Below are 57,671 nucleotides of genomic sequence, written 5' to 3'. Positions count from 1 at the left end.
ACGCCCGTGCCGTGGAGCTGGGCCTGCAACTGGCCGGCAACGACCTTCAAGTGCTGCACGCTGGCGACGTCGCCGAACCAGCCCTGCGCGCCTACCTGGGCATGGGCCTGGATGAACTCCATGTCCTGGAAAACCCCGACGGGGCCGACGCCTTGCCGGCCCTGACCGACTACCTGCGTGACGCTGGCGCCCAAGTGGTGCTCACCGGCAGCCAGGCGGAAACCGGCGAAGGCTCGGGCATGCTGCCGTTCCTGCTGGCCGAGAATCTCGGCTGGCCGCTGGTGGTGGGCCTGGCCCAGGTCGAGTCCATCGACAAGGGTGTGGCCTTGGTGCTGCAAGCATTGCCTCGAGGCCAACGGCGCCGTCTCAAAGTGCGTCTGCCGTTCCTGGCGACTGTGGATAACGCTGCGCCAAAACCTCGGCAAAGCGCCTACGGCCCGGCCCGACGCGGAGCGTTGCAGGCCGAGGAAGTCGAAGTGATCGATGACGCCCTGCTGGCGGTGGCGACGCTGCAACCGGCCAAGCCACGGCCCAAGCGCTTGAAGGTGATCAAGGCCAAGAGCGGCGCCGACCGCATGAAAGCCGCCACGGCCAAGGCCAGCGGCGGAGGCGGGCAAGTGCTCAAGGGCGTGAGCCCGGAGGCGGGGGCCGAGGCGATTCTCAAATTGTTGGTGGAGGAAGGGGTGGTTCGCTAATCCTGGACAGTGCGCCCGGTGGGAGCGAGCAGCCTCGCTTCCAAAAAACTCCTGGTTACCCACAATCCCTGTGTGCGTGGCTGTGGATAACCTGTTCGCCCCTCGCTGTACCCCACGCAAATCAGGCCCTGTGGGCCAGCGATCAAAAAACAGTCAATCTAACTCACGGTTTTTATTGGCTTTTTTCTGTGAATAAAGCACCTGCCCAACCGAAAGTTGCCCCCAATCTCTGTTGGCGCTTCTGTGGATAAGATGTTCGCTCAACGCTGCAAGCCAAGCGGTGCGGTGCTTCCAGTGATTTGATCAAATAATGATCAAGAGACGCCACTGAAGATAAAAACTGCAGCAATAACCCCGATTTGCAGGCCGTCGGGACTGTTTTCCACAAAAACGTCAAATTACCCCCAAACGCTGTTGGCGTTTCTGTGGATAACGTGTTCGCTCTGCTCTGCGCACCTTGAAAGACAAGGGTTTCGACGAGTTGATCAAAAAGCACTCAATCCCTCGGAAAACTGCCGTCCTGGCATAAGTCGCGGATTTTATTCACATTGCCGCTGGGTAAATTAAGTTAACCGCGCACTTGTCCCCATTTGCTGTGGGCGGTCATGTGGATAACTTGTACACCGAACGCTGTAAGGCCCAGCGGGCTTAGCGCGAAACGCGATAGATCAAATTTCATACAGTTCTAAGGAACCGCCTTGACGTAGGGGTGTCGCCTGTCTTCACTCATGGCACAAGGACAGCGCAACTTTATCCATATCTGGTTCAGGGAGAACACAAGATGGATAGCAAGATCCCCCACCCCTTTTCCGCTTCAGCCCCGACTTGCATCCCCACGCCTGTCACCTCGGCACAGCGGCGTACCCGTCGGCGTGCCGCCAATCAGCGTGCCCGCCTATAGCGCCTGAGTTTCGCCGATCTACACCGTTGACTGCCGCTTTAACCCGAACGGGATAGTGGCCAGGCGTACGTGCGCCTGTGGAATTACAGGTAACCGCAGAGTTGCCCCCTTCTGCCTGAGAGGACTTGAACATGACACGGATATCGACCCCCATCAGTGAAATCAAGGAACACTACGACGTCATCGTCATCGGTTCCGGCTACGGCGGCGGCATTGCCGCGTCGCGCTTGTCCCGGGCCGGGCGCAGCGTCTGCCTGTTGGAACGTGGCCGGGAGATCCAGCCGGGCGAATACCCCAACACGCTGCTCGCGGCCACCGAGGAGTTGCAGGTGCATGACCCGGACGGCCACATCGGTTCGCGTACCGGGCTGTTCGACCTGCACGTCAACGCCCAGCAGAACGTAGTGGTCGGGTGTGGCCTGGGCGGCACGTCGCTGATCAACGCCAACGTCGCGCTGGAAGCCGAGCCGGGCGTGTTCGAGGACCCGCGCTGGCCGCTGGCGATGCGCGAACACAGCGATACGTTGCTCAAGGACGGCTACGCCCGCGCCCGGGAGATGCTCAAGCCAAATCCCTATCCGGCGTCCTCGCCGAACCTGCCCAAGCTCGATGCCCATAAGAAATCCGCTGATTACCTCAAGCAGGGTGCGCATTTCTATAAGCCGCCGATCAACGTGACATTCGACAAGCTGCCGAACAATCTCAACCATGTTGGCGTCGAGCAGTTGCCGTGCAATGGTTGCGGCGACTGCGTTTCGGGCTGTAACAACAAGGCCAAGAACACCACGCTGATGAATTATCTGCCCGACGCCTGGAACCACGGCGCCGAGATTTTCTGCCAGGCCGAAGTGCGGCATCTGGAGCGCGATGGCAATGGCTGGATCGTGCATTTCCAATACCTGGACAGCGGTCGCGAGATGTTTTCGGCGCCGACGCTGTTCGTGCGGGCCGACATCGTAGTGGTCTCCGCTGGCACCCTGGGCTCCACCGAAATCATGTTGCGCTCACGGGACAAAGGCTTGCCGATGTCCAGTCAACTGGGCGAGAACATGAGCGGCAACGGCGATATCCTCGGCTTCGGCCACAACTGCGACCAGGTCATCAACGGCATCGGCTTCGGTGCGCATTCGGCCAAGGAGCTGGAACCAGTGGGGCCTTGCATCACCTCGGTGATCGACATGCGCACCGAAGGCGACTGGCGCAGCCGCATGGTGATAGAGGAAGGTTCGATTCCGGGCGCCCTCGGTCGGGCCATGGTGCCGAGCATGGCAGCGTTCGCCGAGATGATCGGCGTGCCCACCGACACCGGCTTCGGTGCCAGCCTCCGGTACAAGGGGCGCGAGGCCGAAAGCTTCCTGCGCGGCCCGTATTACGGCGCGCTGCATAACATGCAGACTTACCTGATCATGAGCCACGACAACGGCAAGGGCCGCATGGTGCTCGACAACAAGGACCAACTGCGTATCGACTGGCCCGGTGTCGGCGAGCAGGAAAACGTCACCCTCGGCAACGAACGCCTGCATCAGAGCACCAAGGCGCTGGGCGGGATCTGGGTCGAGAATCCGATCTGGACCAAGCTGCTCAAGCACAGCATCGTCTCGGTCCATCCGCTGGGCGGTTGCGTGATGGGCGAGGACGCCACCCAAGGCGTGGTCAATCACAAAGGACAGGTGTTCAGTGGCGCCAGTGGCACCGACGTCTACCCAGGGCTTTACGTGACGGACGGCTCGGTTATCCCGACCTCCCTGGCGGTCAATCCGTTGCTGACCATTTCGGCGGTGAGTGAACGCAACATGGGACTGCTGGCGGCCGATCGCGGTTGGCTGATCGACTACACGCTGCCGTCGGTCCCGCGCAAACCGGTGGCGGCGCCGACACTCGGCGTGCAGTTCACCGAAACCATGAAAGGTTACTTCTCCACGGCGTTCACCCAGCCCCAAGGCACCGACCTCAATACTTACGAAGCGGCAGCCAAGCGCGGCAAGGCCGATAACTCACCCATCGAATTCACCCTGACCATCACCGCCGCCGACCTCGATCGCCTGATCAAGGAACCGGAGCACGCCGCAACCTTGGTGGGCACCCTCGATGCGCCACTGCTGTCATCCAAGCCACTGGTCGCCAGCAATGGGGTGTTCAACCTGTTCGAGCAGTACCAGGAACAGGTCGGCGTACGGCACATGAACTACGACATGAAACTGACCGCCGAAGACGGCAGCGACTATTTCTTCAGCGCGTTCAAGACCGTGCCCGAGGACAACGGCGTACTGAACATCTGGCCCGACACCAGCACCCTCTACGTCACCCTCTATCGCGGGCCGGACAAGACCGGCGCGGTGCTCGGCTCCGGGGTGATGCACATCCTGCCGGCCGACTTCGCCAAGCAGATGACCACCATGAAAGTCCTCAACGCGCGCAATGAACGTGAGCGCGTGGAGGCGCTGGCGCGGTTCGGCAAGTTCTTTGCCGGCATCTTGTGGGAGAGCTACGGTGGGGTCTTCGCCGGTGACGTCTACTTCAACCCGGACGCGCCGCCTCGTTTGAAACGGCCATTGGATGCGCCGGCGCCGGTGGTGCATTTCTTCCAGACCGAAGACAACGTCGAGCTGCGCCTGACCCGCTATCAGGCCGGCAGCAAGGGTCCGGTGATGCTGGTCCATGGCCTGGGCGTGGGCTCGAATATCTTCTCCACCGACACCATTCACACCAACCTGCTGGAATACCTGTGCAAGCACGAGTACGACGTCTGGCTGCTGGATCTGCGGGTGAGCATCCTGCTGCCGGCCAGCAAGAACGAGTGGAACGGCGACCAAGTGGCCCAGTACGACTTCAAGGCGGCCATCAAGCAGATCCAGCAAGCGACCCTGGCCCGTGACGTGCAATGCGTGGTGCATTGCTACGGCGCGACGACCTTTTTCATGTCGATGCTGGCGGGCTTGCAGGGGGTTCGTTCGGTGGTCTGCTCGCAGATTGCCGCCGACACGGTGGTCGCCACCGCCACCGGACTGAAGGCTGGGCTGCATTTGCCGGGGATGCTCGATGCCATCGGCATCAAATCCATGACGGCTTACGCCGACACCAAGGAAAGCTGGTTCAACAAACTCTACGACAAGGCCCTCAACGGCTATGCCCGGATCGAGGCCCAGGGCTATTGCACCAACCCGGTCTGCCATCGCATCACGTTCATGTATGCGTCGCTGTACCGTCACGACACCCTCAACGAAACCCTGCACGACAATCTGCATGAGTTGTTCGGCGAGTCGAACATCCAGACCTTCGAGCACCTGGCGCTGATCGTGCGCAAGGGGCATCTGGTGGACTTCAAGGGCAACGACGTCTACATGCCGCATTTCGATCGGTTGAAGTTGCCGATCTGCTTCATCAGCGGCGCCGACAACCAGTGCTACCTGCCGCAAAGCACCCTCAAGACCTACGAGCGACTGTGCGAGATGCACGGCCCGCAGTTGTTCAGCCGCCACGAAGTGCCGGGATACGGCCACATCGACTGCATGTTCGGCAAGGACGCGGTGGTGGATGTGTATCCGATCATCCTTGAACACCTGGAGAAAACGGCGCTCGGCTGAAGCGACTCACCCGTGGCGAGGGAGCTTGCTCCCGCTCGGCTGCGAAGCAGTCGTCGCTTTTGAAGTCTTGGGGGCCGCTACGCGGCCCAGCGGGAGCAAGCTCCCTCGCCACATGGTTTTGTGGTGAGTCAAGAATAAGGAAAAGGATGCCATGAACACTTACATCCGCTGGTTCCAACGCATCATCTGGATCGGAATCGTCATGAACATGGTCTTCGCGATCCCGGCACTGTTCGCGCCGGCGTTGCTGACGTCCATGCTCGGCCTGCCACCGGTATTGTCCGATCCCTGGCTGGAGAACGCCGGCATGTTGCTGGTGGGGATCAGCCTGTTCTATATGCCCTCGGGGTTCAACGCGCCGCGTTTCGTCGTGCACTCATGGTTGTGCGTGTTGTCGCGGCTGGTGGCGGTGGTGTTCTGGATCTACCTGATCAACACCAACAACCAGGGCCAGCTATTCGTGCCGATGTTGATGGGCGACCTGAGCATGTTCCTGATCCTGGGCGGGCTGCTGTACCTGGGCAGCCCGGCGGCCAATCGTCCGCTGGCCTTGCTCTGCGCCGGTTGGCGGGAATGGCGCGCTGGTTGGGCGCTGCGCTGGCAGCGCCATGGTTTCAAGGTCGGCACATGGGTGGTGGTCGTGCTGCTGGGTTTCATCGGCTACCAGACCTGGTACCAGATGATCCGGGAGGTGCCGCAGCCGGACTTTGCCTCCGATGAAGACCACTACAAATACGCCGCCATCGGCCTGGGCATCGAAGCACGCATTCCCTACTACCTGTTCGCCGTGCTGCCGCAGATGTGCCCGGAAAAACTGCCCAAGCCGGGCGGCTACGAAGTGTTCGGTTTCCTCTATGAAAACGGCAACGACCTGCCCATCGGCATGGCCAAGCGGCAACTCGGTTACCCCACGGTCGAGCCGAATTGCGCCTTGTGCCACACCGGTTCCTATCGGGCCAATGCCACTGACGTCGCGGTGCCCGTCGCCGCCGCGCCGGCCAATACCCTGCAGCTGCAAGCCTTCCAGTGGTTCGCCTACGAGTGCGCCAGCGACCCGAAATTCACCCCCGAGGCGGTGATGGCGGCGATCAACGGCAAGTTCCAACTGGGTTTTTTCGAAAAACTCTATAACCGTTACCTGATCATCCCGATGGCCAAGAGTGCGCTGCTCAAGCAGAAGCAAGCCTATGCCTGGCAGAAGCTGCGCCCGGCCCAGGGGCCAGGGCGGACCGACACCTTCAACCCGACCAAAATGGTGGTGTTCGGCTTCCCGGATGATTCCACCATCGGCACCGTGGACCTGCCACAGGTCTGGAACCAGAAACCCCGCGAGTCCATGTACCTGCACTGGGACGGCAATAACAACAAGATCCACGAGCGCAACTACGCAGCGGCCATGGCCGTGGGAGCGACGCCGGAATCGGTGCTGCCACCGAGTTTCAATCGGGTGACCAACTGGCTGCTGGGCCACAAGGCACCGGCGTGGCCGTTCGCCCTGGACCAGGCGAAAGTCGCCCAGGGCAAACCGATCTGGGAGAAAAACTGCGCCAGTTGCCATGATTTTGGCCGCAGCGACACCGGTCAGGTCACCACCAATATCGACCAGTTGGGCACCGATCCCCATCGCCTGAATTCCTTCACCACCGGCCTGGTGGCGGCGTTCCACGGCTTCAAGAAAACGCCGTTCGACTTTGGCGCCTACCGCAAGACCCAGAGCTACAGCAACACCCCCACCGACGGCATCTGGCTGCGCGCGCCTTACCTGCACAACGGTTCGGTGCCGACGCTGTGGGATTTGCTGCAAGCGCCGGAGCAGCGTCCGCCAGTGTTCTACACCGGTTCCGATATCTACGATCCGCAGAAGGTCGGTTTCATCACCAGCGGCGCGCAAATGAAGGCGTCGGCGGATTTCAAATACGACACCCGCCTGGAAGGCAACCACAACGGCGGTCACCTGTATGGCACGCAGCTGTCGGACGTCGACAAGCGGGCCCTGATCGAATTCATGAAAACCCTGTGATCCAGGGCACAACGAAGGAGCGTTCACATGTCATTACTGCACCATTGGGAGCATGAGTTCGACAAGGTCAAGGTCCGCCTGCACGGGTTGGTCACGCGGCTGGAAATGTCCTGGAAAAAACTCGTCAACGACCTGGAGCCCGAGGAGTTCCAGGCCATCGTCAAATTGCTGGAGCGAGGCCACGACCAAGCCCGGCATGTCATCGATCATGGTGATCTGCCGGACGACGAACCCGCCGTCCCGTGGGAGCTGGCCCACGGTTTGTCGATCCTGAAGATCGGCAACGCCACGCCTCTGCCGCAAAAAGAAGAGGAATTGCCGACCCGCGTGCTCAAGGACGGTACGTTACTGGGCTGTCGTAAGTGGGAGTTGTTGGACCTGCTGTGGAGCGAGGCGCTGCTCAAATGGATCGAAAACCTGCGCCACCATGCGCCGTTCGCCACCAACCCGGCGCTGGTGAAAATGGACAACGACGTGGTGCTGGCCATCGCCGGCGACTGGGGCACCGGGCCGTTCGACAGCCACGCCCCGGCGGTGGCGGTGGCCAACCAGATGCAATTGGCCCTGGCCGATTTCACCATCCATCTGGGCGATGTGTACTACGCCGGCACCCATTCCCAAGAAGACGTCGATATGGTCGGCTGGCCCCAGGGCAAGCACGGCGCGTTCACCCTCAACTCCAACCATGAGATGTACAGCGGCGCCCATGGTTACTTCAAGGAGCTGGCGGCGCGTTTTCCGGTGCAGCAGGGCACCAGCTATTTCGCCTTGTACAACGACGATTGGCTGGTGGTTGGCCTCGATAGCGCGTACGCCTCGGACGCGATGAACCTGTACATGGACGGCACCCTCAACACCCAGCAGATCGAGTGGATGAAAACCCTGCCCAAGCGCAAGAAACTGATGGTGCTCAGTCATCACCAGGGCTTCGATATTTCCGGGCACAACAAGACTGCGCTTTACCAACCGGTGTGCGATGCCCTGGGGCGTGAGCCGGACTATTGGTACTGGGGCCATCTGCACAATGGCATTTGCTATGCGCCGCAAGGTGGGCTGCACGCGCGTTGCGCCGGGCATGGGGCGATCCCTTACGGCACCACCAGCGAGTTGAACGGGCACGCGCGGGTGCTGTGGTCGGAAACTGAATTGGCGGGAGACGAGGCGTATCCGGAGCGGGTGTTGAATGGGTATGTGAAGGTGCAACTGAGGGGGGAGGAGATTGTCGAGACGTTTTATGGGGAGGATGGCAGCGTGCGCTGGTCGTCCAGCCGATGATCGATGATCGTTCCCATGTTCTGCGCGGGAATGCCTCTGCTCCGCGTTCGGCTTTTGGGACGCAGAGCGTCCTGGGCTGCGTTCCCACGCGGAGCGTGGGAACGATCAACCGGAGTGCTAGTTTTCAGCCCTGGACCGGCACGCCCTTGAGGTACGGCGCCGGTTCGGCCCCGAGGTTGTTGAGCAGGCGCTCGCTGTACCAGTCGACGAAGTTCACCACGCCGAACTCATAGGTCTTGGAGTACGGGCCTGGCTGGTAGGCGGTGGAGTTGATGCCGCGCTGGTTTTCTTCGGCCAGGCGACGGTCCTGGTCGTTGGTGGCGTCCCAGACTTCGCGCATGCGCGCCACGTCATAGTCCACGCCTTCGACCGCGTCCTTGTGCACGATCCACTTGGTGGTGACCATGGTTTCCTGGGCGCTGATCGGCCACACGGTGAACACGATGATGTGGTCGCCCATGCAGTGGTTCCATGAGTGCGGCAGGTGCAGGATGCGCATCGAGCCCAGGTCTGGGTTCTTGATGCGGCCCATCAGCTTGGCGCAGCCCTGCTTGCCGTCCATGGTCATCGACACGGTGCCCTTGAGCAGCGGCATGCGCACGATACGGTTACGCAGGCCGAAGCTGGCGTGGGCGTAAGGGATCTTCTCGGCGTCCCAGGCGGCGGCGGAAGCGGCTACGTGATCCTTGAACGCCTGGTCGGCCCGTGGGTCGGTGACGTCGTCCCATTCCAGCAGAGTCTTGAGCAACTCAGGGTGCGAGGCGTTGCAGTGGTAGCACTCGCGGTTGTTTTCCAGCACCAGTTTCCAGTTGGCCTTTTCCATCAAGGTGGTTTGCACCGCCACCTTGGTGTTCTCCATGTCGTAGGGTTCCATGTAATGGTTCAGGGTCGACAGGAAGTCATCGATGGCCGGCGGGTTCTCGGCCAGGCTGATGAAGATGTAGCCGCCAGCGGTCTTCACGTTCACCGGCTTGAGGCCGTACTGCTTCATGTCGAAGTCGGCGCCCATCTCGGTGCCGGCGAACAGCAGGCGACCGTCCAGCTCGTAGGTCCACTGATGGTAGTGGCAGACCAGTTTGGCGACCTTGCCCTTTTCGCTGGTGCACAGCCGCGAACCGCGGTGGCGGCAGACGTTATGGAAGGCATGCACCACGCCGTCGGCGCCGCGAATGACGATGATCGGGTTCTTGCCGACTTGCAGGGTCAGGTAGTTGCCCTTGGCCGGGATCTCGCAAGTCATGCCGGCGATCAACCATTCCTTCTGGAAGATTTCCTGCATGTCGATATCAAACAGGCGCTCATCACTGTAGAACGGTTGCGGCAGCGAAAAGGTACGCTCGCGCTCTTGCAGCATTTGCGCGGTGGCCTTGCGTGCGGGTTCCAGCGGATCGCCCAGGCTCAGGGTAGTGGTGTCCATCGTTTTATCCTCGTGGCTCTCTAAGCGGAGCCGGTGAAAATGGCTAATCGGTTGTGCTACGCAAGGCAGAAAACTTTGTTTATCTGTTGGGGCGAGTGTGGGGCCGCGCAGGGGCGCAACCTTATCCATGGGCGACATGGCCCAATCTGTTCCCGACGCGCAAGCCCCGGTAGTTGGGGGCTGGTCGCGATAAGTATGTGAATGTCGCAGATAGGTAAATGGTCACCCAGGCGCCTGCGCACAATCGCCCTCATGAAGGCCGACAGTCGGCCGTGGAGATCAGCATGTCCAATAATTTCCTGAACCCGGTCACCACCCAGACCTGGGCCAATGGCCGACATATCGTACGTTGCGTCAAAGTCATCCAGGAAACCTGGGATGTGCGCACTTTCTGCTTCATGGCCGACCAGCCGATCATGTTCTTTTTCAAGCCCGGGCAATTCGTCACCCTCGAGCTGGAAATCGAAGGCCAGCCGATCATGCGCTCCTACACCATCTCCAGCTCGCCGTCGGTGCCCTACAGCTTCTCGGTGACCATCAAGCGCGTGCCGGGGGGCAAGGTGTCCAACTGGCTGCACGACACCTTGCACGAAGGCCAGGAGTTGGCGGTGCACGGGCCGGTGGGGTTGTTCAACGCCATCGACTTCTCCAGCCCCAAGGTGCTCTACCTCAGCGGCGGCGTCGGGATTACCCCGGTGATGTCCATGGCGCGCTGGTACTACGACACCAACGCCAATGTCGACATGACCTTCATCCACAGCGCCCGCTCGCCCAAAGACATCATTTACCACCGCGAGCTGGAACACATGGCGTCGCGGATCGACAACTTCAGCTTGCACCTCATCTGCGAAAAACATGGCCTGGGCGAGCCGTGGGCCGGGTATCGCGGTTACCTGAACCACAAGATGCTGGAACTGATGGTGCCCGACTTCCTCGAGCGCGAAGTGTTCTGCTGCGGCCCGACCCCATACATGACCGCGGTCAAGCGCCTGCTGGAAGCGGCCGGTTACGACATGAAGCGGTACCACGAGGAATCCTTCGGCGCCACGCCACCAGAAGCCCGTGCCGATGCGGTGGAACAGGCCGAACAGGCAGCTGACGCTCCCGAGGTCGATGCCGCGGACCTGCACCTGGTGGAATTCACCTCTTCTGGCAAGAGCATTCGCGTGGGGCCGGGAGAAACCGTCCACGCCGCCGCCGCCAAGCTCGGCATGATGATTCCCAAAGCCTGCGGCATGGGCATCTGCGGAACGTGCAAGGTGTTGAAGCTGGGCGGAGAAGTGGAAATGGACCACAATGGCGGAATTACCGAAGACGACGAGGCCGAGGGTTACATCCTGTCCTGCTGCAGCGTGCCGAAGGGGGATGTGCGGATCGATTTTTGATCTGCCCATCCTGGTAGCGGTGAGCTCCCTCGCCACAAAAGCTTAAAAGCCCTGAAGATCTCGGTCGTTGCTTCAGGCGCTCATCACTTCCCGAATATCCGCCGCCAATTCCCGTACGCGTGCTTCTTCGGTGTCCCAAGAGCACATGAAGCGTGCGCCGCCCTTGCCGATGAAGGTGTAGAAGCGCCAGCCCTTGGCGGTCAGGGCGGCAATGGCCGGTTCCGACAATTGCAGGAACACGCCGTTGGCCTGGACCGGGAACATCAGTTCGACGCCGGGAATGTCGCTGACCAGTTTCGCCAGCAATTGCGCGCAGTGATTGGCGTGGCGAGCGTGCTTGAGCCACGCATCGTTCTGTAGCAGGCCGACCCACGGCGCGGAGAGGAAGCGCATTTTCGAAGCCAGCTGCCCGGCCTGTTTGCAGCGGTAGTCGAAGTCTTCGGCCAGGTCGTGGTTGAAGAACAGGATCGCCTCGCCTACCGCCATGCCGTTTTTCGTACCGCCAAAGCACAACACGTCCACGCCGGCTTTCCAGGTCAGGTCGGCCGGGGTGCAGCCGAGGAAGGCGCAGGCGTTGGAGAACCGAGCGCCATCCATGTGCAGGTTCAGCCCCAGCTCCTTGCAGGTGGCGCTGATCGCGCGAATTTCTTTCGGGGTATAGACGCTGCCGACTTCCGTGGCCTGGGTCAGGGTCACGACGCGCGGCTTGGGATAGTGGATGTCCTGGCGTTTGAGGGCGATCTCGCGGATTGATTCCGGGGTCAGCTTGCCGTTTTCGGTGCGTGCCACCAGCAATTTGGAACCGTTGGAGAAGAACTCCGGCGCGCCGCATTCGTCGGTTTCGACGTGGGCGGTTTCCGAGCAAATCACGCTGTGATAACTCTGGCACAGTGAGGAAAGCGCCAAAGAGTTGGCCGCCGTGCCGTTGAACGCAAAGAACACTTCGCAGTCGGTTTCGAACAAGGCCCGGAAATCATCCGCTGCGCGGTGGGTCCATTCGTCATCGCCATAGGCGCGCTGGTGGCCTTGGTTGGCTTCTTCCATGGCCGCCCAGGCTTCGGGGCAAATGCCGGAATAGTTGTCGCTGGCGAATTGTTGACTCTTGTCGGTCATGGCCTTGCTCCTTGAATAGAGAGTCCTGGGTAAGAGATCCCTGGCGGAATTCCCGGGATGAGGGGTTCCATGGTTCGGCGTGCTTGAGTGCGCAACGCCGTGATCGATGTGGTGCGCACTTTACCCAAGATTAGCGAGGGAGCACATGGGATGTTTCTGTCAGAAAATCACAAAATCATCGGGCTACTGAGCACATGAGCCAACGCGACGGCGCCCTGGACCTGCTCAAGTGGTTGGCACTGTTGTCGATGGTCCTCGATCATCTGCGATATGTCGGTTTTTCCGTCGATTGGCTGTATGTGCCGGGGCGGCTGGCGTTTCCGTGGTTCTGCCTGGCGATGGCGGCCAATCTGGCGCGCAACGGTGCCGGCGGCAGTCCTTGGCGTTATCTGGGCTGGCTGTTGCTGTTCAGTGCTGTCAGCGAAGTCCCCTACCGTTTATTCATTCCTAACCCCGTCACCTTGAATGTAATGCCAACGCTGGTGCTGGGGCTGTTGGTGGCGCGCAGCTGGCAGGCGCCTACCCTGGAAGCCCGATGCCTGGCCGCGGTGGCGTTGCTGTTGGCGGCGCTGTTTTCGTCGCGACTGATGTTCGGCTTCTTCGGCGTGCTGCTGCCGTTGGCGATGTTGCTGGTGTTTCGCCGGCCCTGGTATTTCGCGTTGCTGCCGGGATTGGTCTGCGTGGCGGCCAATCAATGGCGGGTGCTGTATGGCGCTGCATGGCTGGGGGATGCGGTGGCGTTGTGGGGCTTGGTGGCTTGCCTGATCGCGCCAGGGTTGGGGCTGGTGCTTTTGCGCCTGGCCGGTCGATTTCATCCCCCAGCGATGCGGCGTTGGGCTTATGCGTTGTACCCCGCACACTTTCTACTGCTGCTCGCGGTTCGCCAGGCCATCGCGTAAGCCTTTGTGGGAGGGCTTCGCCCTCCAGCGGGAGCAAGCTCCCTCACCACAGGGCCGGTGTTCCATTCCATTTGAGCGCATGTCGTAAACGCACCTTTGCGTGGCGTCCATAGGCATTTGACCTGCCTGCGCCGGCCATACCATCGCATCCAAAGGGCACGACCGAAACGGTCCGTGCCTCACCGAGACGAAAGGCGCACCGCCGCCGCTGGGAGAGACGCGATGTTCAGCAAGCAAGACCAAATCCAAGGCTACGATGATGCACTGCTGGCGGCGATGAACGCTGAAGAGCAACGCCAGGAAGATCACATCGAGCTAATCGCGTCAGAGAACTACACCAGCAAGCGCGTGATGCAGGCCCAAGGCAGCGGCTTGACCAACAAGTACGCCGAAGGTTATCCGGGCAAGCGCTACTACGGTGGCTGCGAGCACGTGGATAAAGTCGAAGCCCTGGCCATCGAACGCGCCAAGCAGTTGTTCGGCGCCGACTACGCCAACGTCCAGCCGCACTCCGGGTCTTCGGCCAACAGCGCCGTATACCTGGCGTTGCTGCAAGCCGGCGACACCATCCTGGGCATGAGCCTGGCCCACGGCGGTCACTTGACCCACGGCGCCAAAGTGTCGTCCTCGGGCAAGCTCTACAACGCCGTGCAATACGGCATCGACACCACCACCGGCCTGATCGACTACGACGAAGTCGAGCGCCTGGCCGTCGAGCACAAGCCGAAGATGGTCGTTGCCGGCTTCTCCGCCTACTCCAAGACCCTGGATTTCCCACGTTTCCGCCAGATCGCCGACAAGGTCGGCGCGCTGCTGTTCGTCGACATGGCCCACGTCGCCGGTCTGGTTGCCGCCGGCCTGTACCCGAACCCGCTGCCGTACGCCGACGTGATCACCACCACCACCCACAAGACCCTGCGCGGTCCACGTGGCGGCCTGATCCTGGCCAAGGCCAACGAAGAAATCGAGAAGAAGCTCAACGCCGCGGTATTCCCCGGCGCCCAGGGCGGCCCGCTGATGCATGTGATCGCCGGCAAGGCGGTGTGTTTCAAGGAAGCGGCGGAGCCTGGCTTCAAGGCTTATCAGCAGCAAGTGATCGACAACGCCCAGGCCATGGCTGGCGTGTTCATCCAGCGCGGCTACGATGTAGTGTCCGGCGGCACCGACAACCACCTGTTCCTGGTCAGCCTGATCCGTCAAGGCTTGACCGGCAAGGACGCCGACGCCGCCCTGGGCCGCGCCCACATCACTGTCAACAAGAACGCCGTGCCGAACGACCCGCAATCGCCGTTCGTGACCTCGGGCCTGCGTATCGGCACCCCGGCGGTGACCACCCGTGGCTTCAAGGTTAGCCAGTGCGTCACCCTGGCCGGCTGGATCTGCGACATTCTCGACAACCTCGGCGACGCCGATGTCGAGGCCAATGTCGCGCAGCAAGTGGCGGCCCTGTGCGCGGACTTCCCGGTTTATCGCTGAGTCGGTTTTGGAGTAATGACTATGCAACGCTATTCGGGCTTCGGCCTCTTCAAACACTCACTCAGCCATCACGAAAACTGGCAGCGGATGTGGCGCACGCCGACCCCGAAAAAGGTCTATGACGTGGTCATCGTCGGCGGTGGCGGGCATGGCCTGGCGACCGCCTACTATCTGGCCAAGGAGCACGGCATCACCAACGTCGCCGTGGTCGAGAAGGGCTGGCTGGGCGGCGGTAACACCGCGCGCAACACCACCATCGTGCGCTCCAACTACCTGTGGGACGAATCGGCCCACCTGTACGAACACGCGATGAAACTCTGGGAAGGCTTGTCCCAGGACCTGAACTACAACGTGATGTTTTCCCAGCGTGGCGTCTACAACCTGTGCCACACCCTGCAGGACATCCGTGATTCCGAGCGTCGCGTCAGCGCCAACCGCCTCAACGGTGTCGATGGCGAGCTGCTCAACGCCAAGCAAGTGGCCGACGAGATCCCGTACCTGGATTGCTCGAAGAACACCCGCTATCCGGTGATGGGCGCCACCGTCCAGCGTCGCGGCGGCGTGGCCCGTCACGATGCCGTGGCCTGGGGCTTTGCCCGGGCGGCGGACGCCTTGGGCGTGGACCTGATCCAGCAGACTGAAGTAATCGGTTTCCGCAAGGAAAACGGCGTGTGCATCGGCGTCGAAACCAACAAGGGCTTCATCGGCGCCAAGCGCGTTGGTGTGGTCACTGCCGGTAACTCTGGGCACATGGCCAAGCTCGCGGGCTTCCGCCTGCCGATCGAATCCCACCCGCTGCAAGCGCTGGTGTCCGAGCCGATCAAGCCCATCATCGACAGCGTGATCATGTCCAACGCCGTGCACGGCTACATCAGCCAGTCCGACAAGGGCGACTTGGTGATCGGCGCCGGTATCGACGGTTACAACGGCTATGGCCAACGTGGCTCGTACCCGGTGATCGAGCACACGGTCCAGGCCATCGTCGAGATGTTCCCGGTGTTGTCCCGCGTGCGCATGAACCGTCAGTGGGGCGGCATCGTCGACACCACGCCGGACGCCTGCCCGATCATTTCCAAGACCCCGGTGCCGAACATGTTCTTCAACTGCGGTTGGGGCACTGGCGGCTTCAAGGCGACACCTGGCTCGGGCAACGTATTTGCCGCGAGTCTGGCCAAGGGTGAAATGCACCCATTGGCCGCACCTTTCTCCATCGACCGTTTCCACAACGGTGCGTTGATCGATGAACACGGCGCTGCTGCGGTTGCCCACTAACAGGAGAAATCCCCATGTTGCATATCTTCTGTCCTCACTGCTTTGAGCTGCGCTCCGAAGAGGAATTCCATGCATCCGGCCAGGCGCACATCCCGCGTCCGCTGGATCCGAACGCCTGCACCGACGAGCAGTGGGGCGACTACATGTTCTTCCGTGACAACCCGCGCGGGTTGCACCATGAGCTGTGGGACCACGTCGCCGGTTGCCGCCAGTACTTCAACGTGACCCGTGACACCGTGACCTACGAGATTCTCGAAACCTACAAGATCGGTCAAAAACCGCAATTCACCGACAAGACTGACAGCCCGAAAGCGGCCGCACAGGCTCTGGGAGAGAAGGTATGAGCCAGATCAATCGCCTGTCCAACGGCGGACGGATCGACCGCAATAAAGTGCTGACATTCACCTTTAACGGCCAGAGCTACAAAGGCTTCGAAGGCGATTCCCTGGCCGCCGCGTTGCTGGCCAACGGCGTCGACATCATTGGTCGCAGCTTCAAGTATTCCCGTCCGCGTGGCATCTACGCCGCCGGTGCCGAAGAGCCGAACGCAGTGCTGCAGATTGGTGCCACCGAAGCCACGCAGATTCCTAACGTGCGCGCCACGCAACAAGCCTTGTACCAGGGCTTGGTCGCCACCAGCACCAACGGCTGGCCGAACGTGAACAACGACATGATGGGGATTCTCGGCAAGGTCGGCGGCAAGCTGATGCCGCCGGGCTTCTACTACAAAACCTTCATGTACCCGCAATCGTTCTGGATGACTTACGAGAAGTACATCCGCAAGGCTGCCGGCCTGGGTCGCTCGCCGACCGAGAACGATCCGGACACCTACGACTACATGAACCGTCACTGCGACGTGCTGATCGTTGGCGCCGGCCCTGCTGGCCTGGCCGCCGCATTGGCTGCAGCCCGCAGCGGTGCGCGAGTGATCCTGGCCGATGAGCAGGAAGAGTTCGGCGGCAGCCTGCTCGATTCCCGCGAGAGCCTCGACGGCAAGCCGGCGACCGAATGGGTCGCGGCTGCGGTGGCTGAACTGCGCTCGATGCCCGAAGTGGTGTTGCTGCCTCGCGCCACGGTGAACGGTTACCACGACCATAACTTCCTGACCATCCACGAGCGCCTCACCGACCACCTCGGCGACCGCGCACCGATCGGCCAGGTTCGCCAGCGTATCAACCGCGTTCGCGCCAAGCGCGTGGTGCTGGCGACCGGCGCCTGTGAGCGGCCGCTGGTCTACGGCAACAACGACGTGCCGGGCAACATGCTGGCTGGCGCAGTTTCCACGTACATACGCCGTTACGGCGTGGCACCGGGCAAGAAACTGCTGCTGAGCACCAACAACGACCACGCCTATCGCGTGGCCCTGGACTGGTTCGACGCCGGCCTGCAAGTGGTCGCCGTCGCCGATGCGCGCAGCAACCCGCGCGGTGCGCTGGTGGAAGAAGCCCGCGCCAAGGGCATCCGCATCCTCACCGGCAGCGCCGTGATCGAAGCCCGTGGCAGCAAGCGCGTCACCGGCGCACGGGTTGCCGCGATCGACGTTCGCGCCCACAAAGTCACCAGCCCTGGCGAATGGCTGGACTGCGACCTGGTGGCCAGCTCCGGCGGCTATAGCCCGGTGGTGCACCTGGCTTCGCACCTGGGCGGCAAGCCGATCTGGCGCGAAGACATCCTCGGTTTCGTACCGGGCGAAGCACCGCAGAAGCGCGTCTGCGTCGGTGGTGTGAACGGCGTCTACAGCCTCGGCGATAGCTTGGCCGACGGTTTTGAAGGCGGCGTGCGCGCGGCCAGCGAAGCCGGCTTCAAGGCCGTCGAGGGCGTATTGCCCAAAGCCCTGAGCCGTCACGAAGAGCCGACCCTGGCGCTGTTCCAGGTGCCGCACGAAAAATCCACCGCACGGGCGCCGAAGCAATTCGTCGACCTGCAGAACGACGTCACTGCCGCCGCCATCGAACTCGCCACCCGCGAAGGCTTCGAGTCGGTGGAACACGTCAAGCGCTACACCGCACTGGGCTTCGGCACCGACCAGGGCAAGCTGGGCAACGTCAACGGCCTGGCCATCGCCGCCCGCTCGTTGAACGTGAGCATCCCGCAGATGGGCACCACCATGTTCCGTCCGAACTACACGCCGGTGACCTTCGGCGCGGTGGCGGGCCGGCACTGCGGGCACATCTTCGAGCCGGTGCGTTACACCGCGCTGCAGGCCTGGCATGTGAAGAACAATGCCGAGTTCGAAGACGTCGGCCAGTGGAAGCGTCCTTGGTACTTCCCGAAGAACGGCGAGGACATGCACGCCGCGGTCAAGCGCGAATGCAAGGCTGTGCGCGACAGCGTTGGCCTGCTCGACGCTTCCACCCTGGGCAAGATCGACATCCAGGGCCCGGATGCCCGTGAGTTTCTCAACCGCGTCTACACCAACGCCTGGACCAAGCTCGACGTGGGCAAGGCCCGCTACGGCCTGATGTGCAAGGAAGACGGCATGGTCTTCGACGACGGCGTAACGGCCTGTCTGGCGGACAACCACTTCCTGATGACCACCACCACCGGCGGCGCCGCGCGCGTGCTGCAATGGCTGGAGATCTACCACCAGACCGAATGGCCGGACCTGAAGGTGTACTTCACCTCGGTCACCGACCACTGGGCGACCATGACCCTGTCGGGCCCCAACAGCCGCAAGCTGCTGGGCGACGTGACCGACATCGACCTGGACAAGGACGCTTTCCCGTTCATGACCTGGAAGGAAGGCCTGGTGGGCGGCGTGCCGGCGCGGGTGTTCCGGATCTCGTTTACCGGTGAACTGTCGTACGAAATCAACGTGCAGGCCGACTACGCCATGGGCGTGCTCGAGCAGATCGTCGAGGCCGGGAAGCAGTACAACCTGACCCCGTATGGCACTGAGACCATGCACGTGTTGCGGGCCGAGAAGGGCTTCATCATCGTCGGCCAGGACACGGACAGCTCGATGACCCCGGACGACCTGAACATGGGCTGGTGCGTTGGTCGGACCAAGCCGTTCTCGTGGATCGGCTGGCGCGGCATGAATCGCGAAGATTGCGTGCGTGAAGAGCGCAAGCAACTGGTGGGCCTCAAGCCGATCGACCCGAATGTCTGGCTGCCGGAAGGCGCGCAACTGGTCTTCAACCCCAAGCAGGCGATCCCGATGTCGATGGTTGGCCACGTGACCTCCAGCTATGCGCATAACTCCCTGGGTTATTCGTTCGCCATGGGGGTGGTCAAGGGCGGGCTCAAGCGCCTCGGTGAGCGGGTCTTCGCGCCGTTGGCCGATGGTCGGGTGATCGAGGCAGAGATCGTTTCTTCGGTGTTCTTCGATCCGAAGGGCGATCGGCAGAATATTTGATTCTTGCTCGTTCCCACGCAGAGAGTGGGAACGAGCAATCTACGAGACAGGTGCTCCATATGACCGCAGTCAACGTGTACCAACAACGCCCAACCACTGGGGCCAAGGCCGAGTCGTCGTTGCACCATGCCGACCTCGCCAGCCTGGTGGGCAAGGGCCGCAAGAACGCCGGTGTGACCGTGCGCGAGAAAAAACTCCTGGGCCATCTGACGATTCGTGGCGACGGCCACGACCCGGCGTTCGCCGCGGGCGTGCACAAGGCCCTGGGCCTGGAATTGCCGGGTGCGCTGGCCGTGATTATCAAGGGCGAAACCAGCCTGCAATGGCTCGGCCCGGATGAATGGTTGCTGGTGGTGCCCACTGGCGAAGAATTCGCCGCCGAGCAGAAATTGCGTGAAGCCTTGGGCGACCTGCACATCCAGATCGTCAACGTCAGCGGCGGCCAGCAGATCCTCGAGTTGTCCGGTCCGAACGTGCGCGACGTACTGATGAAATCCACCAGCTACGATGTACACCCAAGCAACTTCCCGGTGGGCAAGGCCGTTGGCACGGTGTTCGCCAAGTCGCAACTGGTGATCCGCCACACCGCCGAAGACACCTGGGAACTGGTGATCCGTCGCAGCTTCTCCGATTACTGGTGGCTGTGGTTGCAGGATGCATCGGCGGAGTATGGGTTGAGCGTGCAGGCCTGATTCTTGGTCTTGGAGAGCTGTTGTGGCGAGGGAGCTTGCTCCCGCTGGGCCGCGCAGCGGCCCTGGTTTTTGGCGGTTGCTGCGCACTGGAGCGCCAGCCCGGCCGAGCGGGAGCAAGCTCCCTCGCCACGGAGTTCTGCGTCGCTTCGTTAATTTTGAACAGGAGTCACCACAATGAGCCGCGCCCCAGACACATGGATCTTGACTGCCGACTGCCCCAGCGTGCTCGGCACGGTGGACGCGGTGACCCGCTTTCTGTTCGAGCAGGGCTGCTACGTCACCGAGCACCATTCCTTCGACGATCGGCTCTCGGCGCGGTTCTTCATTCGCGTGGAGTTTCGCCAGCCCGACGGTTTTGACGAGCAGAGCTTCCGCGCAGGCCTGGCCGAGCGCGCGCAAGCCTTCGGCATGGTCTTCGAACTGACGCCGCCCAACTACCGGCCCAAAGTGGTGATCATGGTCTCCAAGGCCGATCACTGCCTCAACGATTTGCTCTACCGCCAGCGCATCGGCCAATTGTCCATGGACGTGGTGGCAGTGGTATCCAACCACCCCGATCTCAAGCCGCTGGCCGACTGGCACCAGATTCCCTACTACCATTTCCCCCTGGATCCGAACGACAAGCCTTCCCAGGAGCGGCAGGTGTGGCAGGTGATCGAAGACACCGGTGCCGAGCTGGTGATCCTTGCCCGCTACATGCAAGTGCTGTCGCCGGAACTGTGCCGCAAGCTCGACGGCAAGGCCATCAACATCCATCACTCATTGCTGCCGGGCTTCAAGGGCGCCAAGCCGTATCACCAGGCCTATAACAAAGGCGTGAAACTGGTAGGTGCTACGGCGCACTACATCAACAACGACCTGGACGAAGGTCCGATCATCGCCCAGGGCGTGGAAGTGGTGGATCACAGCCACTATCCCGAAGACCTGATCGCCAAGGGACGCGACATTGAAGGGCTGACCTTGGCCCGCGCGGTGGGGTATCACATCGAGCGACGAGTGTTCTTGAACGCCAATAGGACGGTGGTGCTTTAGCTTCAAGCTACAAGCTTCAAGCCGCAAGAAAAGGCGGTATGCGTGCTTCTTGCGGCTTGTAGCTTGCCGCTTGAAGCTAAATTCACTTTCTTTACAACAACAAATACAGAGGTGACTGACATGTCTGGTAATCGTGGTGTCGTGTATCTCGGCAACGGCAAGGTCGAAGTACAGAAAATCGACTATCCAAAAATGCAGGACCCGCGCGGCAGGAAGATTGAGCACGGTGTCATCCTGCGCGTGGTCTCCACCAACATCTGCGGCTCCGACCAGCACATGGTGCGCGGCCGTACCACTGCCCAGACCGGCCTGGTCCTGGGTCACGAGATCACCGGTGAAGTGATCGAAAAGGGCAGCGACGTCGAGAACCTGAAAATCGGTGACCTGGTGTCGGTGCCGTTCAACGTGGCTTGCGGGCGCTGCCGTTCCTGCAAGGAGCAACACACCGGCGTCTGCCTGACCGTCAACCCGGCCCGTGCCGGCGGTGCCTACGGTTACGTGGACATGGGCGACTGGACCGGCGGCCAAGCCGAATACGTGCTGGTGCCGTACGCTGACTTCAACCTGCTGAAACTGCCGGACCGCGACAAGGCCATGGAGAAAATCCGCGACCTGACCTGCCTGTCCGACATCCTGCCGACCGGCTACCACGGCGCCGTCACCGCCGGCGTTGGCCCTGGCAGCACCGTCTACATCGCCGGTGCCGGCCCGGTTGGCCTGGCGGCCGCCGCTTCCGCACGCCTGCTGGGCGCGGCGGTGGTGATCATCGGCGACGTCAACTCCATCCGCCTGGCCCACGCCAAGGCCCAGGGCTTTGAAATCGTCGACCTGTCCACCGACACGCCGTTGCACGAACAGATCGCCGCGCTGCTGGGCGAGCCGGAAGTGGACTGCGCCGTCGATTGCGTGGGCTTCGAAGCCCGCGGCCACGGCCATGACGGCGTCAAGCACGAAGCCCCGGCCACCGTGCTCAACTCGTTGATGGGCGTGGTCCGCGTCGCCGGCAAGATTGGCATCCCCGGTCTCTACGTCACCGAAGACCCGGGCGCTGTCGATGCAGCGGCCAAAATGGGCAGCCTGAGCATTCGCTTCGGCCTGGGCTGGGCCAAATCCCACAGCTTCCACACCGGCCAGACCCCAGTGATGAAGTACAACCGCCAACTGATGCAGGCGATCATGTGGGACCGTATCAACATTGCTGAAATCGTCGGTGTGCAGGTGATCAGCCTGGATGACGCGCCGAAGGGTTATGGCGAGTTCGATGCGGGCGTGCCGAAGAAGTTTGTGATTGACCCGCACAAGTTGTTCAGTGCAGCGTAAGGTTTCACGTAAACAAGAACGGCGACCCTCGGGTCGCCGTTTTAAGTTTAAAGATGGCTTGATGCGGTAGCCACTCTGACATGCTTCAATTTTTGTTCGTCAGCTTTAAATAGGGCACTGAGGTTTCATCACCGTTTGTAAGCGTCTTCCCACCGTATTCGCATGTTTTGCCGTCATCGGAGATGGCAGTCGCTTTTAATTCGTACTTGGGGTCCAGGAAGTCGTCGCTAGTGGATAGGGTAACTCCGGTCCAGGTGCCTCCTTGGGAGGCCGTGTACTTGAACCCTTCGTTGTGTCCGGCTGGAATATTAGGATCTGGATCTGTATAAGGAGACGATTTGATATTGCTCACTGGTGGGCACGTTTCCATATCCGCAGCCTGGGCATTCGTCATCAGGGTCATTGCCAAAAGCAAACTGGAAAATAGTGTTTTGCGCATTACGTGTACTCCATTACGTTGACGGTACCGTGATTCTTCTGGAATCGTTCGGCGGTGACTACTGTCAGGGTTGACAGTTCTCAATGCCAAAAAGGAATAATTCACTTGTTTTTTATGTGTATCGAAAAGTTGTATTTAGGCCAAGGCCTGAGCCTGCAACCGCCGACCGATCACGTCCAGCACGTCGCAGCCATCGCGCAACGGAATCGCCAGGAGCAGGGCGAAGTCGTGGAGGACGACGGCATCGGAGCTGAGCTCTTCGCGAAAGGCGATGTTTTCCAGCAGTTGGGTGACGGCCCATTGTGGCGAGGGAGCTTGCTCCCGCTCGGCCGTGCCGGCGCTCCAGTGCGCAGCAACCGCCAAATGACTGCGTGGGTTTCGAAGCCCGCGGCCACGGCCATGACGGCGTCAAGCACGAAGCCCCGGCTACCGTGCTCAACTCGTTGATGGGCGTGGTCCGCGTCGCCGGCAAGATCGGCATCCCCGGCCTCTACGTCACCGAAGACCCGGGCGCCGTTGATGCGGCGACAAAAATGGGCAGCCTGAGCATCCGCTTCGGTCTGGGCTGGGCCAAATCCCACAGCTTCCACACCGGCCAGACCCCAGTGATGAAGTACAACCGCCAACTGATGCAGGCGATCATGTGGGACCGTATCAACATTGCTGAAATCGTCGGTGTGCAGGTGATCAGCCTGGATGACGCGCCGAAGGGTTATGGCGAGTTCGATGCGGGCGTGCCGAAGAAGTTTGTGATTGACCCGCACAAGTTGTTCAGTGCGGCGTAAGGGGTAAAAGGGCAAGACGGGGAAAGGGCGACTTCGGTCGCCTTTTTCCGTTGTGCTTGTTCCCTGACTCCGATCTCGTGAACATGGACGGGGGAGTTATTCCGGCACCACTCTCGAGGCCTGCATGCCTTTGTCCCCCTTCTCGACTTCAAACGAAACGGTCTGCTTCTGTTTCAATGTTTTATACCCTTCGCCGTCTATCGCCGAATAATGAACGAACAACTCCCCGCCTCCTTTGCCGCAGGTAATGAAGCCATAGCCCTTTGCATCGTTGAACCATTTCACGGTTCCTTTGATTCGGTCGGTCATTTTTATTCTTCCTGCTTGCCCGAATGAAGAAAGGCACAGGGGCTGTGGTTTGCCCAGAGCCTTGTTTTCGTGTCACGGCTGCAGCTTAGAACCCGTGTGAACAGCTGCCTACTGTCAACGTTGACAGTAAGCAATACCGAGAGGAAATAACCAGTTGCGCGTTAATGTTCGGATGACTGTCGTCGAGGTCAGACCATGGTTGGCCACGGTTACTGCCGGGCAGTTGCAGTCCCGACCCGTTCGCAGAATTCAGGGTAGAAACCTTTGGCGCTGGGGCCGTGGCAATAGTCTTGCGGTTGGGCCAGGGCCTCGCGGCTGAAATTCAGGCTGCGCGGCATGCCGGCAAAGGTTTCGTAGCCGCCTTGTTGGGTCTTGATGGCATCGAAACCCGACATGTCGTAGACCAGCTCCACGTCGTCATCAACGAGCAGTCGCGCCTTGACGGTGACGTGCGTGTATTGCTTGCCCCCAGGTGCGCCATTGAGCGCCGCCAGGCCATGGCCGACCACGCGCAGCATGTGCGCAACCCACGGGTCGGAATTCTCTGTGGGCGCTTCGGGACGGTAAAACAGGGTCAGCGCTTGCTGGTCGCGGGTCACTTCGGTCAGGGCCGGGTCTGAGCGCTTGATGCGGTGTTCAATGGTCAGCCAGACTTTCTGTTCTTCGCTGATGTTGTCCGCTAGCTCGGGGTTCAAGGGCCCACGCTGGCATTCGTTGACGCCCAGGACGATGAGCATGCCCGTCAGGATGACGGCAAGGGTGGTTCCGCCGATTTTTACGTTCATGGACAAGCTCTGTTGAGAGACACGGCACTGTACGGTAAAGGCGTCTTGAGGGGCAGGGGGAAAGGTTGGACGCTCGATGAATTACGCTACTCAAGGATGACCTGGAAATAATCGGCATTAATTAGTTCGCAGCTATGAACGTCAAGGCTTTCACAACGGTTGTTTGCCCAAGGCGAGAATGACGGAACCTGCATCTGGACATCCTTCAGGATCAGATTTATCTCGCCGTATTTGCAGGTAAAGGTAGTCCGGGTGGTGAGTTGTTGGTGGTCATCTTCATGTCCATGGATGACGTATTCGGCTCCGTTGAATACCAATAAAGCAGGATTTACCGCGTTCACCAGGCTTTGGCTTTGCCAGTCGAGGTCATTCGGTTCATCGACAAAGAAGACATCTTCTAATACCTCGATACGGCGTTGTATATCGGCGGCGGCAGGACATGTTATTTGGCCAGCGTAGATCTGGCCGGTCATCCCGACTAACAATCCTGCGCCCAGCGCCCATTTATTTAACATCTACGCGCCTCCTGGCTCGGTCATGCTCGATATTTACAGGTCTGTCCGGGCCGGACCACTGTCAGAGTTGACAGTTCTTTATGTCAATTCTGAATTGTGTGTGGATATTTATGGGGGCGCTGTCATAGCGAGGAAGATTAAATGGGAGAGCTGAATTTTCAGATATGACTGTAGGGCAATTCATGGCTTGATGTGGGAATAGGTCTAAGCGCTACGACGGAACAATCGCTATTTGCCTCAGTCCAACGCCGTGCTTTTGCGCCGCTTCTTGTGAAGCGGCTTTTTCGCGGTGATCGAGGATGTCGGATGAAAGTTTCAAGCGGTTTTGTACTGTCCTGCCTGCTGTCATTGGCAGCCAGCCCGGCGTTCGCACAGTTCAACCTGGGTGACGCGGCCAACGTCTTGTCCGCCATGCAAGGCGACGAGCAGGAGGGTGCCGTGGCTGCTGCGCCGAAAGCCGCCGGCTTGCTTAACACCTTGGGCTCGGAGCTGAAGATTACACCGGAACAGGCCGTGGGCGGCGCCGGGGCGATGCTGGGGCTGGCAAAGAACCGGCTCAGCGAGCCGCAGTTTTCCGAACTGAGCAAAAGCGTGCCGGGCCTGGCTCAGATCGCTGGCAACAGCGCCATCGGCGGGCTCAACGGCCTGGGCGGTTTGCTCGGCGGCGGGTCGGACAAGAGCGCCTTGCTCGACGGCCTGCTGGGTAACGTCAAGGACACCGGCGACCTGAGCAATGCCTTCAGCGCGCTGGGCATGGACAGCGGCATGATCGGCCAATTTGCCCCGATCATCCTGCAATACCTCGGCCAACAAGGCGTGGCCAGTTCGCTGCTGCAAAACCTCGGCGGTATCTGGGGCACTGGCGCCGGTATCTGATCAGGTGTGCTCGTTGCGCAACGCGGCGATGCGCTGGTCCTTTTCGGCCCAGAGCTGGTTGACCCATTGCTGGACGAACTGGCGAAACACCGGGTCGTTTTCGTAGTCGCCCCGCCACAGCGCAGGATCCAGCTCGCGGGTCTGGATGTCGATGATGACCTTTGGCACGGCGCCGCTGATCAAATCCCAAAACCCAGGTATCCGCTGTTGCGGATAGACCACCGTCACGTCCAGCACCGCGTCCAGTTGTTCGCCCATTGCCGCCAGTACGAACGCCACGCCACCGGCCTTTGGCTTGAGCAGGTAGGTGAAGGGCGACTGTTGCTGTTGGTTTTTGGCGGTCGTGAAGCGGGTGCCTTCGAGGTAGTTGACCACGGTGACCGGTTGGCGCTTGAACAGCTCACAGGCTTGCCGGGTAATTTCCAGGTCTTTGCCGGCCAGTTCCGGGTTTTTCACCAGGAAGGCCTTGGTGTAGCGCTTCATGAACGGGTAATCCAGCGCCCACCAGGCCAAGCCGAGGAAGGGCACCCAGATCAGTTCCTTTTTCAGGAAGAACTTGAAGAACGGCGTGCGTCGGTTGAGGGCCTGGACCAGGGCAGGAATGTCCACCCACGACTGGTGGTTGCTGATCACCAGGTAAGAAGTGTCGCCGCGCAAGCCTCCACCGCCGCGGATGTCCCATTGAGTGGGGATGCACAGGGCAAAGATACGCTTGTCGATTTCGGCCCAGGTCTCGGCGATCCACATCACCGCCCACGACGCATAGTCGCGAAAGCGTCCGGGCAGGATCAGCTTGAGCAATGCAAACACCATGAGCGGCCCAAATAGCACCAGGGTGTTGAGCAATAACAACAGGGTGACGAAACAGCCGGTGAGCAGGCGGCGCATACATGACTCTTGCAAGCGGGTGGGCGGGCCATGATAAGCAGCTTCGCGTGGCAGGCCAAATCAGTTATTGACGAATGTTTCACTTCGGCCTGGCTAGACTGGGCCAGCCTTTATGGCGAGGAAGCGAGCCCCCTCGCCACAGCTTTAACCGAACGAATTCGTCGGCCACGGTCTAAAATCCCACTCCCACAACGGAAGCTCTTACATGAAATCCATGCTTGCCCTGCTTTCCCTGGTGGCCCTTCCTGTGCTCGCCGCCGAGCCCACCCTGTACGGGCGCTACGAATACATCGCGTTGCCGGAAATCGGCGGCGAAGTGCTCAAGGCCAAGATGGACACCGGTGCGTTGACCGCCTCGCTGTCGGCCAAGGACATCGAGACGTTTACCCGTGACGGCGATGACTGGGTACGGTTTCGCCTGGCGACAAAGGACGCGAGCAACAAAATCTACGAACACAAGGTCGCGCGCATCAGCAAGATCAAGACCCGTTCCGAAGAGGACGAGGACGACGATGAAAAAATCGCACCCAGCAAACGTCCGGTGGTGGAACTGGAAATGTGCCTGGGCAACGTCAAGCGCACCGTCGAGGTCAATTTGACTGACCGCAGCAGCTTCAACTACCCGCTGCTGATCGGCGCCAAAGCCCTGCGCGAATTCAAAGCGGCGGTCAACCCGGCGCGGCGGTTTACCGCGGATAAACCCAACTGTTGATTTCCCCGATTGACGTGCTCCTGGGCTTGGGGCACCGTTCCGGCAACTTTACTGTCGGGCTCGGACGCCATGCCTCATATTCTGATTGTCGAAGACGAAGCTGCTATCGCCGATACGCTGGTGTTTGCCCTGCAGGGCGAGGGCTTCGACACCACTTGGTTGAGCCTCGGCGCAGCCGCCCTCGAGCACCAGAAAAATACTCCGGCGGACCTGATTATTCTCGACGTGGGCCTGCCGGATATCAGCGGTTTCGAGACGTGTAAGAATCTCAGACGTTTCAGCGACGTTCCGGTAATTTTTCTTACAGCTCGGGATGGGGAGATCGACCGGGTGGTGGGCCTGGAGATCGGTGCCGATGATTATGTGGTCAAGCCCTTCAGCCCTCGGGAAGTGGCCGCCAGGGTCCGCGCCATTCTCAAGCGAGTGGCGCCAAGGCCTGTCGCGGAAACGGGTTCGGCACTGTTCCAGGTGGACAACGATCGCGTGCAAATCAGCTATCGCGGCAAACCGTTGAACCTCACTCGCCATGAGTTTCGCCTGTTGCACTGCCTGCTGGAGCAACCCGAACGGGTCTTCAGTCGTGAACAGTTGCTCGATGCCCTGGGCGTGCCCAGCGATGCCGGGTATGAACGCAGTATCGACAGCCACATCAAGAGCCTGCGCGCCAAGTTGCGGCTGGTCAGGGCCGAGGCCGAACCGATCCAGACCCATCGAGGCCTGGGTTACAGCTACAGCCCGGGGCACAGCTGATGCCGCTGGGCATCCGGATCTTCCTCGCCTACGTGCTGTTTATCGGCTTGGCCGGTTATTTCGTGCTCAACACGGTGATGGAGGAAATCCGCCCCGGCGTGCGCCAGTCCACCGAAGAGACGCTGGTGGACACGGCCAATCTGATGGCCGAGATCCTGCGGGATGACTTCAAGGCTGGGACGCTCAGCCAGAATCGCTGGCCGCAATTGCTCAAATCCTACGGTGAGCGCCAGCCGGCGGCGACGATCTGGGGGCTGCCGAAAAACCAGGTCAGCCATCGCATCTATGTCACCGATGCCAACGGCATTGTGGTGCTCGACTCAAGCGGCGTGGCGGTGGGCCAGGATTATTCACGCTGGAATGACGTCTACCTGACCCTGCGCGGCCACTACGGCGCCCGTTCGACGCGCAGTGATCCGGATGATCCGGCGTCCTCGGTGATGCACGTCGGGGCACCGATCCGCGACAACGGCCGGATCATCGGCGTGGTCACCGTCGCCAAGCCCAACAGTTCGCTGCAACCTTATATCGATCGCACGGAGCGGCGTCTGCTGCTCTATGGCGCCGGGCTGATCGGCCTGGGCCTGTTGCTGGGCGCGGCGTTGTCGTGGTGGCTTAGCGCGGCACTGCGGCGTTTGACGAGCTACGCCCAGGCGGTCAGCCAAGGACGTCGGGTGGAGGTGCCGCATTATCGCGGCGGTGAGTTCGAGCAATTGGCGGGCGCCGTTGAACACATGCGCACCCAACTCGAAGGCAAGGCTTACGTCGAGCGTTATGTGCACACCCTGACCCACGAACTCAAGAGCCCGCTGGCCGCGATTCGCGGTGCCGCCGAGCTGCTCCAGAGCGACATGCCCGCTGCCCAGCAGCAACGTTTTGTCAGCAATATCGACAGCGAAAGCGTGCGCATGCAGCAATTGATCGAACGCCTGCTGAACTTGGCCCAGGTCGAACAGCGCCAAGGGCTTGAAGACATCGTCGAGGTGCCGTTGGCGGCGCTGGTGGATGAGCTGCTCGAAGCCCGTGGCGGCTGGATCGAAAACCGTCAGTTGCGCATAGAACGGCACATAGCCGCCGACCTGGCGCTGACCGGAGAAGCGTTCTTGTTGCGTCAGGCCTTGGGCAACTTGCTGGAAAATGCCTTGGACTTCACGCCGGTCGAAGGGCTGTTGCGCATCAGCGCCGAGCGCCTCGGCAAGCGCGTCGAGCTTCGGTTATTCAATCAGGCCGAGCCGATTCCCGACTACGCGCTGCCGCGCCTGAGCGAGCGGTTCTATTCCCTGCCGCGCCCAGGCACCGGTCGCAAGAGCACCGGGCTGGGTTTGAACTTCGTCGAGGAAGTGGTGCAGTTGCACGGTGGCGAATTCACCATTGGCAATGTCGAGGGCGGAGTCGAGGTGGTGCTCCGTTTGCCCTGACCCACAGCTTTCACTTTGATCAGGTGAATGCAGTCTCCACACAATCTCCACATTCCACTCATAAACCACCCACACGGCCCCGCCAGACTCTCCCCATTCGAACAGGGAGAGCCCCACATGAACCGCAGTCTCGCCATAAAACTGGGCATGATCGCCCTATTGATTCTTTTGCTGATGGTCCCGCTGTTAATGATCAACGGCCTGATTGACGAGCGCCAAGCGCTGCGTGATGGGGTGTTGCAGGATATTGCCCGCAGCTCCAGTCATAGCCAGCAGTTGATCGGTCCGATGATCGTGGTGCCGTTTCGCAAGGACGTGAAAGTCTGGAATACCAATGAGAAGACCGGCGTGCGTTTCCTGGAAACCGTCGAGCAAACCGGTGAGATGTATTTTCTGCCGGAGCAATTCGAACTCGACGGGCAGATCCGTACCGAGACCCGGGCCCGGGGGATCTACGAGGCGCGATTGTTCCACGCCGACAATCGGATCGATGGGCGTTTCAAAGTGCCGGAACGCTATGGCATCGCCCCGAAGGATTTTGCCGATTACCGTTTTGACGAGCCGTACCTCAGCGTCGGTATCAGCGACATCCGCGGCATCGAGAATGCCCTGACCCTGACGCTGAACCAGCAGACGGTGGATTTCCTGCCCGGCTCGCGGCTCGGCTGGCTAGGGCAGGGCGTCCACGTACCGCTGCCGATGATCACCGCCCAGGGCAGCCCTGAGTTGACGTTCGGTTTCGACCTGCGGCTGCAAGGCACCGGCGAGCTGCAGATCCTGCCGGTGGGCAAGTCTACCAAAGTGCACCTGGCCGCCGATTGGCCGCACCCCAGCTTCATCGGCAACTATTTGCCGGTCAAACGCGAAATCAATGAACAGGGTTTCAGCGCTGACTGGCAGACCTCGTTTTTTTCCACCAACCTCCTGGAAACCCTGCAAGCCTGTGACCCAAGCGATGGTTGCGAGGCGTTCCGCAGTCGGGCCTTCGGCGTGAGTTTCGTCGACCCGGTGGATCAGTATCTGAAAAGCGATCGGGCGATCAAATATGCGCTGCTGTTTATCGCGCTGACCTTCGCCGGGTTCTTCCTCTTCGAAGTGCTCAAGAGCCTGGCGGTGCATCCGGTCCAGTACGCGTTGGTCGGTGTGGCGCTGGCATTCTTCTATCTACTGCTGTTATCGCTGTCGGAACACATCGGCTTCACCTTGGCGTATCTGGTGTCGGCCAGTGCTTGCGTGGTGCTGATCGGGTTCTATGTCTGCCATGTGTTGCGCAGCGTAAGTCACGGCCTGGGTTTTTCGGCGGGCCTGGCGGGGTTGTACGGTTTGCTCTACGGCCTGTTGAGCGCTGAGGACTATGCGCTGTTGATGGGTTCGCTGCTGCTGTTCGGCCTGCTCGGGGTGTTCATGGTGCTGACGCGCAAGCTGGACTGGTACGGGGTCGGGGCGAAGCCAGCAGCTGCGATGAGCTTCGATCTGGGGGAAGTGAAATGAGCCGGTCGCTGGGGTTGCGGGACGATCAGCGGGTGCGGGAGGTGTTGATGATGCAGATTGCCGGGTTGTTTGCGGCTCAACCGTGTTGGCCGGTTCACGAGCAATCCCGCTCCCACAATCAACACGCAGGACACGCGGGAAGGGGCTTGCTCGCAAAGAGGCCTGTAGAGCCAAGGCAGATTTAAACCTTAGGCACCGTTTCGATCATCGAGGGCCGTAGACTGACTTCGGCAAACCACTGCGCCAGCTGGGGATTGGCCTTGCGCCACTCCAGGTCCGGGTGGCGCAGGTCCAGGTAACCCAAGGCGCACGCCACGCTGATGGAAGCAACGTCGAAATGGCTGGCCAGCTCGGCAATCGCCTCGGCTTCAAGGGTGGCCAAGGCGCGGCGAATCTTGTCGCGTTGCGCGTCGAGCCATTCGTCCCAGTGTTTTTCCGGCGGGCGTAGCGCGGTTTCGTAACGGATCATCACCGCCGCATCCATGATCCCGTCGGCCAACGATGCCAGGGTCAGGCGCCGCCAGCGGGCCGCGCCATCCCGGGGAATCAAAGGGTTGCCGACGTGCTGGTGGTCGAGGTAGTCGAGGATGACGCGGCTGTCATGGATCACGCTGCCATTGGCCAAGCGCAGGGCAGGGATCTTGCTCAGCGGATTGTCGCCGATCAGCGCTCGGTCGGGCTTGACCGGCGTGAGTTGGCTGAGCTGCAAGGCCACGCGGTCCTGCTGACCGGTTTCGCGCAGTAATACCAGGACCTTGCGGACGAAGGGCGAAGCAGGGTTGTGGAACAGGGTCATGTTGGGGGTGGACATGCAAGCAATCCTCAAGCGACGGGCTGGGCTTAGCCTAGACAGTTGTGGCTCGGCTGGCGAGTGTTCCAAGCGCGCTGCGGGCAGATGTTAGCCGCGCTTGAGCAACCCCCACGTTCCCAGGATGGTCGGAATGCCCAAACCAACCCAGCTCACGGCGTCCCACGCCCCGTCACCCAACAGCGCCGAAAACAGCCCCGCCGCGCTCAGTGCACCGATGACCACCGGGATACCAAACACTTTCCAGAAGCTCGACTGCCGAGGCCTCACGGGGCAACCTCCGCGCCGACAGTTGCGCGCTTGGCGGCTTTACGCCGTACCAGCCACAAATAAACGCCACTGCCCAGGACGATAATCGTCAGCACATCCAGGGTTGCCCAGAAAATCTGCATCGGCCGGCCGCCGTAGTCGCCGAAATGCAACGGCAGGGACAGGCTCATCACGTCCATGTACCACGGCCGCTCGGCCACGGCGGTGACGTCAAGGGTGGTCGCATCGATCAACACCGGCGTCAACAAATGCGAGGTCAGGTGGGTGTCACCCTTCATGAAGACGCTGTAATGGTGCTCGCTGGAAAACAGCGTGCCGGGGAAGGCAATGAAACTCGGCTCCATGCCTGGCGCGACGTCCTTGGCGATGTCCAGCAATCGGGTGGCTGGGGCCAATTGTGTCAGCGGTGGGGCGTTGCGATAGGGTTCGACCATGGCGCTGAGGCTGTCGTTGCGCCACGCGGCGATGATCAGATCGGCGCAGGCGGCGATCACGCCGGTCACGCCGACGGTCAGCGCCCAGACCAGCGTGACCACGCCGATCAGGTTATGCAGGTCCAGCCAGCGCAGGCGCGTGGATTTGTCCTGGCGCACCGTGGCGAACTTCAACCGCCGCATGAACGGCAGGTACAACACCACCCCGGAAATAATGGCGATCACAAACAGAAAGCCCATGAATGCCAACAGCAACTTGCCGGGCAGCCCGGCGAACATATCCACATGCAGGCGCAGCATGACCATCATGAAACCGCCGTTCGCCGAGGGCATTTCCAGGGCTTCGCCGGTGCGCGCGTCGAGCATGAACGTGTGGGAGGAGTTGGGTTCGGTGCCCGGCGTCGGCGCCATGATGGTGATGACGCCATTGGGCTCGTCTTCGTCCCAGCCAAAATACTGGACCACTTCGCCCGGACGATGAGCCTTGGCTTTTTCCACCAGTTGCGCAAGATCCAGTGGCGCAGTGTCCGCTGGCATCTCCTGCAGCTCTGGCGCGTCACCCAGCAGATGCTCGATCTCGTGATGGAAGATCAGCGGCAGCCCGGTGATCGCCAGCATCAGCAGGAACACCGTGCAAATCAGGCTGCTCCAGGTGTGGACAAAGGACCAGCGGCGAATGGTTTTGCTTTTCATGATCGATCCGAATGCAAAAGGGTCATGCTGGTGCATGACCCTCTGAAGGTTTGCGCAAATGCTAACCGTTTACCATTTGTAATTCACGCTCGCGACGACGTTGCGTTGGTCGCCGTAGTAGCACCAAAAGCCGTCACAGGTAGACAGGTATTCTTTGTTGAAGATGTTCTTGGCATCCACGGCCAGGGTGGCGCCTTTAAGGGTATTGCTCAAACGGCCAAGATCGTAGTGCATGGAGGCGTCATATACGGTGTAGGAACCTACGTGCCCCAGATATGTATTGCTTTGGTTACCGTAAGTGTCACCTACATATCGCGCACCGGCGCCAATGCCGAAACCGTCGAGCACGCCGTTGTGCCAGGTATAGTCGGCCCACGCCGTGGCTTGATTGCGGGGAATCTGCGGGACTCGGTTGCCTTTGTCATCGCCTTTGAGAATTTCAGTGTCGTTGTAGCTGTAGGAGCCCACCAGCTTCAGGTTTTCGGTCACTTCCGAAGTCGCTTCCAACTCGAGTCCACGAACCTTTATCTCGCCGATCTGGCTGGTGATGTTGTTTTCGGTGATCGACACGTTTTGCTGGCGCAAGTCAAAAACAGCTGCCGTCAGCAGTGTCTTGGTGCCGGGTGGCTGGTATTTGATGCCGACTTCATACTGCTTGCCTTCGGTCGGTTTCAGCGACTCGGTAGCCGAGACGTTGGCGCCAGCGCTGGGTTGGAACGATTCGGTATAGGACAGGTATGGCGTGATGCCATTCTCGAACACATAGCTCAAGCCGGCATTGCCGCTAAACTGCTTGTCGCGCTGGGTGTTGCTGGTATCGGTTTGGTTGAAATCGGTGCCAGTATGAACCCAGTCCTCTCGTCCACCCAATGTCAGGCGCCAGTTATCCAGAGCGATCTGGTCTTGTGCGTAAAGACCCGTCTGGCGGGTTTTCTGGTTGTAGTCGTACAGAGTGGAGTATGTGACGTTGGAGAAGTCTTGGCCGTAGGTGGGGTTGTTGACGTTAGTGGTTGGCACATTGCCCCAACCATACAACCACTTATAGTTGGTGTTGGAGCGCTGGTGGTCTAGACCCAAGAGCAACGTATGGTCCAGTGCGCCTGTACGGAAATCCGCCTGGAAGTTGTTGTCCACAGCGAATTGGCTGATGTCTTCATCCACGATGCCGGTAGAGCGCCCAACCGTTCCATCAGGGGCAACGGCGTTGGGCCCCGTGTTAACGGTCAACCCTTGGAATGAAAGATCGCTTTTGGTGTACCGCAGGTTTTGACGGAACTGCCAGACATCGTTGAACCGATGATCAAAGGCATAGCCCAGTGCGTAATAGGTACGGTCGTAAAATTCCCAGTCCGGATCCCCGAGGTTCTTATGATGGGAAATCTTGCCCGCCGGTGAGGCCAGCTTGGTGCCTTGCAGTGGCAGGAATTGCCCGGTAATGCCAGTGTCGTCGCGGGTGTATTGCGAAATCAATGTCAGATGGGTGTCGTCATTGATATTCCAGGTCAGGCTGGGCGCGATGTTGTAGCGCTTGTCCGGAATGTGGTCGACCGGAGCGTTGCTATCGCGCACCACGCCGCTGACGCGATAGAGGAACTGGCCTTGATCGTCGATCTTGCCGGTGCTGTCAAAGTTGATTTGCTTGTGTTCGTTGCTGCCGGCCTGAAATTCGATTTCGTTGGCCTGTTCGTACTGCGGGCGACGACTGACCATGTCCAGCATGCCACCGGGTGGCGTCTGGCCATAGACCGAGGACGCTGGGCCGCGCAACACGGTGATGCGCTCCAGATTCCAGGGTTCGACTTTCGGGTTGGCATAAGAGCCTTTGGGCAATGGCAAACCATCGAGGAACTGGGTTGGGTCAAAGCCTCGGACACGCAGCCAGTCATTACGAGAGTCGGAGCCGTATCCGCTGCTGGTGACGCCGGCGGAGTAACGCAGCGCGTCGTTGAGGTTGAGGACCGAGCGATCGTCCATCTGCTGACGCGTGACAACCGACATTGAACGAGGCGCTTCGACAATCGGCGTATCAGTCTTCGTGCCCGCCGCCGTTCGGGTGGCGACGTAACCTTCGGTCGGCCCCCACGCGGTTTCGCTGACGCCGGCGCCGATCACGCTGGTTTCCGGCAGCACCATCACGCCTTCGGGCACGGCCACCAGGCTGTAGGTGCCGGCGCTGCTTTGCTCCAATTGCAGACCGGTGCCACGCAAGGCCTGACGCAGCGCGCCGGTGGCGTCGAACTGGCCTTGGACCGGTGCCGAGGTTTTGCCCGACGCCAGGGACGGGTTCAGGCTCAGGGCGAGACCGGCCTGGCTGGCAATCTGGTTCAGGGTGCTGGCCAGCGGCGCGGCGGGCAGGTTGTAGGCGCGAACGCCGGAGGCCTGTTCGGCGGCCAGCAACGGGCCGCTGGCCAACGGGCTGGCCAAGGCGATGGCGATAGCCAATAGGCTGGGGCGCAACAGGGTCTCAAACGGGCGGGACATACGGCGGCTCCTGAATGGAAATATTTCTCAATTGCCTGTGTGCCGGATGAAAACTGAAAAGTGATAGGGCTGGATGAAAATTATTTAGATTGAGATTGCATGGGCCGACGTGGCCGTCGCGAGGACAGGCACTCAGGGATCAATCTCTCACTTCAAGGCTTGGCTTCGGCTCGCGGTCCCACCACGACCCACCAGCGGGTGTGATGCTCGACCTGCACCGGCAATGTCGGTAGCAAAGCGGTCAGCGCCAGATCGGTGTCATGCAGCGGGAAACTGCCGGTGATGCGCAGGTCCGCCACTTGTGGTTCAACGCCCAGATAGCCGCGTCGATAACGACTCAGCTCCTGGACCAGGTCTTCAAGGCGGGCGTTTTCCACCACCAGCATGCCGCGTGTCCAGGCGTCGGCGCCGGGGTTCAGGGCCACCGTTGGCCCTAGGCCTTCCTTGAGCATCAGCACCTGTTGGCCTTCGTACAGGATCTGTTCTTCCTGGGCGCTCTGCGGATGCGCCGCCACGGCGGACTTCAATACGCTCAGGCGGGTGCCCTGGTCTTCGAGCTTGACCAAAAAACGCGTGCCCAACGCGCGCATGCTGCCTTCGCGAGTCTCGACGATGAACGGACGCGGATCGTTGTGACCGGTTTCCACGAGGATTTCACCTTCCTGCAGGACGATGCGCCGCTGCTTGTCATCGAAACGCACATCCAATGCACTGTGGGTGTTGAGGTTGATCAGCGTGCCGTCCGCCAGGCGCAACGTACGCTGCTCACCGGTGGCGGTGCGCTGGTCGGCCAGCCAATAATCCAGCGGCAAATAACGATCGCCGGCGAACAGCGCCAGCCCGATGACCGCGACTATGCTCGCCAGGCCGCTGCCGACCTTGCGCACCCGGCGCCGGATGCTCGCCTTCGATTGCAGCAGCGCGGCCCGCGCTGGACCACTGGCGATGTTGAAACGCTGGTCGAGCATGCCCAGCTGTTGCCAGGCGCGGGCATGTTCCTCATCGGCCGCGTGCCATCGGGCAAACGCCTCCCGCTCCTGAGGACTGCCGCCGCCTGAATCCAGGGACAACTGCCAGGCGATGGCGGCGTCCAGCACCCGCGCGGAGACCGGTTTGCCATGAGCCGTGTTCATGTCGGCTCACCATAAAGGGCGATGTAGCACTGCTTCAGGCCTTGGGCCAGGTATTGGCGAACCCGTGGCACCGAAACCCCCAGGCGCTCGGCGATTTCGGCGTGGCTGAGGCCGTCGAGGCGGTTATAGAGGAAGGCTGCGCGGGCTTTGCTGGACAGTTTGCCGAGCAGGCGATCGATCTGCTTGAGGTCTTCAAGGATCAGCTGCTGTTCTTCCACCGACGGGTGCTCGGCCTCGGGGATCAGCATCAGTTCGGTCAGGTACGCCTGCTCCAGCGCCGCCCGACGGAAGTAATCAAACAGCAGGCCCTTGGCGATCGCTACCAGAAAAGCCCGGGGCTCGCGCGGTGCCGTCAGCTCGCCACGGCCCAGCAGGCGAACGAAGGTGTCCTGGCTCAAGTCCTCGGCGCGCTGCGGGCAGGCCACGTTGCGTCGAAGCCATGCCAGTAACCAACCGCGATGGTCGCGGTACAACGCACCAACCAAATCACTGTGGGAACTGGGGACTGACGACACGGAACATTCACCGACGCATTAAGTAACGAGAATTGTTCGCGATTGTGGCAGAGGCGGGGGAAGGAAAGCAATTGGCACTGGTCGGGAGTTGTAGCGATATGCCACTCCCGAAGGAAATCTACTATTCAGGGCTGCGGATTAAAGCGAGGGCGCCTGCTGCCGCCGTTTCCACTGTCCGAGGCGTTGTTGCAGATCGAGTGGGCTGTGGATCGCTTGCTGGCGGGCGCGACTGAACAGGATCAGCGCCAGCTCCGCAGTGGCCAAGGCGTCGGCGCTGGCGTTGTGACGGTCAAAGATTTGCAGTTTGAACCAGTCGATCCACTCGTCCAGTCCCCCTTGGCGGATGTGCGCCTGAGGGCAAAGCATCGGGGCCATGTCTGCTACGTCGAGAAAGGGCTGCTGCAAGCGATAGCCCAGGTAGTCTTTCAGCGCGCGCCCGAGCATGTGGCAGTCAAACGGCGCGTGGAACGCCAGCAGTGGACTGTCGCCAACGAACTCCATGAACGCCAGCAGGGCTTCGGCCGGGTCGCTGCCAGCGGCGATGGCACTCGGCGCCAGGCCATGAATCAGCACGCTCGGCCCGAGCTTCTGCTTGTCGCATTGCAAGGTCCGCTCGAATTGCTGGCTGAAATCGATGGCGCCGTCTTCTATGACCACGGCGCCGATGGACAGTATCTGATCCTTGCTCAGGTTAAGGCCGGTGGTTTCCAGATCGACCACCACCCACCGCTGTTCCCGCAGGCTGCGTTCAGTCAGTTGAGTGGGCGTGGGTAGGTCCCGGAGGCGCTGTTGCAAGGTCTCCGACAACGTCGGTTGGACCGGGCGCAACCAGGAAAACAGGTTCACAACTGATACCTCAGCGTCAGGCTGCTTTGCAGGCGTTGAGCCTGGCGCAGGGATTCGCGCAGGATGCGCCGGTCCAGATGATTGAGGCTGTCAGGATCGACCCGGTTGGAGTAGGGCTGGTTTTCCCGGGTTTGCAGTTGGTGCTGTTGCATGCGCGTCTGTTGGATGAAGTGATAAGCCTCTTCATAGGCAGCGCCGTCGAGCGGCTCGATCACCTCCTTGACGACCAGTTGCCGCAAGCGCTCCAAGGTGTTGTTGGCCTCGATACCGTTGGCCAGTGCCAGCAACCTTGCACCGTCGACAAAAGGGGTCAGGCCTTGAACTTTCAAGTCGAGGGTGGCTTTTTCGCCGTTCTTGCGGCTGAGCACAAAATCCCTGAAGCGTCCGACGGGGGGACGATGGCGCAGGGCATTTTCGGCCATCATGCGCTGGAACAAGCGGTTGTCGGCCACTTGATCGAGGATCTGCTGGCGCAACTGCTCGCAGCCTTGTTCGTCGCCCCAGACCACGCGCAGATCGAAATAGATGCTTGAGCCCAGCAGATTCTCAGGCGTTGCTTCGCGGATAAAGGCAGCAAAGCGTCGCGCCCATTCCGCGCGGGACAGGCACAACTCAGGATTGCCGGCCATGATGTTGCCTTTGCACAAGGTGAAGCCGCACAAGGCCAGGCTCTGGTTGATCTGTTGAGCGATGGGCAGCAGCATTCCGCGGATCTGCGCTGCATGGGCCGCGTCCCGGGCTTCAAAGAGGATGCCGTTGTCCTGGTCGGTGTGCAGGGTCTGTTCGCGCCGGCCTTCGCTGCCGAAACACAGCCAACTGAACGGCACGCCCGGGTCGCCCTTTTCGGCCAGGGTCAGTTCGATGACGCGGCAGACGGTGTGGTCGTTGAGCAGGGTGATGATGTGGGTAATCTGGGTCGACGACGCGCCATGAGCCAACATGCGTTCCACCAGTTGACCGATCTCGCCGCGCAGGGTCACCAGGTTTTCCACCCTCGGGGCGTTGCGAATCGTCCGGGCCAGATGCACCAGGTCGACCCGCTGCAGGGAAAACAGGTCGCGTTCCGACACCACGCCGCACAAGCGCTGATCCTTGACCAGGCAGACGTGCGCGATATGGCGCTCGGTCATGGCGATGGCCGCGTCGAAGGCGCTGTGGTCCGGTGACAGGAAGAACGGTGCCTGGGTCATGTGCATTCCAATCGACTCGGAAAAATCTCCGGTACCGTCGGCCACGACCTGCCGCAGGTCGCGCAAGGTAAAAATCCCCACAGGCGCTTTCTGCTCGTCCACCACCACGATGCTGCCGACCTGCTGGTCGTGCATCAGCTTGACGGCTTCGCGCAGCGGCGTTTCGGGACTGCAACTGACCGGATGACGCATCGCCAGCTCCCCCAGGCGGGTGTTGAGCGAATATTGCGTACCCAGGGTCTGCGCGGATTTTTGCTGTACTTGTTGGTTGACCAGGTCTAGCAAGCTGCTGACGCCGCGCAGGGCAAAGTCGCGAAACGGGCCGGACAAGGCGAATAGCTTGATGAAGGCCAACTTGTTCAGTTGCAGGCAGAAGGTGTCCTCGCCCGCCCGGTGCTCGGTGCGAGTAGCTCGCTCACCCAGCAGCGCGGCGAGGGGGAAGCATTCGCCGGTGGTGATTTCAAAGGTCGTCTCGGTGCCACCCTTGGCCGTGTGCGGGCGCTCGCCCACTACCCGGCCTTGCTTGACGATATAGAAGTGTTCCACCGGACCGTCGGCCGGCTTGATGATCGTTTCGCCCGGCGCATAGAAACGCAACAGGCATTGCTCCACCAGATAGGCCAGGTGGGCGTTTTCCATTTGGTTGAACGGTGGGAAGCGCTGGAGAAACTGCAGCGTCCCCTGGATGTTTTGCAACACCGCGGTTTTCCCTGCCTGGATGAAGGCGTCCGCTTTTTTCATAACGATTACGCAGCTTTTTCGAATTATTGTGGTCGGATCTGTGCCCCATGGTCGGCCCCTGAGCGTGCGGTTGCCCATTGGACGTAAGTCTAGGTCGCCACAACGGGGCCGAAACTACGGAAAAAACCTACGCCCGGCCTCGGAAAATTCTTCCTGGAATGCTCTTGGAAAAAAATCCGACGAAGTGCACATTGAAGCGCCGCAGAACGATGTCTGACCACTGTGCCAGGGGATCGATTCAAGAACGTAGAGAGCATCATGTCCGACCACGATATTTTGAGTGACGCCGAGCGCGAGGCGTTGAGTGCCGTCATGCTGGAACCCGACCTGCCGCCGCAGCGAGTCTTGATCGTCGACGATGACAAGGACGCCCGCGAGTTGCTGTCGGAGATCCTGGCATTGGACGGGATTCACTGCATGACCGCCGCCAGTGGCGAAACGGCGCTCAAGATGCTGGAAACCAAGCCGTCGATTGGCCTGCTGATCACCGACCTGCGCATGGGCAATGTCGATGGCCTGGAGCTGGTGCGCCTGGTGCGCGAGTCCGAGCGGGCGGCGTTGCCGATCATCATCGTGTCGGGAGACGCGGACGTGAAGGATGCCATCGAAGCCATGCACCTGAGTGTGGTGGACTTTCTGCTCAAGCCGATCGATACCGACAAGTTGCTGGGGTTGGTCAAGCATGAGTTGGGGATGGATCTTTAAGATATCCTCTTCAATGGTGCCGAAGTGCTTTTGTGGTGAGGGAGCTTGCTCCCGCTGGGCTGCGAAGCAGACCCTTTTTTTCCAGAACTCGAAATCTTATTGACTGTATTGCGGTCGCTGCGCAACCGAGCGGGAGCAAGCTCCCTCGCCACAAAGGCGGTCATGTATTACAAATGAAAAAGCCCTGATCGAGAGATCAGGGCTTTTTCTTGTGCCGCGTCTACCGCTCAATCACAGCCCATTGGCTGCCTTGAACTCACGACGCCGACGGTGCAGCACCGGCTCGGTGTAGCCGTTAGGCTGCTTCGTGCCTTCGACCACCAGTTCGACCGCCGCCTGGAAGGCGATGTTGCTGTCGAAGTCTGGCGCCAGCGGGCGGTACAGCGGGTCGTTGGCGTTCTGGCGGTCCACGACGGTCGCCATGCGCTTGAGGCTTTCCATCACCTGGTCCTGGGTGACAATGCCGTGGCGCAGCCAGTTGGCGATGTGCTGGCTGGAAATACGCAACGTCGCGCGGTCTTCCATCAGGCCGATGTCGTTGATGTCCGGCACCTTGGAGCAGCCGACGCCTTGGTCGATCCAACGCACTACATAACCAAGAATGCCCTGGGCGTTGTTGTCCAGTTCGTGCTTGATCTGTTCGGGCGTCCAGTTCGGGTTGACTGCCAGGGGAATGGTCAGGATGTCGTCCACCGACGCGCGGGCGCGTTTGGCCAGTTCGGCCTGGCGGGCGAACACGTCGACCTTGTGGTAATGCAGGGCGTGCAATGCGGCGGCGGTGGGTGACGGAACCCACGCAGTGTTGGCGCCGGCCAGCGGATGAGCGATTTTCTGCTCCAGCATGGCTGCCATCAGGTCGGGCATGGCCCACATGCCCTTGCCGATTTGCGCGCGACCTTGCAGGCCGGTGCTCAAGCCGATATCGACGTTCCAGTTTTCATAGGCGCCGATCCACTTCTCGGCTTTCATGTCGGCCTTGCGCACCATCGGGCCGGCTTCCATGGAGGTGTGGATTTCGTCGCCGGTGCGGTCCAGGAAGCCGGTGTTGATGAACACCACGCGCTCACTCGCCGCCTTGATGCAGGCCTTGAGATTGATCGTGGTCCGCCGCTCTTCGTCCATGATCCCGACTTTCAGGGTATTGCGGGGCAGGTTCAGCACGTCTTCGACGCGGCCGAACAGCTCGTTGGTGAACGCCGCTTCTTCCGGTCCGTGCATCTTCGGCTTGACGATGTACACCGAACCGGTGCGGCTGTTGCGGCGCGAGGTGTTGCCGTTGAGGCTGTGGATCGCTGCAAGACTGGTAACCAGGCCGTCGAGAATACCTTCCGGCACCTCGTTGCCGTCTTTGTCCAGGATGGCGTCGATGGTCATCAGGTGGCCAACGTTGCGGACGAACAGCAGCGAACGGCCGTGCAGGGTCACACTCGAACCGTCGACGGCGGTGTAGACGCGGTCGGGGTTCATGGTCCGGGTGAACGTCTGGCCGCCCTTGGCGACTTCTTCCGAGAGGTCGCCCTTCATCAGGCCGAGCCAGTTGCGGTAGATCACGACCTTGTCATCTGCGTCGACGGCGGCGACCGAGTCTTCACAATCCATGATGGTGGTCAGCGCGGCCTCCATCAGGATGTCCTTCACGCCGGCGGCGTCGGTTTGGCCGACTGGGGTGCTGGCATCGACCTGGATTTCGAAGTGCAGGCCGTTGTGCTTCAGCAACACTGCGGTGGGGGCTGAAATCTCGCCTTGGAAACCGATCAGTTGGGCGTCATCGCGCAGGCCGCTGTTGCTGCCGCCCTTGAGCGCGACGACCAGTTTGCCATCGACGATCTTGTAGCCGGTGGAGTCGACATGGGAGCCAGCCGCCAGCGGCGCGGCTTCGTCGAGAAAGGCGCGGGCGAAGGCGATGACCTTGTCGCCACGGACCTTGTTGTAGCCTTTGCCTTTTTCCGCGCCGTCGGCTTCGCTGATGGCGTCGGTGCCGTACAGCGCGTCATACAGCGAACCCCAGCGGGCGTTCGAGGCGTTGAGGGCGAAGCGGGCATTCATCACCGGCACGACCAGTTGCGGACCGGCCATGCGCGCGATTTCATCGTCGACATTTTGCGTCGTGGCCTGGAAATCCGCCGCTTCTGGCAGCAGATAACCTATGTCTTGCAGGAAGGCTTTGTAAGCCACGGCGTCGTGGGCCTGGTCGGCACGAGCCTGGTGCCAGGCATCGATCTGTGCCTGGAAATCGTCGCGTTTGGCGAGTAGGGCTTTGTTCTTCGGGGCCAGGTCATGGATGACCTTGTCGGCGCCGGCCCAGAACGCGTCGGCGGTGAGGCCGGTTCCGGGAATGGCTTCGTTATTCACGAAGTCGAACAGGACTTTGGCGACCTGCAGGCCACCGACTTGAACGTGTTCAGTCATTGCTTGCCTCACTCTGCTCAGCTATTTCGCTTTTCAGCTCTTCGATTTTGATAATGAAGCCTCGGGACATTTAAACCACAAACCCCGGAACCAGTACATGCCATCGCTGGCGGCTGGGTGTTCAAGCCTTGCTGACGGGGCTTTTCAGGGATGCGACTGGCCTTAAGCAGACATCGGTACAACCGGTGTATCGCGGTTATGTAGTGCGCGCTGCGGAATACTACATGATCAATTGCGGTTGTGAAAATTAGACTAATTGCGTCGTTCCGCGACCGACTAAAGCAGTACAGTCACGGCACGGCACGGGATGTTCTCAAAAAACAGTCAGATTGTTCCAGATAAATCTTTTGAACTGTACACATTATCTGCCGCAAGGCCTTGCCGGCCTAATCCGCAGCGTTGCCTATACTGTCTCATCCACCCCATAGAGGCTGTGCCATGGACCATCTTGTCATCACTGTTTTTGCGCCGGACAAGCCCGGGCAGGTCGAGCGTATCGCCCAATGCATCGCCGAACATGGCGGTAACTGGCTGGAAAGTCGCATGTCGCACTTGGCCGGGCAGTTCGCCGGGATCCTGTGCCTCAGCGCTCCGGCCGAGTCTCATGAAGAACTGATCGAAGCCTTGCAGGGGCTATCGGCCCACGGCATTCGGGTGTTGATCGCTGAAAATGCGATAGAAGTGTCCTGCACTTGGAAACCCATCGCCATGGAGCTGGTGGGCAACGACCGCCCCGGCATCGTGCGCGACATCACCCGCCTGCTGAGCGAGCAGGGTGTGAATGTAGAGCGGCTGGTGACCCACGTTCGACCCGCACCGATGAGCAGCGAATTGCTGTTTCATGCTGAGGCGATTCTTGGCGTGCCTTTGACCTTATCGCTGGATACGTTGCAGGAACGCTTGGAAACGCTGGCCGATGAACTGATGGTCGAACTGAAACTGAGCGACGAAAGCTGACGCTGGTTATCCAAGGAAACGTTGCGCCTGCCTGTGGATAACCTGTAGAGACCCGCCGCCAGCCCAGGCCCGCCGGGCCTTAGCGAGAAATGGTCAAAAAATCGCCAATTTTCAAGGGCTTGTGCACAAACGGCGGGGATCAGGTTGTGGATAACCTTGGGAAAGACAAGCGCAGGCCACGCCAGACGTGGCCTGTAGAAATTTGTGCAATTTATGATCAGTTGCGCCGGCGCATGCTCACCACTGCATCCACGCTATACACCGCCAAGCCGGCCCAGATGAACAGGAACGCGACCAGGGTGCTGGAGGACAAATGTTCATCGAAAAACAGCACCGCGAGCAGCAGCACGAGCGTCGGAGCGATGTACTGCAAGAAGCCCAGCGTGGTGTAGGGCAAGTGCCGTGCTGCGGCGTTGAAGCATACCAACGGTACGAGCGTCACCGGGCCGGCCGCCACCAGCCACCAGGCTTCGGACGTCGTCCAGAACGCCGCTTGGGCGCTGGTGGCGGCTGGATTGAGCAACAGCCAGGCGACAGCAATCGGTACGAGCATCCAGGTTTCCACCACCAGCCCAGGCAATGCCTTCACTGGCGCCTGCTTGCGGATCAACCCGTAGAAGCCAAAGGTCAATGCCAGCATCAGCGACACCCACGGCAGGCTGCCCACCTGCCAGACCTGCTGCGCTACGCCGAGCGCTGCCAACCCGACCGCCACCCATTGCATGCGCCGCAAGCGCTCGCCGAGGATCAGCATGCCCAGCAGCACGTTGACCAGCGGATTGATGTAATAGCCCAGGCTGGCTTCGAGCATCCGCCCGTTGTTCACCGCCCAGACATAGGTCAGCCAGTTGGCCGCAATCAGCGTGCCGCTCAGGGCGAGGATCGCCAGGCGACGCGGATTATCGCGCAGTTCGCGCCACCAGCCCGGGTGTTTCCAGACCATCAACAGGGCCGCGCCGAACAGCGCGGACCAGAGCACTCGATGGATGATGATTTCCACCGAGGGCACGCTGGCGATGGCTTTGAAGTAAATCGGGAACAGGCCCCAGATAATGTAGGCGCTCAGGCCCAGGATATACCCGCGACGCGGGTTGGCGGCTTGCATGCAGAGTCCTTGCTTAGGCAGCTAACAAAAGCATGATTGTAAGGAGATTTGTCTGATAACGCTGCTGACCTTTTCGAGCGATGGGCGTCAGAACAACTTCAGCGGCTCTTCGTTGAGCGCTGCCAGTTGTTCGCGCAACGCCAGTACCTGATCGCCCCAATAACGCTCGCTGCCGAACCAAGGGAAGCTGCGGGGAAACGCCGGATCGTCCCAGCGGCGGGCCAGCCAGGCGCTGTAGTGCATCAGTCGCAGGGCGCGCAGAGGTTCGATCAGGGCCAGTTCGCGCGGGTCGAAGTCGTGGAACTCTCGATAGCCATCCATCAGTTCCGACAGCTGCCCCAGGCATTCCTGACGGTCCCCGGCGAGCATCATCCACAGGTCCTGTACCGCGGGACCCATGCGGCAGTCGTCCAGGTCGACGATGTGGAACACCTCGTCGCGACACATCATGTTGCCCGGGTGGCAGTCGCCGTGCATGCGGATGTTCTGGTGGGGCGTGGCGGCATAGACATCTTCGACACGCTTGAGCAGGTCCCTGGCCACTGACTCGTAGGCCGGCAGCAGGCTGCGGGGGACGAAACCGCTTTGCAGCACGGTCGCCAATGAGTCATGACCGAAGTTTTTCACGCCCAGGGCTTCTCGATGCTCGAACGGACGAGTCGCCCCAATCGCATGCAGGCGACCGAGCAACTGGCCCAGGCGATAGAGCTGGTCAAGATTGCCCGGCTCTGGGGCACGGCCGCCGCGACGGGGAAACAGGGTGAAACGAAACCCGGCGTGTTCGTGCAGGCTTTCGCCGTTGTGGATCAGCGGCGCCACCACCGGCACTTCGCAGTCGGCCAGCTCGAAAGTGAACCGGTGTTCTTCCAGGATCGCTTCGTTGGTCCAGCGCTGCGGGCGATAGAACTTGGCGATCAGTGGCTCGGCGTCTTCGATGCCGACCTGATACACGCGGTTTTCGTAGCTGTTGAGCGCCAGCACGCGGGCGTCGCTGAGGAAGCCAATGCTCTCGACGGCATCGAGGACGAGGTCGGGCGTGAGGGTTTCAAACGGATGGGACATGCTGACTCCTGCGCAGCGGCAGGGCTGCCGCGTCCGACCCAGCATCTTAGCGTAAAGCAGTCTCGATTGATCGGTGGGCGTTCAATCGCCCTTCGTGGCGAGGGAGCAAGCTCCCTCGCCACGATGTGTCAGGCGCCGATGACTCCGCCATCTTCCCGGGTAATGACCATCACCGAAGACCGCGGCTTGCCATTAGGCAAGTGCTCGGGGAATGTCGAGCCACCGTTTTCACCAGGATGCTGGATCCCGATGAACATCGTCTTGTAGTCCGGCGCGAAACTGATGCCGGTCACTTCGCAACCCACGGGGCCGACCATGAAGCGGCGGATTTCGCCGCTGTCCGGGTCAGCGCAGAGCATCTGGTTGTTGCCCATGCCAGCGAAGTCTCCAGCGTTGCTGGAATCGCCGTCGGTCTGGATCCAGAGCCGTCCGGCCTTGTCGAAGCCCAGGCCGTCGGGGCTGTTGAACATATTCTGGGCGTTGACGTTGGACGAGCCGGCTTTGGGCGTGCCGGCGTGTACCGTCGGGTTGCCGGCGACCACGAACAGATCCCAGTCAAAAGTGTTGGACGCATGATCGTCGCGCTCGGTGCGCCAGCGCAGGATCTGTCCGTAGACGTTCTTGGCCCGAGGGTTCGGCCCGTCCACCGGTTGGCCGTCTTCGCCGCGCTTGGCGTTGTTGGTCAGGGTGCAATAGACCTGGCCGTCTTTCGGGCTGACCACGATCCACTCCGGACGGTCCATGCGGGTCGCGCCGACGGCACTGGCGGCCAAGCGCGCATGGATCAGCACGTGCGCCTGATCGGGGAAACCTTTGCCAGCGTCGAGGCCATTCTTGCCGTGGGTCAGTTCGATCCACTGGCCCTTGCCTTTCGGATGGTCTGGATTGCCGTCGCCGGCATCGAAGCGCGCCACGTACAAGGTGCCGTGGTCCAGCAGGTCGCGGTTGGCCTTGGCGTTGCCATGGTCGATGCGCTGGCGGCTGATGAATTTGTAGATGAATTCACCACGCTCGTCATCGCCCATGTACACCACAGCACGACCGTCGTGAGTCTGCGCCAGGGCAGCGTTTTCGTGCTTGAAGCGGCCCAGGGCGGTGCGTTTCACCGGGGTGGACTTTGGATCGAACGGGTCGATTTCCACTACCCAGCCGTGGCGATTGAGTTCGTTGGGGTTCTTCGCCAGGTCGAAGCGTGGGTCGTGCAGGTGCCAGTTGATTTCGCGGCTGGTGAGGGTGGCACCATAGCGTTTTTGCGCGTCGTCGAATTTCAGCTCGGCGTTGCTGCTGCCGAAGCAGTCGGTGAAGTTTTCTTCACAGGTCAGGTAAGTGCCCCATGGCGTCATGCCGTTGGCGCAGTTCTGGAAAGTCCCCAGCGCATTCTTGCCGCTCTTGTCGGCGCTGGTTTTCAGCAGGTCGTGGCCGGCTGCCGGGCCGCCCAGGCGAATCGGCGTGTTGCCGTGGATCCTGCGGTTGTAGCGCGAGTCCTGGACGAACTGCCACTGGCCTCGACGACGCTGGATCTCGATCACCGACACGCCTTCGCTGGCCTGGGCCTTGTGGACCTCTTCGGCCGACTGCGGCTGGCCGCCGTGGGGGAAAAGGTAGCGGTAGTTGGTGTATTCGTTGTTGATCGCCATCAGCGCCCGGTTGTTGTCGCCGGGAAATGGAAAGAGGCTCATGCCGTCGTTGTTGTCGCCAAATTGCATTTCCTGGGCGCGGGCGGTGCCGTTGCCGCTTGGGTCGAATGCCGGCGCATTTTTTTGCAGCGGCTGGCCCCAGCTGATCAGCACCGAGGCCTTGTAGCCTGACGGCAGCGTGATGGTGTCGGTGGTTGCGGCAGCGATGCTGTCGAAGCCCAGCAGGCTTTTGTTGCCTTCGCTCACGGCGGCGGCCATGACGCTGCGACTCAGCAGGTTGCCGCCCAGGAACATCGCCGCGCCGCACAGGGCGCCGGCGCCGATGAAGCGACGACGGCTCAGGCCGACGATCTTTTCCAGGTCGGTGGATTGGTTTTCTTCTAATAGGCTCATCGGGAGGCTCCCTGCTGGTTTTGGCAGTCACCTTAAAGCGAGCACATGAAACTTTTGTTTCAGTGCGCTAAAGCGGTGTGCCCAGCAGCACGTTTGACGGCGAAAATCGCACCTGGACCGGGGAACCGGCAGCCAGGTTTCGCTCGCTTAACTGGAGCGGGGCGGCCAGGGCGCATAGCGTCTGCCCGTTGGGCAGGCCGATGCGCACTTCGCTGGGGCCGTCTTCGGCGGCGGCGATGTGTTCGATTACGCCAGGCAAACTGTTGATCTGCGGATGGCCTGGCTGATCGGCGGGATAAAGCTCCAGCCAGCCGGCCTTGATCAATGCAACCACTTCGGCGCCGATCTCCAACTCCAGGCGCAGCGTACTGTCACGGGTGATCTGCGCTTCGATGACCAACCCTCGCGCCAGTTCCAGGCGTATCCGGTCGTTGTGCCCCTGGGGCTCGATGCGTACGACCTTGCCGTGCAGTTGGTTGCGGGCGCTGGTGCGCAACATCAGACGGCTGAGCAGACCCAGGTCGCTGGCATCTTCGCTGGCTTCCAGCAACTGCGCCTGCAACGCTTGCAGGCGCTGGTAAAGGCGCAGCACGCGCCGCCCCTCTTCGGACAATTTTGCACCGCCGCCGCCCTTGCCACCGACGCTACGCTCGACCAACGGCTGATCCGCGAGGTTGTTCAGCTCATCGATCGCATCCCATGCTGCCTTGTAGCTCAGCCCGGCGCTTTTCGCGGCCCGGGTGATCGAGCCCTGTTCGGCGATGTGCTGCAACAGGGCGATGCGTTGTGGTCGGCGGACGATGTGCTGGGTCAGAAGCGTGGGCAATGACATGACGGAAACTGTGCGCAGGGGGCGATGCGCCGACGTTGGCTCCTAGGCTGCCGCGCGTCAAGCCCGGTCGCCGGGTTTCGGTGTTCGCGCCAGGCAGTAGACATCGACCCGTGCGGCACCGGCATCGAGCAGCAGGCGCGCCAACGTCTCAGCCGTGGCGCCAGTGGTGAGTACATCGTCCACCAGCGCCAGGTGACGATTCTTGAATAACGCTTCGGGCATCAACGCGAAAGCCTGGCGCAGATTCCGATGCCTGGCCCGGGCGTCCAGGGCCTGTTGCGCGGGCGTGTCCTGAATGCGCCGCAGCAGGTTATCTTCGCAAGGGATCTGCAGCGACTCGCTGAGCCAACGGGCCAGCAGCGTGGCCTGATTGAACCCCCGCTGGCGCAAACGTCGGGTCGCCAGCGGCACCGGCACCAGCGCATCGGGGCGTTCCAGGCCTTCGTCGAAATGATGCTGCAGGAATTGCGCGAGCAATTCGCCGAGCAATCGGCCCAGCGGCCACTTCGCCTGATGCTTGAAGCGGGTGATCAGGCTGTCCACCGGAAAATCATAGGCCCATGGCGCCAGGACTCGCTGGTAGGCAGGGGCGCGTGTGGCGCATTGCCCGCAACGCAGCCCGGTCGTGGGCAGCGCAATGGCACAGACGCTGCATTGGCCGCCGAGCCAAGGCAGCTCGCTTTCGCAAGGGGTGCAGATAGGCTGTGGCGTATCGGTGCTCTCGCCACACAGCAAGCAGGATTGTTTGTTTTTTAACCAGATGTAAACCGGTCCTTTGACTCGTGGTTGACAGCGCATGGCTCTTCCTTAAATATGCCGAACATCCGTGTCGCGCCTGTGGGTATTCCATGCCCCCAGGTGCCAGCCAAGCATAATCAAGGAAATGCCCATGAGCGCCAGCACCACTGCCAACCTGCGTCATGACTGGTCTTTGGCCGAAGTCAAAGCACTCTTCGTCCAGCCGTTCAATGACCTGCTGTTCCAGGCGCAGACCGTGCACCGCGCGCACTTCGACGCCAACCGCGTCCAGGTTTCCACGCTGCTGTCGATCAAGACGGGTGCTTGCCCGGAAGATTGCAAATATTGTCCGCAGTCCGGCCACTACAACACCGGGCTGGAAAAAGAGAAGCTGCTGGAGGTGCAGAAGGTCCTCGAGGAGGCCGCGCGCGCCAAGGCCATCGGTTCGACCCGTTTCTGCATGGGCGCCGCTTGGAAGCACCCCTCCGCCAAGGACATGCCTTACGTACTGGAGATGGTCAAAGGCGTGAAAGCCATGGGCCTGGAAACCTGCATGACCCTTGGTCGTCTCGACCAGGAGCAGACCGAAGCGCTGGCCCAGGCCGGCCTGGATTACTACAACCACAACCTCGACACCTCGCCTGAGTTCTACAGCAGCATCATCACCACCCGTACCTACAGCGAGCGTCTGCAGACCTTGGCCTACGTGCGTGACTCGGGGATGAAGATCTGCTCCGGCGGCATCCTGGGCATGGGCGAGTCCCTGGACGACCGCGCCAATCTGCTGATCCAGCTGGCGAACCTGCCGGAGCACCCGGAGTCGGTGCCAATCAACATGCTGGTGAAAGTCGCCGGCACGCCGCTGGAGAACGCCGAGGACATCGATCCATTCGATTTCATCCGCATGCTGGCCGTGGCGCGGATCCTTATGCCCAAATCCCATGTGCGCTTGTCCGCCGGTCGTGAGGCGATGAATGAGCAGATGCAGGCCCTGGCGTTTTTTGCTGGCGCCAACTCGATTTTCTACGGCGACAAGTTGCTGACCACCGCCAACCCGCAGGCGGACAAGGACATGCAGTTGTTCGCGCGCCTGGGCATCCAGCCCGAAGCCCGCGAAGAGCATGCCGACGAAGTGCACCAGGCCGCTATCGAGCAGGCGCTTGTGGAACAGAAGAGCAGCGAGCAGTTCTACAACGCAGCTGTTTGAGTGGATGCATAACCCAGAGGGAGCAAGCCGCTCCCACTGGGATCTGTCCAGCCTTTGAATAACGGTTCACCCGAGGCCTGCATGCCCTTCGATCTCGCCGCACGCCTGGCTGCCCGTCGTGCCGAAAATCTTTATCGCCAGCGCCCGCTACTCGAGAGTCCCCAGGGGCCGGAAGTGGTGGTGGACGGCCAATCGTTGCTGGCGTTCTGCAATAACGATTACCTCGGCCTGGCCAATCATCCTCAAGTCATCGAGGCCTGGCGCGCCGGGGCGTCTCGTTGGGGCGTGGGCGGTGGCGCCTCGCATCTGGTGATTGGCCACAGTGGACCGCATCACGTCCTGGAGGAGGCCTTGGCCGACTTGACCGGGCGTGCGCGGGTGCTGTTGTTCACCACCGGATACATGGCCAATCTTGGCGCCGTTACCGCATTGGTCGGGCAGGGCGATACGGTGCTGGAAGATCGTCTTAACCACGCTTCGTTGCTTGACGCCGGGCTGTTGTCCGGAGCCCGTTTCAACCGTTATCTGCACAACGACGCCCAAAGCCTGGCTAACCGTCTGGAAAAAGCCGTCGGCAATACGCTGGTAGTCACCGATGGCGTGTTCAGCATGGACGGCGACATCGCCGATCTGCCGGCCCTGGCCCGCGAAGCCAGGGCCAAAGGCGCGTGGCTGATGGTCGATGATGCGCACGGTTTCGGCACGCTAGGCGCCACCGGCGGCGGTGTCGTCGAACATTTCGGCTTGAGCCAGGACGACGTGCAGGTGCTGGTCGGCACGCTGGGCAAGGCGTTCGGCACCGCTGGTGCCTTTGTAGCCGGTAGCGAGGAATTGATCGAAAGCCTGATCCAGTTCGCGCGGCCTTATATCTACACCACCAGCCAGCCGCCGGCATTGGCCTGCGCCACCCTCAAGAGTCTTGAATTGCTGCGCAGCGAACATTGGCGGCGCGAGCACTTGCAGGTGCTGATTCGCAAGTTCCGCCTGGGCGCCGAGCAGATCGGCCTGCAATTGATGGACAGCTTCACGCCGATCCAGCCCATTCTGATCGGTGACGCGGGGCGGGCTATGCGCTTGTCGAAAATGCTGCGAGAGCGGGGGCTGATGGTCACGGCGATCCGCCCACCGACCGTGCCGGCCGGCAGCGCCCGTTTACGGGTAACCCTGACCGCTGCCCACAGCGAAGCCCAGGTGCAACTATTGTTAGAGGCACTGGCCGAGTGTGTTGCCCGGCTGGGACCGGAGCCAAGTGATGCGTGATCGACTGATTTTGTTGCCTGGCTGGGGGCTGGGCATTTCGCCGCTCGAACCTCTTGCGGCGGCGCTACGAGGGCTCGACGAGCACTTGCAGGTGGAAATCGAGCCCTTGCCTGCACTGGCATCGAGCGACCTCGATGAATGGCTCGATGAGCTGGATGCCACCTTGCCCCAGGATGCCTGGCTGGGCGGCTGGTCCCTGGGCGGTATGTTGGCATCGGAACTGGCGGCGCGCCGGGGCGAGCGCTGCTGCGGCCTGTTGACCCTGGCGAGCAACGCTTCTTTCGTGGCCCACGAACAATGGCCGAGCGCGATGGCCGGCGAGACCTTCGATGGATTTCTTGCCGGATGTGCCGCCGACCCGCGCCAGACGCTCAAGCGCTTCAGCTTGCTGTGTGCCCAAGGGTGCAGCGACCCGCGTGGGTTGTCGCGATTGTTGCTCGCCGGTGCACCGCCCACGTCGCCCGATGACTTGATGGCCGGGCTCGAACTGCTGGCGCAACTCGACACCCGCGTTGCGTTGCAGGGCTTTCGCGGCCCGCAATTGCATCTGTTTGCCGGCCTCGACGCCTTGGTACCGGCCGAAGCGGCCGGTGATTTGCTGGCGTTACTGCCTGATGTCGAAATCGGCCTGATTGAACAGGCCGGTCACGGATTCCTTCTGGATGATCCGCACGGCGTGGCGGGGGCGATCCAGGCTTTTTTGCATGAGTCCGGTGATGACTGATTTGGCTGTTGTGAAACTCCCCGGTGCCTTACCGGATAAACGCCAGGTAGCGGCCTCGTTTTCCCGGGCGGCGGCCAGCTATGACAGCGTCGCGCAATTGCAGCGCGATGTGGGTGAGCAATTGCTCGGGCGTCTGCCGCCGTCATTCAAGCCAGGGTGCTGGATGGACCTGGGGTGCGGCACGGGTTATTTCACTCGGGCGCTGGGCGAGCGCTTCGGCGAGGCGACCGGCCTGGCGCTGGATATCGCCGAGGGCATGCTCAACCATGCTCGCCCCCAAGGCGGCGCGGCGTATTTCGTGGCCGGCGACGCGGAGCGCCTGCCTTTGCAATCGGCGAGCTGCGAGCTGGTTTTCTCCAGCCTTGCGGTGCAATGGTGCGACGATTTTGCCTCGGTGTTGAGCGAGGCCCATCGCGTCCTGAAACCGGGCGGAATGTTCGCTTTCACAAGTCTGTGTGTCGGCACGCTGTACGAGCTGCGCGATAGCTGGCGGCAGGTGGATGGCCTGGTGCACGTCAACCGCTTCCGTCCATTCGAGACTTATCAACAGCTGTGCGTTACCAGCGGATTGAAGGTAATCAGTGTTGAAAATCAGCCTCATGTGTTGCATTACCCGGACGTGCGCGGCCTGACCCACGAATTGAAAGCTTTGGGCGCGCATAATCTGAACCCTGGCCGCCCCGGTGGGCTGACGGGCAGGGCGAGGATCCTGGCGCTCGTTGAAGCCTATGAACAGTTCCGTCAGGCCCAGGGTTTGCCGGCGACTTACCAAGTGGTCTACGCAGTGTTGGAGAAACCGCTATGAGCCAGGCTTATTTCATCACCGGCACCGACACCGACGTCGGCAAGACCACCGTTGCGGCGGGCCTGCTGCACGCTGCCCGGCAGGCCGGCATGAGCACGGCCGCGGGCAAGCCCGTGGCCTCTGGCTGCGAAGTAACGCCCAAGGGCCTGCGCAACGCTGACGCGTTGGCGTTGCTGGCCGAGTGCTCGGTGCCGCTGACTTATGCACAGGTCAACCCGGTGGCATTGGAGCCGGCGATCGCGCCGCACCTGGCCGCCCGTGAAGCCGGCGTGGCGTTGACGGTGCAGTCGCTGCTCGGCCCGATGCGCGAGGTGCTGGCATTGGACGCCGATTTCACCTTGATCGAAGGCGCGGGTGGTTGGCGTGTGCCGTTGGCCGGCCAGGACAATCTCTCGGACCTGGCGATAGCGCTGGGCCTGCCGGTGATCCTGGTGGTGGGCGTGCGCTTGGGTTGCATCAGCCATGCGTTGTTGACCGCCGAGGCGATTGCCCGTGATGGCTTGCAACTGGCTGGTTGGGTGGCCAATATCATCGACCCGGCCACCTCGCGCCTGGAAGAGAACCTGGCGACCCTCGCCGAACGACTTCCGGCGCCGTGCCTGGGCCGGGTGGCGCGCATCCAGAGCGTGACGGCCCAAGCTGTGGCCGAACACCTGCAACTGGATCTGCTGGACTAGAGACGAGCCAAGGTTTTGCCTATGACGAGGCACTGTGCCATTAGTGTTTTTGTCGGGCCTTTTACCGGTGCATCTGATTCAATGCCGATGTCGACCCTTCAAGATGACGAGTCCTGCCATGGAAATCTCAGGAAACACCGCGTTCTATGCCGGTCTGAGCACGATTCAGACAGGACAGAACCGCGTCGATCTGGCGTCCGGCCAGATTGCCAACAATACGATTGAACGCTCGGTCACCAGTCAATCGTCCGAGGTCCAGGTTGATCGCTTGCGGTCAGTGGATCGCAGCCAGCAATCGGACCTGTCCAGTAACATGGTCGATCTGGCCCAAGGCAAATTCGAAGTGCAATTGGGTGTGAACGTCGCCAAGGCTTCCGACGAAATGCTCGGAACGTTGATTGATACCTTCGCCTGATCCGTCCTCTCGAATTTGCTAAAGCGCCGCGATTATTCGCGGCGTTTTCGTCTCTAACCCCTTTTCGCTCAACTAATCTTTCCTTGCGTGTTCCGGGCCTGCTTCCTGGCGACGGATTCTGTCGCCTGCCGTTCCGGCAAAACGATGACGAACGGCAAAAGATCGACGCTTGACAAGCTTTGGGCGTAAACGTATGTTTCAAACAACTGTTTGACCGCTACAACAAATCCACGCGGTCGCTCATCCCCGGTTACATCAGCAGAGGTTTATCGCTATGCCTGACTACAAGGCCCCCTTGCGTGATATTCGCTTCGTTCGTGACGAACTGCTCGGCTACGAAGCGCATTATCAGAGCCTTCCGGCTTGCCAGGACGCAACTCCGGACATGGTTGACGCCATTCTCGAAGAAGGCGCCAAGTTTTGTGAGCAGGTGCTGGCTCCGCTGAACCGCGTGGGTGACCTCGAAGGTTGCACCTGGAGCGAGTCCGGCGTGAAAACCCCGACCGGTTTCAAGGAAGCCTACAAGCAGTTCGTTGAAGGCGGCTGGCCGAGCCTGGCCCACGACGTCGAGCATGGCGGCCAAGGCCTGCCGGAATCCCTGGGCCTGGCGGTCAGCGAAATGGTCGGCGAAGCCAACTGGTCGTGGGGCATGTACCCGGGCCTGTCCCATGGCGCGATGAACACTATTTCCGAGCACGGTACGCCTGAGCAGCAAGAGGCTTACCTGACCAAGCTGGTGTCCGGCGAATGGACCGGCACCATGTGCCTGACCGAACCTCACTGCGGCACCGACCTGGGCATGTTGCGCACCAAGGCCGAGCCTCAGGCCGACGGTTCCTACAAAGTCAGCGGCACCAAGATCTTTATCTCGGCCGGTGAACACGACATGGCCGACAACATTGTCCATATCGTCCTGGCACGCCTGCCGGATGCTCCGGCTGGCACCAAGGGGATTTCGCTGTTCATCGTTCCTAAATTCCTGCCGAACGCCGACGGTTCCATCGGTCAGCGCAACGCCGTGAGCTGCGGTTCGCTGGAACACAAGATGGGCATCCACGGCAACGCCACCTGCGTGATGAACTTCGACGCGGCCACCGGTTACCTGATCGGCCCGGCGAACAAAGGCCTGAACTGCATGTTCACCTTCATGAACACCGCACGCCTGGGCACCGCGCTGCAAGGCCTGGCCCACGCTGAAATCGGCTTCCAGGGCGGCCTGAAATACGCTCGTGACCGCCTGCAAATGCGCTCCCTGACTGGCCCGAAAGCGCCGGACAAGGCCGCGGACCCGATCATCGTGCACCCAGACGTGCGTCGCATGCTGCTGACCATGAAGGCCTTCGCCGAAGGTAACCGGGCGATGGTGTACTTCACCGCCAAGCAGGTGGACATCGTCAAATACGGCGTGGATGAAGAAGAGAAGAAGAAGGCCGATGCGCTGCTGGCGTTCATGACGCCGATCGCCAAGGCGTTCATGACTGAAGTCGGTTTCGAAGCGGCAAACCACGGCGTGCAAATTTATGGCGGCCACGGCTTTATCGCCGAGTGGGGCATGGAGCAGAACGTGCGCGACAGCCGTATTTCGATGCTGTACGAAGGCACCACCGGCATTCAGGCCCTCGACCTGCTGGGCCGTAAAGTGCTGATGACCCAAGGCGAAGCACTCAAGGGCTTCACCAAGATCGTCCACAAGTTCTGCCAGGGCAACGAAGGTAACGAAGCCGTCAAGGAGTTCGTCGAGCCGTTGGCTGCCTTGAACAAGGAATGGGGCGAGTTGACCATGAAAGTCGGTATGGCTGCCATGAAGGACCGCGAAGAAGTCGGTGCTGCTTCGGTGGACTACCTGATGTATTCCGGTTACGCCTGCCTGGCCTATTTCTGGGCCGACATGGCGCGTCTGGCGGCGGAAAAACTCGCTGCCGGCACCACCGAAGAAGCCTTCTATACCGCCAAGCTGCAGACCGCGCGCTTCTACTTCCAGCGCATCCTGCCGCGCACCCGCACCCACGTTGCGACCATGCTGTCGGGCGCCAATAATCTGATGGACATGAAGGAAGAGGATTTCGCGCTGGGTTACTAAACCTGAAGCGGTTCTTCACAAAGCCGCTGCTTCTTCGGGAGCAGCGGCTTTTTTGTGTGCGCCAGGCATGGCGCGTTGCGCGTAAGCGCAACCAGCTTGGCTGTGGTGGCCACGCTGGTGACTTGGAGGTGCAAGTCCTCTACACAC

Annotated in this window: 49 protein-coding genes and 1 pseudogene (1 of these 50 running past the window's edge); 28 read left to right on the top strand and 22 right to left on the bottom strand. The window is 61.0% G+C overall.

The window, feature by feature from the left end; all coding sequences use genetic code 11:
* The 4 genes from etfB to HU806_RS17935 all read left to right on the top strand — a co-directional run.
* Positions 1-695 carry the 3' portion of an electron transfer flavoprotein subunit beta gene (gene etfB, locus HU806_RS17950; protein ID WP_186612917.1) on the top strand. The gene continues 76 nt to the left of window position 1, outside the view, so 695 of the gene's 771 nt are visible here — the last part of the coding sequence; its start codon lies off the left edge, out of view; it ends in the stop codon at positions 693-695.
* Between the two features lie 1,032 nt (positions 696-1,727).
* On the top strand, positions 1,728-5,180 hold the full coding sequence (locus tag HU806_RS17945; RefSeq protein ID WP_186612915.1) for a GMC oxidoreductase: 3,453 nt from the start codon (positions 1,728-1,730) through the stop codon (positions 5,178-5,180).
* A 151-nt stretch (positions 5,181-5,331) separates the two neighbouring features.
* A complete protein-coding gene (locus tag HU806_RS17940; protein ID WP_186612913.1) occupies positions 5,332-7,200 on the top strand; it encodes a c-type cytochrome in 1,869 nt (622 codons plus the stop codon).
* A 27-nt stretch (positions 7,201-7,227) separates the two neighbouring features.
* A complete protein-coding gene (locus tag HU806_RS17935) occupies positions 7,228-8,475 on the top strand; it encodes a metallophosphoesterase (RefSeq protein WP_186612911.1) in 1,248 nt (415 codons plus the stop codon).
* Positions 8,476-8,599: 124 nt separating this feature from the next.
* Here the strand turns inward: HU806_RS17935 and gbca are convergent, their stop codons facing one another.
* Positions 8,600-9,892, bottom strand: coding sequence for a glycine betaine monooxygenase oxygenase subunit (gbca, locus tag HU806_RS17930; protein ID WP_186612909.1), 1,293 nt, complete (start codon positions 9,890-9,892; stop codon positions 8,600-8,602).
* A 284-nt stretch (positions 9,893-10,176) separates the two neighbouring features.
* On the opposite strand from gbca, the gene gbcB reads away from it, so the two are divergent.
* The gene (gbcB, locus tag HU806_RS17925; RefSeq protein WP_186612907.1) at positions 10,177-11,277 is read left to right on the top strand and encodes a glycine betaine monooxygenase reductase subunit; all 1,101 of its coding nucleotides are present in this window, start codon (positions 10,177-10,179) and stop codon (positions 11,275-11,277) included.
* A gap of 72 nt (positions 11,278-11,349) precedes the next feature.
* Here gbcB and HU806_RS17920 read toward each other — a convergent pair whose 3' ends face one another.
* Entirely contained in the window at positions 11,350-12,390 is a 1,041-nt protein-coding gene (locus tag HU806_RS17920) for a threonine aldolase family protein (protein ID WP_186612905.1), read from the bottom strand.
* 194 nt (positions 12,391-12,584) lie between these two features.
* Here HU806_RS17920 and HU806_RS17915 point away from each other — a divergent pair, with 194 nt between their 5' ends.
* The 8 genes from HU806_RS17915 to fdhA all read left to right on the top strand — a co-directional run bounded on the left by HU806_RS17915 (position 12,585) and on the right by fdhA (position 22,439).
* Entirely contained in the window at positions 12,585-13,289 is a 705-nt protein-coding gene (locus HU806_RS17915; RefSeq protein WP_186612904.1) for a TraX family protein, read from the top strand.
* Positions 13,290-13,511: 222 nt separating this feature from the next.
* Positions 13,512-14,765: a serine hydroxymethyltransferase gene (gene glyA, locus HU806_RS17910; RefSeq protein WP_186612902.1), complete on the top strand. Its 1,254-nt coding sequence runs from the start codon at positions 13,512-13,514 to the stop codon at positions 14,763-14,765.
* 21 nt (positions 14,766-14,786) lie between these two features.
* On the top strand, positions 14,787-16,037 hold the full coding sequence (locus HU806_RS17905) for a sarcosine oxidase subunit beta (protein ID WP_003177603.1): 1,251 nt from the start codon (positions 14,787-14,789) through the stop codon (positions 16,035-16,037).
* Positions 16,038-16,051: 14 nt separating this feature from the next.
* Positions 16,052-16,381: a sarcosine oxidase subunit delta gene (locus HU806_RS17900; RefSeq protein ID WP_186612900.1), complete on the top strand. Its 330-nt coding sequence runs from the start codon at positions 16,052-16,054 to the stop codon at positions 16,379-16,381.
* Positions 16,378-19,395 carry a sarcosine oxidase subunit alpha gene (locus HU806_RS17895; RefSeq protein WP_186612898.1) on the top strand — a complete coding sequence of 1,006 codons (3,018 nt, stop codon included), beginning with the start codon at positions 16,378-16,380 and terminating at the stop codon, positions 19,393-19,395. Before HU806_RS17900 ends, HU806_RS17895 begins: the two co-directional genes overlap by 4 nt.
* A gap of 59 nt (positions 19,396-19,454) precedes the next feature.
* The gene (locus HU806_RS17890; protein WP_186612896.1) at positions 19,455-20,087 is read left to right on the top strand and encodes a sarcosine oxidase subunit gamma; all 633 of its coding nucleotides are present in this window, start codon (positions 19,455-19,457) and stop codon (positions 20,085-20,087) included.
* 174 nt (positions 20,088-20,261) lie between these two features.
* Positions 20,262-21,119 carry a formyltetrahydrofolate deformylase gene (gene purU / locus HU806_RS17885; RefSeq protein ID WP_134926133.1) on the top strand — a complete coding sequence of 286 codons (858 nt, stop codon included), beginning with the start codon at positions 20,262-20,264 and terminating at the stop codon, positions 21,117-21,119.
* A 120-nt stretch (positions 21,120-21,239) separates the two neighbouring features.
* The gene (gene fdhA / locus HU806_RS17880) at positions 21,240-22,439 is read left to right on the top strand and encodes a formaldehyde dehydrogenase, glutathione-independent (RefSeq protein WP_003177608.1); all 1,200 of its coding nucleotides are present in this window, start codon (positions 21,240-21,242) and stop codon (positions 22,437-22,439) included.
* Between the two features lie 85 nt (positions 22,440-22,524).
* On the opposite strand, the gene HU806_RS17875 is transcribed toward fdhA, so the two are convergent.
* Positions 22,525-22,878 (bottom strand): hypothetical protein, encoded by a 354-nt coding sequence (locus tag HU806_RS17875; protein WP_186612894.1) that lies wholly within the window; start codon positions 22,876-22,878, stop codon positions 22,525-22,527.
* Between the two features lie 135 nt (positions 22,879-23,013).
* Entirely contained in the window at positions 23,014-23,241 is a 228-nt protein-coding gene (locus HU806_RS17870) for a hypothetical protein (protein ID WP_186612892.1), read from the bottom strand.
* Between the two features lie 2 nt (positions 23,242-23,243).
* Here HU806_RS17870 and HU806_RS17865 point away from each other — a divergent pair.
* Positions 23,244-23,663 (top strand): annotated as a pseudogene (locus tag HU806_RS17865) (formaldehyde dehydrogenase, glutathione-independent); the annotation flags it as partial.
* A 96-nt stretch (positions 23,664-23,759) separates the two neighbouring features.
* On the opposite strand, the gene HU806_RS17860 reads toward HU806_RS17865, so the two are convergent.
* The 3 genes from HU806_RS17860 to HU806_RS17850 form a co-directional block, all read right to left on the bottom strand.
* Positions 23,760-23,972, bottom strand: a complete 213-nt coding sequence (locus HU806_RS17860; RefSeq protein ID WP_186612890.1) for a cold-shock protein — start codon at positions 23,970-23,972, stop codon at positions 23,760-23,762.
* A 209-nt stretch (positions 23,973-24,181) separates the two neighbouring features.
* The gene (locus tag HU806_RS17855) at positions 24,182-24,757 is read right to left on the bottom strand and encodes a hypothetical protein (protein WP_186612888.1); all 576 of its coding nucleotides are present in this window, start codon (positions 24,755-24,757) and stop codon (positions 24,182-24,184) included.
* Between the two features lie 86 nt (positions 24,758-24,843).
* Complete coding sequence (locus HU806_RS17850; RefSeq protein WP_186612886.1) at positions 24,844-25,272, bottom strand: DUF3757 domain-containing protein; 429 nt, start codon at positions 25,270-25,272, stop codon at positions 24,844-24,846.
* A gap of 306 nt (positions 25,273-25,578) precedes the next feature.
* On the opposite strand from HU806_RS17850, the gene HU806_RS17845 reads away from it, so the two are divergent.
* Positions 25,579-26,148: a DUF2780 domain-containing protein gene (locus HU806_RS17845; protein WP_186612884.1), complete on the top strand. Its 570-nt coding sequence runs from the start codon at positions 25,579-25,581 to the stop codon at positions 26,146-26,148.
* Here the strand turns inward: HU806_RS17845 and yihG are convergent, their stop codons facing one another.
* Positions 26,149-27,036: a 1-acylglycerol-3-phosphate O-acyltransferase, YihG family gene (gene yihG / locus HU806_RS17840; protein WP_186612883.1), complete on the bottom strand. Its 888-nt coding sequence runs from the start codon at positions 27,034-27,036 to the stop codon at positions 26,149-26,151.
* 205 nt (positions 27,037-27,241) lie between these two features.
* Here yihG and rloA2 point away from each other — a divergent pair, with 205 nt between their 5' ends.
* The 4 genes from rloA2 to creD all read left to right on the top strand — a co-directional run bounded on the left by rloA2 (position 27,242) and on the right by creD (position 31,407).
* On the top strand, positions 27,242-27,748 hold the full coding sequence (gene rloA2 / locus HU806_RS17835) for a retropepsin-like aspartic peptidase RloA2 (RefSeq protein WP_186612881.1): 507 nt from the start codon (positions 27,242-27,244) through the stop codon (positions 27,746-27,748).
* A 69-nt stretch (positions 27,749-27,817) separates the two neighbouring features.
* On the top strand, positions 27,818-28,498 hold the full coding sequence (gene creB, locus HU806_RS17830; RefSeq protein WP_186612879.1) for a two-component system response regulator CreB: 681 nt from the start codon (positions 27,818-27,820) through the stop codon (positions 28,496-28,498).
* A complete protein-coding gene (gene creC, locus HU806_RS17825; protein ID WP_186612877.1) occupies positions 28,498-29,916 on the top strand; it encodes a two-component system sensor histidine kinase CreC in 1,419 nt (472 codons plus the stop codon). The genes creB and creC overlap by 1 nt, the downstream gene beginning before the upstream one ends.
* A 117-nt stretch (positions 29,917-30,033) precedes the next feature.
* Positions 30,034-31,407: a cell envelope integrity protein CreD gene (creD, locus tag HU806_RS17820; protein ID WP_186612875.1), complete on the top strand. Its 1,374-nt coding sequence runs from the start codon at positions 30,034-30,036 to the stop codon at positions 31,405-31,407.
* Positions 31,408-31,588: 181 nt separating this feature from the next.
* On the opposite strand, the gene HU806_RS17815 is transcribed toward creD, so the two are convergent.
* From HU806_RS17815 to HU806_RS17780, 8 genes are all read right to left on the bottom strand, one after another.
* A complete protein-coding gene (locus HU806_RS17815; protein ID WP_186612873.1) occupies positions 31,589-32,218 on the bottom strand; it encodes a glutathione S-transferase in 630 nt (209 codons plus the stop codon).
* An 87-nt stretch (positions 32,219-32,305) separates the two neighbouring features.
* On the bottom strand, positions 32,306-32,485 hold the full coding sequence (locus HU806_RS17810; protein WP_186612871.1) for a hypothetical protein: 180 nt from the start codon (positions 32,483-32,485) through the stop codon (positions 32,306-32,308).
* Entirely contained in the window at positions 32,482-33,612 is a 1,131-nt protein-coding gene (locus HU806_RS17805) for a PepSY-associated TM helix domain-containing protein (RefSeq protein ID WP_186612869.1), read from the bottom strand. Before HU806_RS17805 ends, HU806_RS17810 begins: the two co-directional genes overlap by 4 nt.
* Before the next feature lie 69 nt (positions 33,613-33,681).
* Entirely contained in the window at positions 33,682-36,093 is a 2,412-nt protein-coding gene (locus HU806_RS17800; RefSeq protein ID WP_186612867.1) for a TonB-dependent siderophore receptor, read from the bottom strand.
* Positions 36,094-36,245: 152 nt separating this feature from the next.
* Complete coding sequence (locus tag HU806_RS17795; protein WP_186612865.1) at positions 36,246-37,226, bottom strand: FecR domain-containing protein; 981 nt, start codon at positions 37,224-37,226, stop codon at positions 36,246-36,248.
* Positions 37,223-37,741: an RNA polymerase sigma factor gene (locus HU806_RS17790; RefSeq protein WP_186612863.1), complete on the bottom strand. Its 519-nt coding sequence runs from the start codon at positions 37,739-37,741 to the stop codon at positions 37,223-37,225. Before HU806_RS17790 ends, HU806_RS17795 begins: the two co-directional genes overlap by 4 nt.
* A gap of 138 nt (positions 37,742-37,879) precedes the next feature.
* Positions 37,880-38,587, bottom strand: a complete 708-nt coding sequence (locus HU806_RS17785) for an exonuclease domain-containing protein (protein WP_186612861.1) — start codon at positions 38,585-38,587, stop codon at positions 37,880-37,882.
* Entirely contained in the window at positions 38,584-40,518 is a 1,935-nt protein-coding gene (locus tag HU806_RS17780; protein WP_189672504.1) for a putative nucleotidyltransferase substrate binding domain-containing protein, read from the bottom strand. The genes HU806_RS17785 and HU806_RS17780 overlap by 4 nt, the downstream gene beginning before the upstream one ends.
* Positions 40,519-40,776: 258 nt before the next feature.
* Here HU806_RS17780 and HU806_RS17775 point away from each other — a divergent pair, with 258 nt between their 5' ends.
* Positions 40,777-41,223: a response regulator gene (locus HU806_RS17775; protein WP_060740319.1), complete on the top strand. Its 447-nt coding sequence runs from the start codon at positions 40,777-40,779 to the stop codon at positions 41,221-41,223.
* A 231-nt stretch (positions 41,224-41,454) separates the two neighbouring features.
* On the opposite strand, the gene HU806_RS17770 is transcribed toward HU806_RS17775, so the two are convergent.
* A complete protein-coding gene (locus HU806_RS17770) occupies positions 41,455-43,632 on the bottom strand; it encodes a malate synthase G (protein ID WP_186612859.1) in 2,178 nt (725 codons plus the stop codon).
* A 438-nt stretch (positions 43,633-44,070) separates the two neighbouring features.
* On the opposite strand from HU806_RS17770, the gene HU806_RS17765 reads away from it, so the two are divergent.
* The gene (locus tag HU806_RS17765) at positions 44,071-44,589 is read left to right on the top strand and encodes a glycine cleavage system transcriptional repressor (protein ID WP_186612857.1); all 519 of its coding nucleotides are present in this window, start codon (positions 44,071-44,073) and stop codon (positions 44,587-44,589) included.
* A 217-nt stretch (positions 44,590-44,806) separates the two neighbouring features.
* Here HU806_RS17765 and rarD read toward each other — a convergent pair whose 3' ends face one another.
* From rarD to HU806_RS17740, 5 genes are all read right to left on the bottom strand, one after another.
* The gene (gene rarD, locus HU806_RS17760) at positions 44,807-45,694 is read right to left on the bottom strand and encodes an EamA family transporter RarD (RefSeq protein WP_186612856.1); all 888 of its coding nucleotides are present in this window, start codon (positions 45,692-45,694) and stop codon (positions 44,807-44,809) included.
* Between the two features lie 87 nt (positions 45,695-45,781).
* On the bottom strand, positions 45,782-46,756 hold the full coding sequence (srkA, locus tag HU806_RS17755; protein ID WP_186612855.1) for an SrkA family protein kinase: 975 nt from the start codon (positions 46,754-46,756) through the stop codon (positions 45,782-45,784).
* A gap of 128 nt (positions 46,757-46,884) precedes the next feature.
* Positions 46,885-48,786 (bottom strand): PhoX family protein, encoded by a 1,902-nt coding sequence (locus tag HU806_RS17750; RefSeq protein ID WP_186612853.1) that lies wholly within the window; start codon positions 48,784-48,786, stop codon positions 46,885-46,887.
* A 67-nt stretch (positions 48,787-48,853) separates the two neighbouring features.
* Positions 48,854-49,618, bottom strand: coding sequence for a molybdenum-dependent transcriptional regulator ModE (gene modE, locus HU806_RS17745; RefSeq protein ID WP_186612851.1), 765 nt, complete (start codon positions 49,616-49,618; stop codon positions 48,854-48,856).
* Positions 49,619-49,675: 57 nt separating this feature from the next.
* On the bottom strand, positions 49,676-50,416 hold the full coding sequence (locus HU806_RS17740; RefSeq protein ID WP_186612849.1) for a ComF family protein: 741 nt from the start codon (positions 50,414-50,416) through the stop codon (positions 49,676-49,678).
* Between the two features lie 91 nt (positions 50,417-50,507).
* Between HU806_RS17740 and bioB the strand changes: the two genes are divergently transcribed.
* The 7 genes from bioB to HU806_RS17705 all read left to right on the top strand — a co-directional run bounded on the left by bioB (position 50,508) and on the right by HU806_RS17705 (position 57,524).
* Positions 50,508-51,563 (top strand): biotin synthase BioB, encoded by a 1,056-nt coding sequence (bioB, locus tag HU806_RS17735; RefSeq protein ID WP_186612847.1) that lies wholly within the window; start codon positions 50,508-50,510, stop codon positions 51,561-51,563.
* Positions 51,564-51,644: 81 nt separating this feature from the next.
* Positions 51,645-52,823: an 8-amino-7-oxononanoate synthase gene (gene bioF, locus HU806_RS17730; protein ID WP_186612845.1), complete on the top strand. Its 1,179-nt coding sequence runs from the start codon at positions 51,645-51,647 to the stop codon at positions 52,821-52,823.
* Positions 52,816-53,547 (top strand): alpha/beta fold hydrolase, encoded by a 732-nt coding sequence (locus HU806_RS17725; RefSeq protein WP_186612842.1) that lies wholly within the window; start codon positions 52,816-52,818, stop codon positions 53,545-53,547. Before bioF ends, HU806_RS17725 begins: the two co-directional genes overlap by 8 nt.
* On the top strand, positions 53,540-54,352 hold the full coding sequence (gene bioC, locus HU806_RS17720; protein WP_186612840.1) for a malonyl-ACP O-methyltransferase BioC: 813 nt from the start codon (positions 53,540-53,542) through the stop codon (positions 54,350-54,352). The genes HU806_RS17725 and bioC overlap by 8 nt, the downstream gene beginning before the upstream one ends.
* Positions 54,349-55,029: a dethiobiotin synthase gene (bioD, locus tag HU806_RS17715; protein ID WP_186612837.1), complete on the top strand. Its 681-nt coding sequence runs from the start codon at positions 54,349-54,351 to the stop codon at positions 55,027-55,029. Before bioC ends, bioD begins: the two co-directional genes overlap by 4 nt.
* 118 nt (positions 55,030-55,147) lie before the next feature.
* Complete coding sequence (locus HU806_RS17710) at positions 55,148-55,444, top strand: pyrroloquinoline quinone biosynthesis protein PqqE (protein WP_186612836.1); 297 nt, start codon at positions 55,148-55,150, stop codon at positions 55,442-55,444.
* A 274-nt stretch (positions 55,445-55,718) separates the two neighbouring features.
* The gene (locus HU806_RS17705; RefSeq protein ID WP_186612834.1) at positions 55,719-57,524 is read left to right on the top strand and encodes a phenylacyl-CoA dehydrogenase; all 1,806 of its coding nucleotides are present in this window, start codon (positions 55,719-55,721) and stop codon (positions 57,522-57,524) included.
* Positions 57,525-57,671 lie beyond the last annotated feature (147 nt).

Source organism: Pseudomonas sp. SWRI154 (assembly GCF_014268645.1).
Taxonomy (GTDB): domain Bacteria; phylum Pseudomonadota; class Gammaproteobacteria; order Pseudomonadales; family Pseudomonadaceae; genus Aquipseudomonas; species Aquipseudomonas marvdashtae.
The sequence above is the reverse complement of the archived record's forward strand: the minus strand, read 5'-3'. Positions and strand labels throughout refer to the sequence as shown.

Coding starts and splice junctions, on each gene's coding strand:
- HU806_RS17945 (WP_186612915.1), top strand. CDS start 1,728: ATGACACGGATATCGACCCCCATCAGTGAAATCAAGGAACACTACGAC.
- HU806_RS17940 (WP_186612913.1), top strand. CDS start 5,332: ATGAACACTTACATCCGCTGGTTCCAACGCATCATCTGGATCGGAATC.
- HU806_RS17935 (WP_186612911.1), top strand. CDS start 7,228: ATGTCATTACTGCACCATTGGGAGCATGAGTTCGACAAGGTCAAGGTC.
- gbca (WP_186612909.1), bottom strand. CDS start 9,892: ATGGACACCACTACCCTGAGCCTGGGCGATCCGCTGGAACCCGCACGC.
- gbcB (WP_186612907.1), top strand. CDS start 10,177: ATGTCCAATAATTTCCTGAACCCGGTCACCACCCAGACCTGGGCCAAT.
- HU806_RS17920 (WP_186612905.1), bottom strand. CDS start 12,390: ATGACCGACAAGAGTCAACAATTCGCCAGCGACAACTATTCCGGCATT.
- HU806_RS17915 (WP_186612904.1), top strand. CDS start 12,585: ATGAGCCAACGCGACGGCGCCCTGGACCTGCTCAAGTGGTTGGCACTG.
- glyA (WP_186612902.1), top strand. CDS start 13,512: ATGTTCAGCAAGCAAGACCAAATCCAAGGCTACGATGATGCACTGCTG.
- HU806_RS17905 (WP_003177603.1), top strand. CDS start 14,787: ATGCAACGCTATTCGGGCTTCGGCCTCTTCAAACACTCACTCAGCCAT.
- HU806_RS17900 (WP_186612900.1), top strand. CDS start 16,052: ATGTTGCATATCTTCTGTCCTCACTGCTTTGAGCTGCGCTCCGAAGAG.
- HU806_RS17895 (WP_186612898.1), top strand. CDS start 16,378: ATGAGCCAGATCAATCGCCTGTCCAACGGCGGACGGATCGACCGCAAT.
- HU806_RS17890 (WP_186612896.1), top strand. CDS start 19,455: ATGACCGCAGTCAACGTGTACCAACAACGCCCAACCACTGGGGCCAAG.
- purU (WP_134926133.1), top strand. CDS start 20,262: ATGAGCCGCGCCCCAGACACATGGATCTTGACTGCCGACTGCCCCAGC.
- fdhA (WP_003177608.1), top strand. CDS start 21,240: ATGTCTGGTAATCGTGGTGTCGTGTATCTCGGCAACGGCAAGGTCGAA.
- HU806_RS17875 (WP_186612894.1), bottom strand. CDS start 22,878: ATGCGCAAAACACTATTTTCCAGTTTGCTTTTGGCAATGACCCTGATG.
- HU806_RS17860 (WP_186612890.1), bottom strand. CDS start 23,972: ATGACCGACCGAATCAAAGGAACCGTGAAATGGTTCAACGATGCAAAG.
- HU806_RS17855 (WP_186612888.1), bottom strand. CDS start 24,757: ATGAACGTAAAAATCGGCGGAACCACCCTTGCCGTCATCCTGACGGGC.
- HU806_RS17850 (WP_186612886.1), bottom strand. CDS start 25,272: ATGTTAAATAAATGGGCGCTGGGCGCAGGATTGTTAGTCGGGATGACC.
- HU806_RS17845 (WP_186612884.1), top strand. CDS start 25,579: ATGAAAGTTTCAAGCGGTTTTGTACTGTCCTGCCTGCTGTCATTGGCA.
- yihG (WP_186612883.1), bottom strand. CDS start 27,036: ATGCGCCGCCTGCTCACCGGCTGTTTCGTCACCCTGTTGTTATTGCTC.
- rloA2 (WP_186612881.1), top strand. CDS start 27,242: ATGAAATCCATGCTTGCCCTGCTTTCCCTGGTGGCCCTTCCTGTGCTC.
- creB (WP_186612879.1), top strand. CDS start 27,818: ATGCCTCATATTCTGATTGTCGAAGACGAAGCTGCTATCGCCGATACG.
- creC (WP_186612877.1), top strand. CDS start 28,498: ATGCCGCTGGGCATCCGGATCTTCCTCGCCTACGTGCTGTTTATCGGC.
- creD (WP_186612875.1), top strand. CDS start 30,034: ATGAACCGCAGTCTCGCCATAAAACTGGGCATGATCGCCCTATTGATT.
- HU806_RS17815 (WP_186612873.1), bottom strand. CDS start 32,218: ATGTCCACCCCCAACATGACCCTGTTCCACAACCCTGCTTCGCCCTTC.
- HU806_RS17805 (WP_186612869.1), bottom strand. CDS start 33,612: ATGAAAAGCAAAACCATTCGCCGCTGGTCCTTTGTCCACACCTGGAGC.
- HU806_RS17800 (WP_186612867.1), bottom strand. CDS start 36,093: ATGTCCCGCCCGTTTGAGACCCTGTTGCGCCCCAGCCTATTGGCTATC.
- HU806_RS17795 (WP_186612865.1), bottom strand. CDS start 37,226: ATGAACACGGCTCATGGCAAACCGGTCTCCGCGCGGGTGCTGGACGCC.
- HU806_RS17780 (WP_189672504.1), bottom strand. CDS start 40,518: ATGAAAAAAGCGGACGCCTTCATCCAGGCAGGGAAAACCGCGGTGTTG.
- HU806_RS17775 (WP_060740319.1), top strand. CDS start 40,777: ATGTCCGACCACGATATTTTGAGTGACGCCGAGCGCGAGGCGTTGAGT.
- HU806_RS17770 (WP_186612859.1), bottom strand. CDS start 43,632: ATGACTGAACACGTTCAAGTCGGTGGCCTGCAGGTCGCCAAAGTCCTG.
- HU806_RS17765 (WP_186612857.1), top strand. CDS start 44,071: ATGGACCATCTTGTCATCACTGTTTTTGCGCCGGACAAGCCCGGGCAG.
- rarD (WP_186612856.1), bottom strand. CDS start 45,694: ATGCAAGCCGCCAACCCGCGTCGCGGGTATATCCTGGGCCTGAGCGCC.
- srkA (WP_186612855.1), bottom strand. CDS start 46,756: ATGTCCCATCCGTTTGAAACCCTCACGCCCGACCTCGTCCTCGATGCC.
- HU806_RS17750 (WP_186612853.1), bottom strand. CDS start 48,786: ATGAGCCTATTAGAAGAAAACCAATCCACCGACCTGGAAAAGATCGTC.
- modE (WP_186612851.1), bottom strand. CDS start 49,618: ATGTCATTGCCCACGCTTCTGACCCAGCACATCGTCCGCCGACCACAA.
- HU806_RS17740 (WP_186612849.1), bottom strand. CDS start 50,416: ATGCGCTGTCAACCACGAGTCAAAGGACCGGTTTACATCTGGTTAAAA.
- bioB (WP_186612847.1), top strand. CDS start 50,508: ATGAGCGCCAGCACCACTGCCAACCTGCGTCATGACTGGTCTTTGGCC.
- bioF (WP_186612845.1), top strand. CDS start 51,645: ATGCCCTTCGATCTCGCCGCACGCCTGGCTGCCCGTCGTGCCGAAAAT.
- HU806_RS17725 (WP_186612842.1), top strand. CDS start 52,816: ATGCGTGATCGACTGATTTTGTTGCCTGGCTGGGGGCTGGGCATTTCG.
- bioC (WP_186612840.1), top strand. CDS start 53,540: ATGACTGATTTGGCTGTTGTGAAACTCCCCGGTGCCTTACCGGATAAA.
- bioD (WP_186612837.1), top strand. CDS start 54,349: ATGAGCCAGGCTTATTTCATCACCGGCACCGACACCGACGTCGGCAAG.
- HU806_RS17710 (WP_186612836.1), top strand. CDS start 55,148: ATGGAAATCTCAGGAAACACCGCGTTCTATGCCGGTCTGAGCACGATT.
- HU806_RS17705 (WP_186612834.1), top strand. CDS start 55,719: ATGCCTGACTACAAGGCCCCCTTGCGTGATATTCGCTTCGTTCGTGAC.